Consider the following 57,671-nt stretch of genomic DNA (forward strand, 5'->3'; position numbering starts at 1 on the left):
ACAACCAAATAAGCCCACACTTAGTACAATAGGAAGTACACGATATAACTGTTTCATAATCTATCCTTGAAAAATTGAGAGGTTTTTACAGTTTAATAAATTGTACTTATCACGCTTTCGTATTCAACATTTACTTTTTATTTAATACAAAATGATTTTTCATAAACATCTTTTGTATTTTTGAATTAATAAACTGTCATAAGCTCGAATAGATATTGACTGTTACAGCTTCAAAAAATAAATATCAAATCCATATTTTTCACCTAATACGATATAGAATGAATAGGTAAATAACACGTTGAACTCGCAGTACATTTATTACACAAACTTACAATGAATAATACTCAAGTAACTTTGTAATAGCAATCAAGGTAAGCGAGTAGTAATTGATAATTATTATCATTAACTTGGATATTTGTGTGTAATAACGCTCGTGTATACATAAACAGTATTAGATAAGTTCAAATGTGATAAAAAAAGCATTCATACGATTAATACGTATGAATGCTTTTTAGCAGAGTGCTTTTAGTTAATTGAGTATTTTTAAGTTTATTGATATTAAGTATTTGGTTTACGTTGTTCCGATACAGCTTGCGTCAGATCTTCACCAAACCATTTTGTGGTTAAAGTGGCATAAGTACCATTTTGTTTTAGACTCTTTAAGCCAGCATTTACCTTTTCAAGTAACTCAGGCTGTCCCTTTTCAACGAGCAGTACTTTGTATGCACTTTCTGCATGGATATCTTCATAATCAAAATATTTTGGCTCCAAATCAGGTAAATCATTCATAAGATAACGAAGGGCACCCACATCTTCGGCAACTGCATCAACTTCACCTCGCGCCATAGCCTTTACTGCTAAAAAAGTTGACGGATATGGGCTAACAGATTCAACATTGATTTCACCACTACTAAAGTAGTCATACTGTACGGTATCGCTAAGCACCCCAATCTTTACATCGTCTAATTCGTCTACAGAGGTGAGATTTAAGGACTCATCTAAATACACTAAGCTTGATGGTAGCGGTGCATACGGGTCAGACAGTAAATACTTTTTGTCACGCTCCGTACTATATGGTACAGCCGCTGCAAGCATATCTCGAGTTTTGTTATCTAAGTTTTCAAATACCTCTTCCCATGGATCACTATAGATTTCAACTTTAAATCCTTGATCCTCACCAATCTCACGCATAAGATCAATATCAAATCCAGTAACACTTCCATACTCATCATTAAAACCATAAGGAGCAAACTGCGCGTCAGTGGAGAGCTTGACTGTCGGTGCAGTATCAGGCAATTTACTTACAAACGCATTGTTATCTTTAATAGCTGTAGTACTGTTGGTATTTACATTGTCCTGAGTGGTCGCGTTGTTGGCATTGCTACAACCAAACAAACCTACGCCTAACATCATTGGAAGTACTTTATATAATGTCTTCATAACTCATCCTTGAAAATTAAAAGATATTAGTAACTTTTTCCTTAACAAACTAACAAATTTGTATATAAATTTTTTGTAATAAAAAATACAAACCGTTACATTCGATATTAATTCAGTAATTTTAGGATAGCTAGAAACATAGAAAAAACTAGATAAATGGACGAATAGTATGATAAGAGGTAGATAACAGAGGTTATTTGAAAATTTTACCCATCTATTTGAATGAAATAAATTTTTGGGATATATATAAATTATTGTAATATATCTTTTATTAAAGGTATAAAAAAAGCATTCATTATCTATTAGATAACTGAACGCTTTTTAAATAAAAGCTAATAACAAAATTTTAATCGGTATCTTCAAGATTTAAGTTACGATCTATTTTCCAAATTAAAAAACAGCCCAGACTCATTAAGGCAAACATTGCAATACCAATCTTAAGTACAGGATTAACTGGAAATAAGTTCAACAATAGCCCACCAAAAATACCGACTGAAAACATCAAAGAGCCTTGTAAGGCACTTGCCATTCCAGCACGGTGTTTTTGAAATGCCAACGCAATGGCAGAAGCGTTTGGCTGAGTCAGACCAAGACCTGCAATACAAAAGAAAATACAGCTTAAAACTAGCGGCAGCCAAGCATCTGTACCAAGAAAAATTCCAACCGCAAATAATACGCCTGCAGAAATCACCTGCATCATCGCCCCAAAACGTAAGATACTCAAAATACGAAAGCGATTGGTGAGCCATTGATTAAGCTGAGTTAACGCCACAAACCCTGCAGCGTTCATACCAAAGAGCCAACCAAAATGCGTCGCTGACACACCATACGTGTCCATAATTAGCTCAGAAGCCGAGCTAATATAGACAAACATCGCCCCCATCAACAGCCCGCCACCAATCGCCGGATAATTAAAACTTGGATCTTTTAATAAGCTCCAATATTGGCTGAGCACTTCTTTAGCAGGGCGCACATTACGGTTTTCTGCTGTAAGGGTTTCAAAAAAGAAAAACTTAGTTAATAGTAAATTAAGCACCCCAAAAGCTGCTAAAAACCAAAAAATCGAATGCCAATCAAAGAACTGTAGGAATAGTGCACCAAGTGATGGCGCTAAAATAGGCGCCAATCCCATTACCAAAATCATAATAGAAAAAGCTTTAGCCGTTTGTTTGGCGGTGAGTCGATCACGTATCGCTGCGCGGGTGACGACCGCACCTACGCAGGCGCCAAGTGCCTGTAATGTCCGCCCAGCGAACAAAATATACTCGTTACTGGTCGTAGCACAGACAATCGATGCAATGACATACAAGGTCATACCTATATATAAAGGTTTGACCCGACCAACACGGTCACTAAAAGGACCATAAAATAGCTGCCCAAATACCAAACCAAAAAAGTAAGCTGGTACGGAGTTGGCCATAAATGCTGTAGATACCTCAAAATCATCTGCCATCGATGGTAATGCAGGCAGATACATATCGATAGATAAAGGTCCTATCGCCACAATCAGCCCAAGCATCATAATCCATGCAACAGGCAGATCAGCAGCGCGCACACGTTCAGCAGTCATAGGTTTATTGGGCAAAGAGGTTTTTGGAGCAGACATAGCGGGACCATTTTATACAGAGATTGCTGTTGATACTTCGATTGCTTCTATTCAATATAAACGTTATCAATAAAATATTCCTGTTTATTGACAAGCATTACTGATAAAAACAATGGTGCATATCTAATTTATTATCGTTACAAATATGCAAGCAGACAGTCCTATATCGTACTATCTGCTTGTATTTCAATAGAGATATAACCTTAATAGAACAAACCTCAATAATTAAACAGCACCTACAACACTGCTATAAGCTGAGGATTAAATTAACGAAACTGGCGTTTGCTAAACACTGTACTGACCTCTTTGGCTTTTTTGAGCGCAAGCTTACGATTTCGTCCTAACATAAGTTTTAACTGCCACATTTTTTCTTTATATAGCGTCGTATGCGACTGCTGATACATGGCATTGATGACACGCTTACTTGCGAGCACCGCATCAGGAGAACGCTCGGCAAACTCAGCGGCCAGCAACTGTGCTTGTTGTAATGGTGATTCACTACAATGACTAACCAACCCTAGTGTTCGCCCCTCCTCCGCATCAATGGTACGCGCACTCATTGCTAGCTCTTTTAGCACGTCTGCACGCACGACCCCTAGTGCCGATTGTGTCAATCCCATGTCTGGCACTAATCCCCACTTGGCTTCCATAATGGACAGTTTGCAATCAGGATGACTAATGCGCACATCGCACGCCAGAGCCAGCTGTAATCCTGCCCCAATGCAATACCCTTCTAATACAGCAATCACAGGAACTGGTACTTCGCGCCAGACCAAGCAGACCTGCTGAAATAGGCTTTGGTTAGGTTTAATTAATTCCCAAAAAGCGTACGCTTGATTTTTGGGATGATTCAAATCACCCAAATCTATACCAGCACAAAACGTCCCCTCAGCACCATTAAGAATGACGGCACGTAACGTTTTATCCTTACTAATATGTCTAGCAGCAGCGATCAGCTCATCAACCACTTGAAAACTCATGGCGTTCTTTTTTTGAGGACGATTTATAGTAACGGTGGCAATATTTTCGGTAACGCTAACTTGTAGGGTTTTATATTGATGAGCGGCGATAGCATGCATAACAATCCTTAATAAGCAATTTGGATGATAAGTTGATGTTCGTTTTAGCAGTTATACTTTATTAATCTTAACAGGCTTATATCTGCTGTAGCGCGCGAATAACTGACTGCAGAGGTATCGATATTTTATTGGCCATATCGTTTTATAATATCTGACGCATTACTTTAGTGACAGTTGACCAGATAGTTATTTTGACGACAACCACACTAGATCATTTTCCAAGTCATATCATTTTCGCTCAAGCGATGATAGTTCAGTTGCGGATATGGTGATAGATCAAGCGCCTGTAGATTGTTGAGCGCAAGCAATAAGTTCTCATAGTACGGCTTGAGCATGGCAAACTGCACCGGCGTAGTATGTTGAACATTTAATAGACACTTATCTTCCAAGTCTTGGCTGGCTTTACGCAGTTGCGGGACACCAGTATAGCGACTGGCACCCAAAATGCGGTGTGCAACTTGCGCCAGCATATTTCGATCACGCGCTTGCCACGCTTGAGATAAGGCCTCTTTTTCATCCGCTATTGTATCGATCATCATAATAATGAGCTTAGCAGCCAAATCCGGCTTGTTTGCCGAACGTGTCAGCGCATCTTGCCAGTCCAATATCTCCATCCCAACGATGCTGCTACTTTTTGAGCCATGATCCTGTTGTGTTTGTTCCGGTGAAGGGTGTTGTGATTGCTCATCTTGTTCAATGAGAGTATCTTGATATTGTAAGCTTTGATAACGAGGCTGAGTCGCCCGTTGGGGCTCTCGCCTATACTCATCACGAGGGTGAATATCTCGCATATAGTCATCACGGATTTTTTTTAGAGATAGTGGACGTCGCACAGTTTTATCTACAGACGGACTTTTGATTTTGGTATTGTCTACGACATTGGACGCCATGCTATGGGTAGCGTCAGTAGGCGCAACTGGTAGTAAATGCTGCGACGTTGATGTACGCCCTAACCATTTTTGTAGCACTTGTAACAATTGCGGTTGGCTAATTGGTTTGCCAACGTAGTCATCAATACCACTTGCGAGTAGCTTATCGCGCTCATCAGACAATCCGTGAGCCGTTAGTGCAATAATAGGAATATGGCTATCACCAACCTCTATTTTACGGATTTGCTGCGCCGCTTCACGACCCGACATACGTGGCATTTGAATATCCATAAAAATAAGATCGATGCTGTCTTTATCTTCTGGGTTGTTTTTTGAATGGGCCAACGAATTTTCTTCGGTATCTATGTCTATGGTTGAGGCAGCATTGGCCGACACCTTATGGGTTTGCGCACGGGCCTGAGCTTTTGATATCTGTGTTTTTTTGGATAAGCTTTGTTGCGACGATTTAGCATTTCTTATATTTTTGGCCTGCTGCTTGCTGATCAATTCGATGGCATCAAAGCCACTATTGGCAGTGATGACATGAATACCAAGCTCACTAAGAAGCGCATCTAATACTAAAAGGTTGGGCAGATGATCGTCTACTGCCAGCACAGTTATGCCATGCCAGCGCGGTGCTTGCGCTGCGACCGGTTCGCTTTTCTTTTGAGTGTCGAGCATGGCATATAACTGCCTCTTATCTAACGGCTCATATAAGACATTGGCATGATAGCGGTTTAATAACGCTTGGTCAGCAGCAACTTGATAGCCAAACACAGCAAGCTTGCCTTGATAGTGCAAACGAATTTGCTTAAGCAGTGCTGTCATGTCATCTTGTGTGTCGTTGTCGACGATTACCCAGTCCCAATAATTGCCATGCTCTTTTAGTGACTCAAGCACACCAGGTAACGAGTTGGCTTGAGTAAGTTTGATAGGCAGGACTTGCAGGCTAGCTTTTAAAACTTGTCTTGACGCAATGTGATTGATCCAGACCAATACATTGAACTCATCATTCGCACTAGCCAGTGGTGCAAGTACTGGCAAGGCAATGGTTTGACCAGTGGCAGCTTCCAATACATCGATATGAGTTGGCATACGAAACCAAAACGTCGCTCCTTGATTGGCTATATTTTCTTGTGCATTGTCATAAAACCCAATATCACCGCCCATAAGCCGTGTTAGTTGCTTAGATATGACAAGGCCCAATCCTGTGCCACCATACTGACGCGTGATAGAAGGATCACCTTGGCTAAAGCTTTGAAACAGCATCTTTTGGTCTGCAAGAGATATCCCTTTGCCACTATCTTGGACGCTAATCATCAGATGATTATCGCGATGATCATCTAAGCTTACGCGCACCACGACATCACCGCTATCGGTGAACTTAATGGCATTACCGACAAGATTGGTTAAAACTTGTTTGAGGCGTAGGGCATCACCCACGATTCGCATCGGCACATCGTTATAAAACAGTACGGCCATACGTAGACCTTTCTCTGCCGATACAGGAGAGAGCATATCGACCACGTCATAAATAGTGTCATAAAGATCAAACTCGTGACGATCAAGCACCAACTTGCCTGCTTCAATTTTGGAAAAATCCAACACATCATTTACCAATGCCAGCAGATGTGCAGACGACTTACGAATGGTATGTACGTATAAGTCTTGTTCAGGATTGAGCTCACCGTGACGCGCCAGCAAATTAATAAATCCATCAATACTGTTTAGAGGTGTGCGCAGCTCGTGACTGATATTGGCTAAGAATGCAGACTTAGCCTGACTGGTTGAGATGGCATCATCACGAGCATTTCTGATAGAAATGTTTTGCATCTCCATCTCATCAAAAGCCAGGCGTAGATCGTCCTCGGTTTGTTCCGCGTGGTCTTTCAAATCCTGAAAGCTGCTGTGCAAGCGCCGTAACGTCTTAACCAAGTCTTGTTGTAATAAGTTCAACTCTCCATCAGACTCAACGGGAATAGGCTTGTATAAATTGTCCACATGAGTACGCTGCAGCTGCAAACGCAGCTCATAAATAGGTGCAATCCAGCGTTTGGCATAGATATTGAGACTTAATAGCAAAATCAAGATAGTAAAGAGACCAGTAATGACCAGTGCCATCGCGATGCGGTAACGCGCAATATAAAGTGGCTCGTTATCCATGTCGACGAGCAACCACAATCTATGCCCTTCAAAATTACCCAATACAGTGCCATAAGCTGTACCGATAGGCGTCGATTGCTGGGACAAAAAACTTTGTGATGCATCGATTAGAGGCCAACTTTCACTAACACCATAGCCGACTGTTGCAAGTACCTGATTATTTTCATTGATAATGGCAATGCGTTGTACATGCTGCTCTGACTGCATGCGACTGAGCCTATCGCGAATCGATACCAATGTCGCCATCGCCCCTTGCGGAGCGTCAGCTGTCTCATTGAGACTTTCATCAATAACTGCAGCAGTCGATAAACGTGAGGTAGACACTCCTCCGAGCGCTTCTTCTGACAGCACTGTACTACTTAGTCTGCCTCCGCGGGCACTAATATAATGGTCCGAATGTACTTGTGATAATGGCAGATACTCAGGTCGGATATTGTTTTCAAGTGCTGCTTGACTGGCTGCCGCCATATTATCAATCATATCTTGCGAATTTTTTTCATTGGCTTTTGATCGCTGACGTTCTTGCACTAGCAATGCAGGGATCAGCTCAGTAACCATAGGCTTGTAACGAATCAACACAGCCTCGGCTAACGCTTCTTGTTCTGACTCACTAGCACGCATCGTCTCATGAAAAACAAGAATACCGCCGACTGCTGCTAACACACAAATCGGTAAAAACACCAATATGATCAACTGACCATAGGCGCTACTGGTATCAAAGCGTTTTTTGTATGCCATGTTAAAACTTATCCCTACAGGTTTCTGTGCTATCTATCAATAACCACTATAAATGATTTTATCCAGCCATCAATATGTTAAATACTTTCATTATTTTAGCAGCATTTAGAAGTGTCGGTATTATCTTGGTCATTCATATCAACTTATCATAAATATCAACAATTATTTTATACTGTTATGACTATCCGCTGTCCTCATACTTAGATACCCAACAGACTCTAGTTGACTGACTTTTTAATCTTATTCATTTACCAAAATATCTTGATGCTATCAGCGTAGCTAAAAACAAAATGATATAATGATGCCATTTTCAATTTGTCATAACTTTCGGTTATAGTCGATACCAAATAAAATGGTTACACGACATTATGAGATGTGACCAGTACAAAATTGACTAGAACAAAGATTAGAACTGTATTTACAATACTATTATTCCAAAATAGACAAAGGTGCCCTATGTCCTCCACCACTACGCCAAACGCCAATTTTATCAATCAAGTTACCGAACTTGCTGATTGTGTTGGCCAAACGCCACTCGTAAAATTACATCGTTTGCCTGTAGAAGAAAGTATTACCAATGGAGCGACTTTGCTGGCAAAGCTCGAAGGTAATAATCCTGCAGGCTCTGTAAAAGATCGCCCTGCTTTTAATATGATTTATCAAGCAGAACAGCGCGGAGATATTCAGCCTGGTGACACCTTGATTGAAGCAACTAGCGGCAATACGGGCATTGCCTTAGCCATGGTTGCCGCGATGCGTGGCTATCCGATGACTTTGTTAATGCCAACAAGCTCAACTCAAGAGCGTAAAGACGCCATGAAAGCTTATGGCGCAACCTTAATCGAAGTCGATGAAGGGATGGAGGCTGCACGTGATTTGGCATTACAGATGCAAGCTGATGGTCAGGGGGTTGTGCTTGATCAATTTAATAATATTGATAATAAGCAAGCACATTATTTGACGACAGGCCCTGAACTGTGGGCGCAGACCGAAGGCAAAATTACCCACTTTATCAGCTCAATGGGCACTACAGGTACCATTACAGGCGTATCGCAATACCTTAAAGAACAAAACCCAGCGATTAAAGTTATCGGCCTGCAACCTGATGAAGAGGCGTCTATCGCCGGTATTCGCCGCTGGCCTGCAGCTTATATGCCAGGTATCTTTGAGGCAGATTTAGTCGATGAAATCATGGATATTGACCAACATATCGCTGAAATCTATATGCGCAAACTGGCGAAGACTGAAGGTATCTTTGCTGGTGTCTCATCAGGCGCAGCAGCGTGGGCGGCTATACAAGTCGCCAAAGAGAACCCTGATGCTGTTATTGCCTTTATCGTCTGTGATCGCGGTGATCGCTATCTATCAACTGGTCTATACAATGTCGATGACACTCCTGTCGATGATAATACTCAGTCGTAATGCCTGACCAATGCTTGCACAATAAGTAACTAGGACTATTTATGTCACATGCCCTACCTGCCAATCCTGTACTGGTCTTTGATATTGAGACTGTGGCGGATACAGATGCTGCACGTCGTATTTATCCAAAACTGGCTGACTTAAGCGACGCTGATGCGCTCAGTGCCTTGACTGCCATTCGAATACAAGAAGCTGGCCATGACTTTATGCGCTTACCATTACAGCGCATAGTGTGCATCTCAGCGCTATACATCAAAGATGGGCAGTTTTCTTTATTTTCTTTGACGGCAGATAAGTTTAGCGAAAAAGATATTCTTGCCAAGTTTTTCCGCGCCTTCAGCGATATCGAAACCTTGCCACAGCTGATTAGCTGGAATGGTTCAGGCTTTGATATACCCGTACTCATTTACCGCGCTATGCAGTATGATCTGTCTGCCCCATGGCTGTTTGAAGAGGGCGAGCGTATTAAAAACATGCGTTTTGATAATTATGTCAATCGCTTTCAAACCAAGCATCTAGATTTAATGGACAGATTTAGCCAATATGGTGCGAGTCGCCGTGAAGCGATGGATGTGGTTGCAAGCCTGTATGGGCTACCTGGTAAGACCGATGTGGATGGCAGCATGGTAGGCGCTCTGGTTAATGATAATGATTGGCAAACACTATCGATCTATTGCGAATCTGATGTCATGAATACGTGGCTGATATATCTACGCTGGCTGCGTCTAACCGGTAAGCTGTCGTCTCCGTCTTATAATCATTGGCAACAACAAAGCCGTGACTATTTAGCAAACTTTACTCAAGCAGATGGTCAAGCGCGCCATCATGAGTTTCTTGCCGATTGGACATCCGTACCTGAACCATAAAAGACCAAACACAGTATTATCGACAATAGCACCTACTCTCATTTTTAGTTATTTATTATTAAGGCAGGTTTATGCAACCCACCGATTCAAAAACGTCTACAGCACCTGATACTATGTCACAAGCCAACGATACCCAAACGATCACTATCCCGCCTAATAAGAAAAAATCTAAACCTTCATCCAAGACACGTCGGCGTCTAAAAGAGGCAGAGCCACTTCCCTTCAATATTGATGGATTGTCGCACGATGGGCGCGGGGTTGCCGTATATGGTAATGGCTTTGATGAAAAAGAGGGACATGTAGCAGACAAGCATGGCAAAAAAGTTTTCGTCAGCTTTGCTTTACCGGGTGAAAGTGCTTTGGTCAAACTAACCAATAGTCGTGCCAGCTTTGAAGAGGGAGACGCGATTGATATCACATCCAACCCAAATCCTGAACGTGCTGTACCGCCCTGCCCGCATTTTGGCGTTTGCGGTGGTTGCAGCTTACAACACTGGCAGCCAGATGGTCAAATCAACTTTAAGCAATCGGTACTTGCTGAGATGCTTATACATCAAGCCAATGCTGAGCCGGACAACTGGCTTGCACCGATAGTTGGTGATCGTCTCGGCTATCGTACCAAAGCACGACTTGGCGTACGCTATGTCGCCAAAAAAGAAAATGCATTGGTCGGCTTTCGTGAGCGCTCAAGTAACTTTTTAGCCGAATTAAACGAATGTCATATTTTAGATCCACGTATTGGCTTTGAGATTGAAAACCTCAAAGCACTTATGAGTACACTTGAGAGCCGCGATAAGATTGCTCAGCTAGAGCTAGCAATGGGTGAATACCTACCAGAGCTACCTGATGGCGATCAGCCTGTTGCTCTTATCGTACGTCATCTAGCTCCATTATCAGACTCTGATATCGAAAAGCTTAAAGCGTTTTTTGCAGCGCGTCATTGGCAGCTATATTTACAGTCTAAAGGCGCTGATAGTATCCAACGCGTTGCCTTGACTGACAAAGATGATCTGAGCCAACAATTTGGACGTTTATATTACCAACTGCCAGAATATGACCTTACTTTCGAATTTATCCCAACTGACTTTACGCAAGTAAACCTTTCTGTCAATCGTCAGATGACCAAGCTTGCTTGCGATTTGTTAGATCTAAAAGCGGGCGAGCGGGTACTCGACTTGTTTAGTGGTTTAGGAAACTTTAGTTTGCCTCTAGCTCGTCTTGTTGGTGAAACTGGCGCAGTTGTAGGTGTGGAAGGCAGCGACGCAATGACAGCACGCTCAGCAGACAATGCACGTCGTAACGGTATTCATAATACCAAATTTTATAACCAAGATTTGACTCACGACTGTACTGATAAACCTTGGGCTAACGAAGGTTTTGATGCGTTACTCATTGATCCGCCACGTTCTGGTGCTTGGGAAATCATGCAATACTTGCCTAAATTTAATGCTGAGCGGATTGTCTACGTCTCTTGTAATCCTGCTACCCTTGCACGTGATACAAAAGCTTTGTTAGAGCAAGGCTACCGTCTCACCCATGCTGGAGTAATGGACATGTTCTGTCATACTGGTCATGTCGAATCCATTGCTCGCTTTGAGAAAATAACAACTTAATTTTTATTGATTGTATCATTGGGCTTATTACTGATTTAAATTGAACTGTTTTGCACAAATGGAATTTCGTCAGAATACCGTTACGCTTGTATGCATTATCACTACAGAGCCTTGCTTGAATTAGCTTTCTAAAGTGACATAATAATATCCATACAAGCTGTATGTGTTTATCTACACATTGTGCATATTTGCGCTTATCGTCTTAAAATACTGGGCATAAACTCTTTATAACAGCTGCTAAAAAATGGATTTTTGTAGCTGTGTTGATCATATCTGATAATCATGAATTATGGGGTAGATCAAGCGTTTTTGCATAGCAGGTAAGACGATAAGAAATTTTGAAAATAGCTAAGAGGAGTCGGCTATGGTAAAAATTCGAGAAGGTTTACCGCTTATTGATGGGCAAACAACACAAGCTGATAGTGCAGCTTTAGCAGCACAGTTGGTGGCAAGCCAGCGCTCTCATCAATCTGCTAATAGCTACGCCCAAGTACCATCTGATATTAAACAACAACTAGCAACGCATAAGCTACATACCACTTTTGATCGCTCTGCCTACTACTCTTATCATAGTCATGATCCCAAATTAAAAAACGAATATTCGGATCACATTCTTCTAGACGATATGCAGATGCTTGCAGAAGCATCTATCGCTGATGATTCAGGTCAAGCCAATATTGATGTACCCGTATGGCTAGATAATGTTGCAAAACGTATCGACCAAGAAACTGTCCCTAATTTAGCCGCTGCTTGCGAGTTTATTCGTAGTCGTATGAATACTAGCGAGTCTGAACGTTCTGGTGCTTATGTGACGGGTATTGGTATGGCAGATATCCTGACTTATTTATATCAAGACGAAGACGCTTTGGTGGCTGCTATGTTATACCGTAGCGCACGCAAATCGTTGGTGAGTTTGACTGATATTGAGCAAAGCTTTGGGGTAGAGATTGCAAGTTTAGTTAAAGACGCCTTAGCTATGGGAAAGCTGTCTGCCATTATAGAAAGCAATAAGCGCCTAGAAGACCATTTCGTCAACAATCAACGTGATCAGCTATCTAACATCTACAGCATGCTTATTTCTGTCACTAACGACGTGCGCGTGGTACTTATTAAGCTTGCCGAGCGTACCTTTGCCATGCGTGAGTTATCATTCTCCAAACCTGAACGTCAACAGCGTGTGGCCCGCGAAGTGATGACCATTTATGCACCGCTTGCTCATCGATTAGGTATTGCTCAGTTAAAGTGGGAGCTTGAAGACCTGGCTTTTCGTTATCTTGCCCCTGAGCGTTACAAAGAGATTGCCAAGTTATTATCCGAAAAACGCAGCGAGCGTGAAGACTATATTCAGCGAGTGCAAAACAAGCTAAATGATGCGTTAGCAGAAGCTGATATTACTGCCGATGTCTCAGGACGAGTCAAGCATATTTATTCTATCTATCGCAAAATGAAGCTAAAACGCTTATCGTTTGATCAACTCTATGACATTCGAGCACTACGAGTATTGGTGGAAAACCCAGCGGATTGTTATCATGTGTTAGGTTTGGTACATGGCTTATGGCGGTACATTCCTGAACAGTTTGATGATTACATTACCAACCCAAAGCCTAATGGCTATCGCTCGTTGCATACTGCGGTTATCGCTGAGAACAAGTCACTTGAAGTACAGATACGCACCCAAGGCATGCATTTTGAGGCCGAGCTTGGTATGTGTGCTCACGTAAATTATAAGGAAGGTCTCAAAAAGAAAAAAGACAGCTACCTCACTCAAAAGATCAGCTCATTACGTCATCTGCTTTCTATTAATAACGAAACTCGGAGTCAAAATCGTTTAGGGCTCATAGCAGAGGGTGAGTTTACTGACCGTGAGTTAGGTGAACTAGAAGATGACGAGCCAATCGTTGATTTTGATGAGCTTGAGAGGATTTACATTTTTAGTCGAGATGGTGACATCACTGAACTACCAAAAGGGGCTACCGTACTTGACTTTGCTTATTATGTACACACGCAAGTAGGCAACCGCGCTCAAGCAGCGCGAGTCAATCAGCGTTACGTGCCATTGACTTACCAGCTAAAAACAGGCGAACAGGTTGAGATTATTACTAAAGCGTCACGTGAGCCTAATCGTGATTGGTTAGTTGCGTCACTTGGTTATATTCATACCAATCGTGCCCGCTCTAAATTGCGTCAATGGTTTAACAAACAAGACCGTGATAAAAATATCGAAATCGGTAAGCAGATGCTAAGTAAAGAGCTTGAGCGACTTTCAGTACATCCCAATAGCATCGACTTGAATGACTATACGCAGCATTTTCATGTTAATAATACGGACGATATTATCGTTGGGCTTGTTACAGGCGACATTGGACTCCATCAATTAACTGGTCACATCTCTCGTCAGCTGCATTTAGAGCCTGAAAAAGAAAAGGAAGATTACACCCCTAGTGTTGATCCAAAAACAACAGGCAAACTTGATGCCTACAAAATCTGTATTGATGGTTTGGATAATATTGAAATAAATTTGGCAGGTTGTTGCCATCCTGTGCATGGTGAGCCAATTTCTGGATACATTACTTTATCTCGCGGCGTTAGTGTTCATAACCGTGGCTGTCCTGAATACATGCGTCTGATTGAACGTGACCCTGAGAGAAAGATCAGTGCAGCTTGGAAGTCTAAATCCGGTCGTTATCAGCCTGTTGATATCCATATTGAAGCTTATGATAGACGTGGATTATTGCGTGATTTAACCCAAGTCATTGACAAAGAAAGTGTCAATATACGCAAGGTTGAGACCTTGAGCACTGATGACAATATAGCCTCGCTAAAATTTCATATCGAAGTCTCGGGATTGGCCCATCTATCCAAACTGCTTGCCAAGCTTGAACTGCAGCCAGGGATTTTGCATGCACGTCGTACTATTGTCTAACCGTTAATCGATAACTTAACTTTATATTTTATAAATTTTGTAGAAAGCCCTTATGCCTGAATTACCCGAAGTTGAAACCACAAAAACCAGTCTTGCCCCTTTATTAAAACAAAGAGTTACCGCCATACAAGTATTTCAACCAAAACTACGTTGGCCGATGCCAGATGACTTAGGTATATTAGTTGACTATACGTTGCAAGACGTAGAGCGCCGAGCAAAGTATTTAATACTGACTTTTATACCTAGAGTAAAATTGATAGAAAATGGCCAAAACACCATTGAACATCGACGTCAACTGATCATACATTTAGGCATGTCAGGTAGTCTACAACAGCATCCTTTAGGTACTGATAAACGTAAGCACGACCATTTGATAATAACTTTTGACAATGACGGTATTCAGTCGCAACTGCATTATCATGATCCCAGACGTTTTGGCGCATTATTATGGTATAAGGATTATAGTACCAAGCTTTTAGATCATCTAGGACCTGAACCACTATCAGAAGATTTCGATACTGACTATCTGTATCGCCTGATTCAGCGTAGCAATGTCAATAGTATGTCGGATAAGACAACCAAGCGACGCCCTATTACTCGTGCTATCAAGTCAGTCATTATGGAGCAGCAGGTCGTGGTTGGTGTAGGCAATATATATGCAACAGAGAGTCTATACTTGTCTGCTATTCATCCTGCTACCCCAGCACATCAATTGTCTTACGAACAAATAAGTATATTGGTCAAACATATTAAAGTCATACTACAACGAGCAATCGAGCTTGGGGGTTCGACACTACGTGATTTTACAGTCGCCAGCGGACAAACGGGATACTTTCAACAAACCTTAAATGTCTATGGTAGACAAGGTGAGTCTTGTCCGCATTGCGATACTGTACTCGACAATATCAAACTCAATGGTCGTGCTAGCGTGTTTTGCCCACTCTGTCAGCCAATTTTATAAACAAATATTTACTAATATATATGAGATAAAGTCGATATAATATGTTTTTATATTGCTTATCGGCACACATCTTGCTTTAATAAAGAGTCAACGCTGCTTTGTAAGTACCTTTGTTTATAAGTACCTTTGTTTGTAAATATCTTCAATAGCAGTGTTTATTACTTATACCGCTTACATGTTTTAGGAAATAATGATGACTGCTAATGCCGATAACCCACGCTTCAATAAAAGTAAGATTCTTACGATGGCCTTAAGCATAGGCTTTATGATAGCTTTTACGCAGCCAGCCTCGGCTGCAATAGAGATAGATGAGCGTGATTTTGGTCCATCATATGACACGATGATTGTTGATACAGTCGTTGGAAAGCCCTTACAATTAGTCACCGCTGTCACTGGTACTGCCGCTTATCTCGTCAGTCTGCCTTTTTCTCTTATCGGTGGTAACGCTGATCAAGCACAACAAAAACTGTTCGTTGAGCCTTGGAGTGCGATGGGGCGCTGCTTGGGTTGTACAGTCGCTGAAGACAATTTTTATAAGTCACAAGACGCTAACGACAATATCGTACGTATTGTCGTTGACCAACCTTCAGAAATCCTTATTGATACTAACGATCATGTCGTAGTAACAAAATAACCAACTATAAAAAATTGATGAGCAAACATAAAAAAAGGCTAACGTTGCGTTAGCCTTTTTTCAATCATTCTATACTACAATATTAAGCACCTTTCTTACTACGACCATGACGTTTGCGCTCACTTTCAGTCAAGTAGCGTTTACGAATACGGACAGCTTTTGGCGTCACCTCTACCAGCTCATCATCTTGAATAAATTCAAGCGCTTGCTCAAGGGTAAACTTAACCGCTGGCGTCAACGTCAACGCTTCATCAGTACCACTGGCACGTACGTTAGTAAGCTGTTTAGCGGTCGTTGGATTAACAGCCATATCGTCGTTACGTGAGTTCAAACCAACGATCATACCTTCATATACTTCAAGCTGTGGCTCAGCGAATAGTTTGCCACGCTTTTGTAGATTAAAGAGTGCAAAACCTAAGCAAGTACCGTTTGCCATAGATACCAATACACCATTAGAACGGCCACCGACATCACCAAGTTTCTGTGGTCCATAATGAGAAAAGCTTGACGTCATGATACCAGTACCTGAGGTCAACGTTAAGAACTCAGAACGGAAACCAATCAAACCGCGAGCTGGTATGGTTGCTTCAATACGCATGCGACCTTTACCATCAAGCTCCATATTGGTCATCTCGCCTTTGCGCAGACCTACTTGCTCCATGATAGAGCCTTGATGCTCTTCTTCAATATCGAACACAACGTTTTCATACGGTTCTTGTAGTTTACCGTCAACTTCTTTAACGATAACTTCTGGGCCTGAAACACCCATCTCAAAACCTTCACGGCGCATATTTTCGATAAGTACAGATAAGTGAAGCTCACCACGACCCGATACTTTAAATTTATCAGGAGACTCTGTATCTTCTACACGTAATGCCACGTTATGAATCAATTCACGCTCAAGACGCTCACGAATGTTACGTGAAGTCACAAATTTACCATCACGACCAGCAAACGGTGAATTATTTACTTGAAAGTTCATTGATACAGTTGGCTCGTCTACTGTCAATGCTGGCAACGCTTCTACGTGGTTAGGATCGCAAATAGTATCTGAGATGTTTAGCGCATCAATACCGGTAATACAAACAATATCACCAGCCTGTGCTTCTTCAACATCAATGCGATCAAGACCATGATAGCCCATAATTTTCAAAATACGGCCATTACGTGTTTTGCCGTGCTTATCAATTATTGTTACTTGCGTATTTATACTAACTTTGCCACGCTGGATACGACCAATACCAATAACACCAACGAAACTGTTATAGTCAAGGCTTGATATTTGCATACGGAACGGTGCATCTGCATCTACTTGCGGAGGCTGTACCACATCGACAATAGTTTTAAATAACGGCGTCATGTCATCAGCCAAATCTTCAGCGTCTAGACCTGCAATACCATTCAATGCCGATGCATAAACCACTGGAAAATCTAACTGTTCATCAGTTGCACCAAGGTTATCAAATAGATCAAAGATCTGATCCATTACCCAATCAGGACGGGCACCTGGACGGTCAATCTTATTAATAACAACAATTGGTTTTAGACCTTGCTCAAATGCCTTTTGGGTCACAAAACGGGTTTGAGGCATTGGTCCATCAACAGCATCAACAACTAGAAGTACGCAGTCAACCATTGACATCACACGCTCAACTTCACCACCGAAATCAGCGTGGCCTGGAGTATCCACAATATTAATACGGTATTCTGTATCGTCAGAGCTGTCTGTCCAACGAATGGCCGTGTTTTTGGCCAAAATAGTAATACCACGTTCTTGCTCAATATCACCTGAATCCATTGCACGTTCAGCAATGTTTGCACGATCGCCAAAAGTACCAGATTGATGTAATAGTTTATCAACTAGAGTTGTTTTACCATGATCAACGTGGGCAATAATTGCAATATTACGCAGGTGTTTGATATCGTTCGCCATATAAAATGCTCGTTTCGTCTTAATAAAATGCAGTAGCAGTAAGCGCCGCTGGAGAATCTTTTATCATAAAGCAGATAGTTGTTTTTACTTTACTATAGAGTGACTACGCAAGAGGGGTAGTGAAATAAAAAATACTGGCAAAGTAAGATTTTCTACTGATAAATCCATCATACAGATAGCTATGCTAATGTACACTTTGTCAATTTACAAAGTGTTTGGGCGGCTAGTATAACATTATTAGATTATAAATTTATGCAATAAGTTATTTATCTCACAGTATAAACAAAAAAAAGCCACCTAATAGGCAGCTTTTTTTGTAACTATACAATCTAGAACATAACTAATTGGCTATATATTATTGAATAACCATGTCTTTAGTTTGTTCAACAGTCATTGTTTTGTCACCAGTGATGATGGCATAAACACGACGGTTCATTGCACGACCTTCTTCAGTATCGTTTGGTGCGATTGGGCGGTCATAACCGTAACCAACTGTTGATAGACGGTTTGGAGCGATACCAAATTCGTTAGTCAACATAGATTTCACAGCAACAGCACGAGCTTCAGATAGACGTTGGTTGTAACGTGCTGAAGGACCAGTTTTAGAAGCATGACCTTCTACGCGAGCGCTAGAGTTAGGATACTCACGCATCTTCTCTGCTACTTTAGCGATTTCAGTTTTGTACTGGTCTTTGATAGCTGATTTGTCGTTATCAAAGAATACACGTAGCTCCATTTTTAGCTCATCAGTAATATCTACTGCTACTGGGCAACCGCGCTCATCAACTACGACGTTCATAGGAGTGCCTGGGCATTCGTCGATGCTATCAGGTACACCGTCGCCGTCTGAATCAACGTCTTGCTCAACCACTACTACTGGTGGAACAGACACTTCTGGCTCAACTTGTGGTGGTACAGCTACTGTTGGTGATAAATGGCCACCAAGTACAACTTCTAGACCGGCCAATGCCATGCCTTCCCACCAGTTGTTATCAAAGTTATGAATCGCACGAGCTTCACCACGTAGGCTTAACGCGTCGTTGATGCGATACATAGCACCTAGACCTAGGTTACCGATGGTATCTTTTGATGATGATACTTCAGTACCGGCCGATATATCTTCACCATCAACAGTTACTTGTTGACCATTAGGTGCAACACCAGCAATTGTTTCCTGGTTTTCTACTTCGATCTTAGACTGACCAGCACCAACTAATACATATGGTTTGAACGCGCTATCAGTATAACCAGTAAATTCTTCAGTACCGATCAAGAAGTTACCAGAGATCATTGTTTGTTCAACATCGAAACGGTTAACACCAGCATCTGCAGAATCTTCAGACGCTTCACCGTTAGCACTTGATACGCCGTACTCTACTTGGAACTGAGTAGAAGGAGTCAGTTCAATACCTAGAGCAGCACCAGTATATAGGCTACTTTCTTTAGCCACACCACCATTAGGTACGTTCCCACCACGACCATCGATAGAGTTACCGTTGGCATCGATATATAGATCTTTACCAGTTTTTAGAATATCACGCTGCTCATCATGAGCTTCGTCAGTATAATGATAACCTAGTAATAGCGGGCTAATCGTAACGCCAGCGTTAGCTGCTAAAGGTGCAGCTGCTACGGCAACCAGAGCTAGAGCAATTTTATTCAATTTCATGGACTTCCTCCAAAGGATGATTTGAGTGATGCATTAAGCAAAACCGCTTCCTAAGATGTAATAAAAGTAGACATCTTTTACGAATGCATAATTATACAACAAAACTAATTAGGAAGTAGCTTATCGACTATCTATTAATTTTACAACTTTTTTCGTTAGGCAGCTACACATTATTACACGATAGTGTTGCAACACAAACACAATAGCCTGCTTGTTTTACTAAGAACTAACATACGTTGCAATTTTAGTCTTTTGAATGTTAATTCGCAATAGAAGTAAATTAGATTTTACCTATTGTCTGCAACTAGTTTAATACAATCGAATTTTTTTCTCTATTAATAAAGATTAGTCTTCACTAATTGAAACAAATTTTGACAGTTGCACTATAATTCATATATATTAAATAGTAAACATTATTCTAGTATATACTTTTAAAGTAATGAGCTGATATGTGATTGTTGCGTTAAAAACGTTGTTGTTAAGGTTTGTGAATTTAAAAGTCCAAGGTATTTTTAAAAGTTAAAGTCTTGTATTAGAAAAGGTATCAATGTAGGGCTTCACTCAAATGTATAAAGCTGATGAATTTGGCCTATATAATTAAATCTATAGCGTAAGAGATGACTATATATGATTAGAATATGTCACACCATATCGAACCTTACTCTATCTTATCTGAATCTAACTGTATGCTTAAGAGTCCCATACTTGTCGAAATCTTATCAACAAAAAGGGTTTACTCTTGTAGAGCTTATGGTAACAGTGGCAATTTTAGCTATTATCGCAACGATCGCAGCGCCAGCGATCGTAGATCAATTGGCAAGTATGGAAGCCAAACGTATCAAAAATCAACTAGAAAGCACTCTCAAAATAGCGAAAGCTGAAAGTTTTATTCGACGGCAGAATCTATTAGTATGTTTATCTGATGCAGGTGGACGGTGTAATAAGAATAGTGATAAAAACCTTTTGTTATTTGTTGATAAAAATAATAATAAAGTTTTTGATATTAGTACGGATTATTTACTTAGTAAGCAAGGCTTAAATCCTAAATATGGCACACTACATTTACGGGCTGGAAAACGGCATTATGTTAAATTTTATGGTGATACAGGCAAACCCCGAGGACACTTTGGCCACATAAAATACTGTCCAAGCTTAACCTATAGTCAGACTATGTATCAAATTTCTTTTAATCAAAATGGTAATATCAAATACAAACCTAATGATAGACACCCTACTGGTTGTACATAAATGCATTATTTGTTGTAGCAATATTATTAGAGGCGCTATTAGCTTATACCTGATCTACAAAGTTACTTATGCATCGCAGCTTTCATCATAACCACTGCTTGCTCTAAGCCTACGAATACAGCATCAGCGATCAAGGCATGTCCAATATTAAGCTCATAAATATCACCTATCTGAGCAATAGCATTTACATTGTCACGAGTCAAACCATGACCTGCGTTAACAAGTAACTCGCTGTCTAAATTTTTTGCAATGCTCACTGCCTGTTTGATACGCTCTAATTCGTCCTTTTGAGCATTCGTATTTCCAGCCAGACCTAACTCAGCATAAGTACCAGTATGTAGCTCGATAGCATTAGCATGACAGTCAACTGCTGCTGCAATCTGGTCCTCGTCCGGATCTATAAATAAAGAAACGTTAATTCCTTCTGCTTGTAAGTCTTTAATATAAGGTTTTAGATGACTGATCTGCCCTGCTACATCCAAACCACCTTCGGTCGTTAGCTCCGCACGTTTTTCAGGCACCAAGCAAACCCAATATGGCTTAACTTTATGAGCGATAGATAACATCTCAGACGTTGCTGCCATCTCTAAATTTAATCTGGTTGTTAACTGTTTTGCTATCTCATAGACGTCTGAATCTTGAATATGACGACGATCTTCACGCAAGTGTATGGTGATACCATCTGCTCCCGCTTTTTCACATAATAGCACTGCTTCTAAAGGACTGGGATAGCCAACCCCGCGTGCTTGACGCAAGGTTGCTACGTGATCAACGTTGACACCCAATAAAGGGGTTTTTATTGTATTCTTCGATGAGTGCTGTAAAGATGTGGTCATAAGAAATCCTTTTGATAACGAGTTCCAAGTAACATACAGATGATAGGGCTACAGTAGTACTACCTCAAATACTTTTTGAACGACCATACTTTGTCTAAATATTGATGCCATCATTGGTAACGTTGTTGCTGCTGCCACAGTAATCGACTTTGCAACGGCTGATAATCAAGCAAGTGATCAATCAGATGTTTATGAAGACGTGACCAATTATTTAGTGTGGCCTCAACTATTCCTAGATGTGCCATATCAATAATATCTGCACCGATAAAAAGTGTTTGTAGCGTATTGATCGTCGTTTTATCAGGTTGGTTAGTAGCCACAAAACCTACATCAGATAAAAATCGATAATCCGTATCAGGTTCGATAGGCGTTAATAAATTGTCATGGTCTAGCGTCAAAGAAAAGCCTAACTCTTGAAACAAATCAGCCTCAAACTGACGTAAGCATAACCTAAGAGCAGTCGCTGTTAATGGCTGCTTTAATTGCGTTAAGCTGTCTTGATAATGCTGCCACAATACTGGCATTGGGTCTTCGCTAGGCAATAACTTCCACAGTATCTCATTCAAATACAAAGCTGCATACTGCTGCTGACCGCTTATTTGCTGATAACGTGTCGGCCTAGGCGTTGTAGCATCTTTTGTAAAACTATCTTCTACGGGTAATAAACCAATCTGACTAAAGGTTTTTAGATCGCGCTTACCTGTTGCAAACAGTTGTAGCGGCTCAAACAAAGGCGCACCTTTTTTACCAATACCGTGTACTACGCCATGTTGCCAAGAAAATAAATAGTAAAGCGCCCGTTTTTCTTGGTAAGGACGCTGATGTAATAAATATCCTGTTAATGCTTCATTACGCATTGGCTATTACCTCAGCATCATGTGTAGATCAAATATTTATTTTAAATCAATAACCTAGGCTGGTGAGTGCGCGTTCGTCGTCAGACCAGCCACGCTTAACTTTTACCCACAAAGTTAGCATGACCTTTTTGCCAAATAACTGTTCCATATCTTTGCGTGCATCCATCCCAACTTGCTTGATACGTTGACCTTTTTCGCCAATCACAATAGCTTTTTGTCCATTACGCTCTACATATATCGTGGCATCAATAAAAGTACAGGCTTTACGTGGACGACCAGTTTTTGGGTCTGTATGAGCTGCTTCATCTTTAAACTCATCGATTTGGACGGTGAGATCATAGGGTACTTCGTCGCCTGCACTACGCATGATTTTTTCGCGAATAATTTCACTGGCTAAAAAACGCTCTGAGCGGTCAGTAATTTGCTCAGTATCGTAGATAGGCGTGGCATTCGGTAGATGTGACGCAATTACTTCTTCAAGACGGTCTAAGTTTTGGTTTTTTAAAGCCGAAACAGGTACGATGTCAGCAAAGTCGAAGCTCTCATCAAATGTTTCAATCAATGGAAGCAGCGTACCTTTATCTTTTAACGTATCTGCTTTATTGATGACCAATACGACCGTCAAATCAGTTTCACCAAGCTTTTGTAACGTCAGTAAATCATCTTCACGCCACTGGTCTGAGTCGACTACAAATAATACTAAGTCCACGTCTACCAAAGCTGATACGGCAGCTTTATTCATACGCTCATTGATAGCACGTACTTCATTGTGATGAATACCTGGCGTATCTACGAACACCGCCTGCATCTCATTGGTACTCAAAATACCATGAATGCGATGGCGCGTCGTTTGCGGCTTGCGGGAAGTGATTGATAGCTTTTGACCCAATAGATGATTCATCAGAGTCGACTTACCAACGTTTGGACGACCAATGATCGCCACATAACCTGCTTTAAAGTCGTTAGCAACCCCAGCCTTATTACTTGGCGCAAAAAACCCATCAATCGCAGCATTATTTTCAAGAGTAATACTCTTATCATGTTCATCAGCATCACTAGTGTCGTGCGGCTGAACGGCGGTTAATGAATCGCCTATTTGTCTATTTTCTTGCATATTTTCAACGTTTTCTACAGCTTCATTTTGATTGGTGTCAGCATTTTCTGTCATATTATGGGCATTATTTTTGGGAGTGAATGGCAAGTCATTATGATTGCTCATAGGGTAATCCTGTGGGGTTTTGATAATAATCTTAGTAGCACGTTCTATATTTTAAGAACATCTACAAAGCTAATGTTAATGTAAAGATATTTGAAGTCTGATGGCATCTACTGAGACACTATAAATTGGTAATGTAATCAATGCTTTAGGGCTTATAAAACCGAACATCATATAAAGAAAAAGCTATCAACGTTTTTTACAAGCACCTGGCAACTTATGTAATTGATTAATCATTAATTCAGCTGCTTTTTGCTCGGCTATACGACGACTCTCACCAGATTCAGTAATATCAGGACAATTATTAATATTGACCTGACAGCGTACTACAAATATTTGATAAGGAGCATTGCCCCGTGTTTCGACCAACTCGTAATGAGGCAAATCAAACTGTTTGGATTGTAGCCATTCTTGCAAACGACTTTTGGCATCTTTCAAAGCTTTTTGGTCATTGACGTTATCAATAAGGTCACCATACCATGCTAATACGCAATGACGAGTAACCTCCATATCTTGACTGTCTAAATAAATAGCCCCAATCAATGACTCCACAGCATCAGCCAATATCGAGGCGCGGTTACGACCGCCACCTTTACGCTCACCAACACCTAGAATCAAATGGTTAGACAATTCTAAATTTTGCGCAATAGTCACCAATGATTCTTGACGTACTAACGTAGCACGCATACGCGTCAGACGCCCTTCGTTTTGATTTGGATAACGATGATATAAAGCTTCACCGATGATCATACCAAGAAGCGCATCCCCCAAAAACTCCAAACGTTCGTAGTTCTTCTTGCTATCAAATGAACGATGCGTCAAGGCCAAGTTTGGTAAACTCAAATCATTAAACTCGTAGCCTAATTTTCGGGTCAATACTGCCAGACGCTGAACAAAATCTGAGCCTTTTGGTAAAGTCTCCATAGATGCGCTATTTTTTTTGGCGGTAGGCAGCGCTTTGTATGGTTGTGAAGTTGATTTCATGCGTGGCTTTTGGCTATCCTTTAATGTTAGTGATCTGTACAGTTAAATAGTCGATTAATCTACTGGAGCGGCATTTATCTCACCTTCAAAACGATTAACGATATCAACGTTACCGAAAAAATTACTGGTTTTGTCATAATCTTTATAAAGAGCAAGCTCACCTGGTTTTTTATTGGTAAAAGTAAACACCTCTTCAGCGGTCGTATCGTAATCAGCGTTGATAGACAGTTGACGATTAACACGCTCAACGAATTGTTTTGCAGTCTCGCCATTATTGTTCGCCTCTTTTAGCTGAGTACCTAATGTTTTACTCAGTTGATAATCACCAACTTGAGCCGGCATAATGGCAATCACCAATTTGCCAGCAATAACAATAATAATAAGCAATAAAACTATGCTAGTCACACTCGCCCCACGTTGCGACGACAACCCTGTTAACTGCTGCAGCATAAATTCTCCTAATATTTAATATAATTGTATTTCATACTCTATGATTTATATCTTAATATTTTCTAACCTTTCTGTGCTCTTACACAGCTAGGTTGATGAATTACATACAGTATATATATTAATTTAATTAGGGTTAATATTGATATTAGCACAATAATCAATCAATAGAGTAGCGACTAATCAATTGAACCATTACGTGCAAAAGTTGGAAGATTCAGACCAGGTGGTTTGTGCATCCAAATATACACAGCTTTACCGGCTAAATTCTCATCAGGTACAAACCCCCAAAATCTGCCATCAGCACTACGATCACGGTTATCACCCATCACAAAGTATTCATCATCGGGCACTGTGACACGCCATTCTGTCCCTGCGGAACTGACCACTTCAGGAGATTGCTGTTGCAAAAATGGCGCATATTGTGAGCTGTTCATATCTGATAGATAACGTACTAAATGCTTATTCTCACCTTGTGTTTCTTGAAAATACTGAGCTTGTTCTTCTTCTTGCTGGCCCATTTGCGTAGCCTCAGACTCTGTCAATACTTGACCAGGTGTCACTTGACCAGCAGGATAAAGCTGTGCAGTTAGATCATTATTGGCATTAAAGTCTACAGGCTTAGTATCGACTGGTACGTCATTGATCGCAAGCTGTCCTTGACTATAGCTGACAGTATCACCAGGTAAACCAATGACACGCTTAATATAATAAATGCTAGGGTTTTCAGGATAGCGAAACACCATCACATCGCCATGCTCAGGATTACCCGTTTCTAATACTTTATTATAAGTCAGAGGCAATCGCACTCCATAAGCGTATTTGTTGACTGCAATAAAGTCGCCAGTATATAAAGTTGGCACCATAGACGATGATGGAATATTGAAAGGTTCAATTAAGAACGAGCGTACGACCAAAACCACTGCTAAGACGGGGAAAAAGTCATAAGCCCAGCGTACCAATAAGCTCTCTTTACCATGGCCACGTGTTTTACGCTGTTTTAGTGCCAACTTATCTAGTAGCCATATTAGCCCTAAACCTATCGTTAATGGCACTAAAATCAAGTTAAAATCAAAATCCATACTAATTTGCCTATTAAAAAGCTGTTTATCTCACGGCTTTAACGGTAAGAACAACGACATTTGACGTATTGTGTGTAAAACCAAAGTAAGACAGTGTAAACCATCAACTATCTACTTGCAGTACCGCCAAGAATGCCTCTTGAGGAATCTCAACATTCCCGACTTGCTTCATACGCTTCTTACCTGCTTTTTGCTTAGATAACAGCTTTTTCTTACGTGACACGTCCCCGCCGTAGCATTTGGCAAGGACGTCTTTACGCATGGCTTTGACCGTACTACGACCGATAATCTGACTGCCAATCGCTGCTTGAATGGCCACATCGAACATCTGGCGCGGGATAAGCTCTTTCATCTTGGTCACCAATTGATTCCCGCGGAAACGTGCTTGGTCTTGATGTACGATCATCGCCAAGGCATCTACCTTATCACCATTGATCAATACATCAACTTTGACCAGCTTGTCTACTTGATAACGCTCAAAATTATAATCAAGCGATGCAAATCCACGAGAGACTGATTTTAGACGGTCAAAGAAATCCATGACCACCTCACCCATTGGGATATCAAAAATCAGCTGAACTTGCTTACCCATAAAGCGCATATCAACTTGCACGCCGCGACGCTCAATGCACAAGGTCATAACGTTACCCAAATAATCTTGCGGTACTAAGATTTGACAACGGGCAATCGGTTCGCGGAACTCTTCAATATTGTTAGGCTCAGGCAAATGCGAAGGATTGTCGACATAAATGACTTCACCATCTTTCTTTTCGATCTCATAGATAACAGATGGCGCAGTGGTGATCAAGTCCAAGTCGTATTCACGCTCTAGACGCTCTTGGATAATCTCCATATGCAGCATACCTAAAAAGCCGCAACGAAAGCCAAAGCCTAGCGCATCAGAAGTATCAGGTTCAAAAAACAGTGAGGCATCATTAATTTGCAACTTTTGTAGTGCTTCACGAAACTTTTCGAAATCATTGGCATCAACAGGAAACATGCCTGCATAAACTTGCGGGGTCACTTGCTTAAAGCCTGGAATGCGATCAACGTCTGGTGTTTTAGCATGGGTGATCGTATCACCGACGGGAGCCCCTGCAATGTCTTTGATACCGGCAATAATAAAACCCACTTCCCCAGCTTCTAAAATACCTGTATCGACAGGCTTTGGCGTAAACACACCAATAGAGCTGACCGGATGCGCCTCTTTGGTCGATTTAATGTAAATCTTATCGCCTTTTTTTACGGTTCCTTCACGCACACGCACCAATGAAACCACGCCTAAATAACTGTCAAACCATGAGTCTATAATCAAAGCTTGTAGCGGTGCTTCGCGGTCACCCGTCGGTGCAGGAATAACTTCAACTAAGGTTTCTAATAGTTTGTCAACACCAAGCCCTGATTTGGCAGACACACGCGGTGCATCAATGGCTTCAATACCAATGATATCTTCAATCTCTTGAATCACACGCTCAGGCTCAACTTGAGGCAGATCAATTTTATTTAAAACCGCCATTACCTCCAAGCCTTGATCAACTGCAGTATAGCAATTGGCAACGGACTGCGCTTCTACGCCCTGCGCGGCATCTACCACCAGTAGTGCACCTTCACAAGCGGCTAATGACCGAGAAACTTCGTATGAAAAATCGACGTGTCCCGGCGTATCAATAAAGTTGAGCTGATAGCGCTCGCCATTTGGATGATCATAGAACAGGGTTACTGATTGTGCTTTGATGGTAATACCGCGCTCGCGCTCGATATCCATGGAATCAAGTACTTGTGCTTGCATTTCACGATCTTGCAAGGCACCACACATTTGAATAAATCGATCGGCAAGCGTTGATTTGCCATGATCAATATGGGCGATAATAGAAAAGTTACGAATATTGGCTAATGCAGTCACAAAGCGCCTACTAAATAAAAGGTGATTGGATAACCGCTATTGAACAACGATTCCTGAACAATAGTAAAAAGCGAACGGTTATTAGATATTAATTATGATAAAAATGTTGTAAAACAGAATTAACAATAAAGATAAGTGTTGTCGATGGTTGTCGCCAAAGTGCGTCTGATTGAACTGAATTAATAATATTAACTATTAAAATCACGACGGACGACACTTGCTAACCTACATAGACATATGAGCGTATTCTAGCAGTTTTCCACTATAAAGTAAGAAGATTTTATTAGGAGCAATCTGGTTGAAATTTAACACTATAACTGATCAGCATTGCCAGTTGCATAAGCCTTAATTGTATAAGGCATAATAGTTTAGAGTTACGGTAGCAAATCAGTGACTATAAGTGGTTGCATTAAATGAGTTACTCGATATGTATAAGACATTATTTGACTGTATCAGATACTGCGTCTGTGCTAACTGGTCGTTGCAAGTATTTATACATCCACGGCGACTTACCATAGAATGCCCCATTGATCTGTGTTTGTTCGATCAAATACTCACGGAACCTCAAATAGAACTCATTGTCTGGATGTTTGGGTTGCTGCCAAAATTGTGCAAGCGCCTTAGGATCTGTTAGCTTAGGCGTGTCATAGATAGCGCGTCCCATAACCTTAGTGGGTTTTTTGTGATATACCGACTGTAGACCCGTTGTACTATTGATGGTGACCATGCCAATGCTGTGCTTCATGAGCGTTGGCAGATGCATGTCACAACCATAAAATACTCTTGATTTGATTTGATAAAGGGCTGCTAAGCTTGCTACCAATTCGCGATAATCCCGATGGCCACGGTCTAAGGGATGATGCTTAAATACGAGCATCTGCTTTGTATCAGCATGGTCTGCAAAGCTTGCAATAACTTCGTCTATGAACTGCACGACATCACGATAACCACTATGATGGGTAATCTGCGAATCATTATGTACTTGCAAGCTGACCAAAAAATAATTGTTATCTGCGTGAGTGACGAGATGGTTTTGTAGCTTCTTATCTGGTAAATACCCACGCAATTTACGCCAAGGCGCTTTTAACCAAGCGATTGCTTCTTGCCATGCGGTCATTCCGCGATAATGTGAATAGTGCGGATAACGCGACTTGTATAGGCGGGTAACGATATAATAAACGATAGCAGCAACACTTAATCGATAAAATCGATTGTGCGTGTATAACGGTTTATCATTGGCTTTTTTGAGTGCTTTAATATCGGCAATGTTTAAGCGTGAGTAGCCATTGATACCATGCTCTTGTAGGGTAATATAATCAGGTCGTAAATAGCCTTCTTCAAACACAAAAAAGGATATGCCTAACTTTTCACTCAAGCAGGCAGCTTGCGTATGATGCGGGCGACAATCACCAAAGCAGACAATCGCATCAATGCTGTGCTCTTCAATAAAAGCTTGTAACCAAGAGGAAAACTGCCCTAAAGTCCCTACATAATCATGAGCATTAGGATGACGATAAAAAAACGCATCACCAGCATTGAAGTTAATTTTACTTACTTGAATATCTTGAGTTTGCAAAAATGTTGTAAAACGATTGAAAAAACCACCCATCTTTCCTTGTAGCAGCAAGACGTGTCGATGAGTAAGCAATTGATGCATCGAAGCTGCCATAAGATTAGGTACCGTCGGTTAGAAAGTTAAAAATTAACGTTGAACAAATAAAGCAATGTTGTAACAACTGCTAAATTGTACACAAATTATACCAAAAAAAACATAATTGTCGTAATGGATTTGTTTTAAACCTACTGGTTTTTTTTGTGCAAATGCTGTTGCCATGTATGACGCTGCTGCATAAAGCGCGTAGTAGTATGACGTTTCAACTGATTAGTAAGCTTTGATAGCGTAGACAACTTTACTGGTAAAATAGTGTTTGTTTGAGCCACACTATCATATGATTTATTTTGAGACACTTGTTGATTTTGGTGCTTAGCAGGATATAAGTAATCAACCACTTGCTCTACTTGCGCAAGTCCATAACCCTCAGGTAAGCGATATATTGGATAGCGTATGAGTGCACAGTACAGTAGCTGCTTAAGCGATAATGCTGTGTCCCGCTCTCGCCTCTGTAGATAATCCACCTTTGGTGATAATTGTGCATCTATATCGGTCGTCAAGCCCCACCCTGCATAAAACGGCAAACCGTAACAAGTCACTTTTAGGCCACGTAATAATGCTTCAAAGCCAGTCAATGAGCTAATCGTATGTACCTCATCGACGCACTCTAAACAATCAGGCATCGCTGTATCATAGGCAACTGCTTGTACTTTTGTTAAGCACTCTTTGTCAACCTTTCCTGCTCTTAGGCCAGCTTCAACATCTGGATGCGGTTTATAAATCAGATAGGCCTTAGGATTATCTCGCCTGACACGTTCAATCAGACCTCGGTTGGTCTTAATATTTGAGCCGCAATACTGCACCGACAGATCGTCTTCCACTTGCCCAATGATAAGTATACGTGGACTGCCAGAGACCTTTGCATCCTGCATCCATTGCGTTTTTTGATTAACATTGTCTGTTTTATCAGTAGTGCCAACCAAAGCATTGACTTCCGTACCGACATTGTATTTACTCACTCGCTGAGTAAGCAGTTTCGCTTGAAGCGTCTGTACTCGTGCATTTTGCTGTGGCGTCAACGCTTCACAGTTGCGTAATAAGGTTTCTAAATCTGAGGGCTGAGTGGCATCATAATAAATACCTTGTTTGTCTATTACTACCGACAATGGTGCGAGCAATGTTGCACCCAGACCATTTGAGCGGATAAAACCATCTTCCATACAATAAATAGCTGGCATATCCGACATTGGCGGCTTTGCAAGTTTACTCTGTAGTCGTTTTTGGACTTGTTGACGTTTAGCTAAACCCCACACTAATAGAGGTTGCTGATAATTGACCTTGAAATGATCCGGATGTAGCAAGTTTTTTAGACGCGGTTTTGGTTTGATAAATAATGTTGTACGCGGCAGATTGGTAAAGGCTTTAACGAAAGGCAGTTTCCAACGGCTAAACTCATATACCGTCAACTTACCTTCAAGATGCGATTGCCAATGGCGATTGGTTACCAACCATTCAATTGCAGTATCAATATCACATGCCTGCCTCGTGGCTGGATCGACATAGCGACTATAATCAATATAGGCACTATAAAATAACGTCTCTAACGTTGCTGTTGAGGTTTGGCGGCGCTTTTTAACTGCTTTTAGCAATCGTTTTGGTGCGCCGCTGTCATCAGTGAGCCCCCAACCGCTATACCAATTCACCCCAAAGCAATGTACAGCCTTGCCTAGCATTAACCCCTCAAACCCCATATGCGAGCTGACTGTATAGACATGATCTACCTGTACCAGTAGCGCAATTGGATTGAGTGCTTGCGTTAATAGACGAACATTTTTAGGTAGCTTGAGACGGGTCAGGTAACCTGACTTGGCCGCAGGATGGGCTTTAATCCATATATAGGCATCAGGATGATTGCGACAGGCAGTCTTTAGCATACGTTTAAACTGACCCTTACTTGCACCAGCGCCTTTGATAGAAGCATCGCCAGCGACTTGATCAATTAAGAGTACATGCGACTTTACCGAGTCTTCTTTTAGATTGGTGTTTTCTTCAGTAACCAATTTGTCTAATGAGGAACAAGTAATCACAGCATTATATTTACTCAACTGTTTATCGCAAATATATGTCATTAACTGGCGAGCATGGACTTTATTTAAAATATTACTATCAGAGTTAGCGTATTCTTTAGCGCATGCAACGATTAATTGCTCAAGGCGTGAGCTTTGCGTTAAATCGAAGTAGATACCAATGTCATCAACAACCACGCTCAGTCCATGACGACTACTAATACCAGAATCTAGAGAGCGTAAAAAGCCATCCTCAATACTTAAAGTTGTTAGTTGTTGACGATTAGCAATCTTTTTGGCTCGTCGATAGCTTTTTTTGTGCCCCCAACCGATAAAGGCGCCGGGCGTTTGAATGGTCGAATTAAAACGCTGCTGCACGCTTGACCATGGATACCAGCGCTGAACATCAGCTTGTAATATTTGAGATAACAGTACATTGTTACGACGCATGCCTTTGCCAATGACTGCCAAATTATTGGGCAATCGACGTTGAGTTGATAACAAACGTAGCGCATTATTAGAGGGAGAAGTTAAGGTCATCTTGCCTTCATGTGCCACGCTTTTTGCCATCTCTAATATCCTTGTCAACTATTTATGTCTTAACTTATATATCAAGCATTACATAGTTATAAGTCTAAAATAACTTTAGCCGCGACTGCCAATTGATAAACAATTTGTGATATTCCGCGGGTAATTTCGACGCGCTTGGTTTTGACCTTTGGTAAGACCATAATCTCATCACCCTGCTGGATACGATAAGCGGTATTGACCACTTCGTTCGCGCCATTTTGATGAATCACTAAGATTTCTTTAGTATCCGCATTGTCTCCAAAACCACCTGAATTGGCAATATAATCACCAGCGGTAAAGTCCGGATTAAAGGTGAGCGCGCCTTGTGAACGTACTTGACCATTAACAGTAATCACTGATGTTTGCGCAGGTATTTCGATGACATCGCCTTGCTGAAGGATAATATCCTGCCAAGAGTTTGGTACAACTACTATCTGACCGTCAGGTCTCACAGTACGTGCCTTGGCCACAAACTGCTTGACCAAATTGGCATCGTCTTGGCGTAGCGCTGCCTCCTCACGCGTCGTTGATTGAGTAGCAAGCGTTAATTCTTCTAAGCGATCAAGTGACTCATTAATCATGCGTTTTTGCTGTTCGGCCACCGACTCACGGTAAATAGTCAAGTGCGTAAGCTTCGCTAATGGACTTGGTTGTAACTGCGGAATGATATCTTTTAGACGAGCGCCATAAGGTACGACCATAGCGCCATTACCAGTATGAGCACCTTTTACTTGTACCGCGATAGTGCCTGCATAGCGGTCTGAGGTAACGACCATTTGATCACCATTATAGACAGGTACATTTTGTGCGTCGGCAAGCGAGTAATATTCTGCCGTTTGTGCGCGTCCTGCACTGCGAGTGATGCTGACGTTGGTTGCATTGGCAGCTGGGTTCGCAACTTGTAATACGTCACCAATGGTCAAGTCATTGACATCAAATTCAAAAGTATATTCGTTCTGAACCTGTCCGCTCACAGCGAAAGTTTTTTTCTGCGGTGCAGCCGTGATCACATCGCCATCGCGAAAAGAGAATGGCTGCAGCTTACCTGCTAATAAAAAATCATATAAATTGACTTGCTGTAATAGCTGACCATTACGCTTGATTTGAATATCAATATAACTGCCACGTGTTGGGTCAACGCCGCCTGCCCGATCTAAATATGAGAGCACTGAGTCTGCTGCGAGCCCGCCATAATACCCTGGTTGTTTAACAAAACCTGTAACAAACACTTTAACAGGCTGGGCTTGCTCTAATGAAGCATAAACACCGACGTTTGAGCGATAAATACGGTTAACAGCACTTTTGACGACATTCTGTAGGTTGCCATTTTGTACACCAGATACCCGTACTGGACCCACGTTGGGTAAGAATATATTGCCTTGCGGATCAACAGTCATAGTCGATGCAAACTGATAAGCACCCCACATACGTACTTGTACATTATCACCAGGATTGATGACGTAGCTGTCATTAAAAGTAGAACCTGATGTGGTAGAAAACGCACCGCGAAACAATTGCTCACCGAACATCAGGTCTTGCGTATTGATGTCTTGATAAGGACGCGTGGTATTAATGACTGATTGACTTGGTAAACTGGCCGCATTGACTGCCTCTTGTGTCGTAGCCTGACCAGGAACACCGCCTGCGAATGCTTGAGTCGAGACATTGATATTATTACGGTTTTGATCCTGACTGGTATTGTTGGCACTGGTTCCAAAGCTAGACCCTACCATCTGTTCTGCATAGCTGGTTGCAGCTATTGCTGGAAGACTAGTAGCGGCCATCGTCAAACTGATCACTTTAATCATCATCACGATTGGGCGTGGTTTCATGTTCATGAGCGGTATTCCTTTGCTGATCTGTCGATCATTGCTGATATCTAATTATATAAGTCAAATTGATCAAATCGTTTATAGTTGTTAGATACATTAAGTTGCTAACGACTTGTAGTACTAACAACCAGTGTTTTTTCTAACCACCAATGCCAAACTAGCTACGATGATCACGTATGACTGCCATGACTAATCGTACAAAGCCATAAAGCATTATTAATAACGCCAGCGATGTCCAGATAATGTAGGCACGGCGCGGATACAACGCATCTTCAGCCTCATAAGGGGTTGAGATGACGATCAGGTTCTTCATTTTCTTAAAGGCTTCTAGACGTGCTTTTTCAAGTGAAGATAGCGACAGTTTATAGAGCTCAGTCGCAAAATCGACATCCGCTTTAATCGTTTCAAACTGTACTGCTTGACGATTCAATTTGGTCGTACTTGGGGAGGTCAGCTTGGTTTGTTCTTGAGTGATTTGTTCTTCTACCGCTCTAATCTGACTTCTTATCGACACCACTTGCGGCGCATCAGGGTTCAAGTAACTAAGCAGTTGCCGCTCTTCAGTGCGTAGTGAGCTTAACTGCGCTTGTAAACTACCAATCAGTTGATTTACTATCTGCGCATTGGCTTGCGGATCATAGATCTCATTAGTATTTTGATAAGTAAGTAGCTGCTCTTTAGCTTCATTTAGACGATCTTGCGACTCATCTAGCTGAGTTTCGGCAAATACGAGCTGGTCACGAGCGACTTCTTGCGAGATACGGTTGACGAACTGCTCAGACTCACCCAAGATGGCTTTATTGAGCTCATGAGCGTAATCTGAATCAAAGGCTTCTGTTGAGACGCTAAGGATGTAACTTTGCTCATCTAAGTCGATATGAACGCGCTTTTTGAAGTACTCAAGTAGCTCCTCTTGTGACGCTTCAGGGTTTATCTCATAGATAGGGTCTGAGCCATCGACATAATAAGATTCTCGAAACTGAAACTTATTATCGAGACGTTTGATCATGTCATTGGACAGGATATATTCGGTCAGATAAGTGGCATCTTCCTTACTGGTGCTATTAACGCCCAGTAGCGCTGATAAACCGCCGCCAGAGGGTACGCTTGCATCACTCACTTGTTTGACCACTACGTCAGAAGTCGAAATAAAGCGCGGATGTGCAAGCGTCATGACATAAAAAATCACCAAGACCCATGGAAGGATTACCAAGCCGATAAACAGCGAGAAGTCAATAATCTTATTTTTTCGCTTTGTGGACATGCTCTTCATATACCTCAATCGCTTCTTTTGTATCGTTAAACACGAGTGCTGTTTGATCCATTAACACAATACCAATATCGCAATTACGCTTAATATCACCAATATTATGCGATACTATTAAAAATCCTGCTTGCGCACGGCGAGCCGCCAAAATATCCTCACTACGCTTACGAAAAGCAGCGTCACCAACGGCACCTGCTTCATCGAGCATATAATAATCAAAATCAAACGCTAGACTTAAACCAAAAGTCAGACGTGACTTCATTCCCGATGAGTAGCTTTTGACCGGCATATCAAAATAATTACCGATATCAGCAAACTCTTCAACAAAACGAATTTTTTCATCAATATAAGGACCGCTTGAATATAATCGACAAACAAAACGTACGTTTTGACGTCCAGTCAAGCTACCCTGAAAGCCACCTGCAACGCCGACTGGCCATGAAATCGTTGAGTCAGTAATAATCTCACCGTGGTCCGGCTCATCAAGTCCGCATATAATGCGTAGCAAGGTAGACTTACCAGCACCGTTACGGCCTAGCAAACCCACACTTTGTTTATCACCAATGGTCAGGTTTAAGTCTTTAAATAGATAATGCCGACCTTGCTTGGTCATAAACGACTTGGAAACGTTTTTTATCTCAATCATTTACTTCTCTTTTAGTACAACTTATATAAATTGGTATCTATCAATTCAACGAGAACGAATCATGTCACGTTCAGCAAATTTATAAAGCAGCAAGCCTAAAAAGTTGACACTAAACATCCATTTTAGAAAGTAACCTATATCAATGTGATAGGCTGGGTAGTTGGGGGCAAATGCATGCCTGATAAGTTCAATGTTATGAATAAAAGGGTTATATAGTAAATAACTAAAATAGGGTTCTGGAATAATATGAATAGGATAAATAATTCCAGACGTGAAATATAAAATGGTAAACAATATAGTAATTACCTTACTAATTTCACCACCATAATATCCAACAACCATCATAATTAAAGCAATACCAAAACTAAATATAAAAAGTGTCGCCCAACAAAATAGTACGATATGTAAGTTTTCTAAACTGGCATAGATATCAAAAAAAGCTAAGCCCAGCAATAATAGTATCGAGGTAAAAAAATAAATAACGAGCTCTAAAAATGAGCGAGCAATGATGACATCAATGTGTTTGATTGAACGATACATCAACAGGCCTTTATTGGCTTCAACAGCCCCTAACGCTCTTGTAGCTATCTTCTGAAACATTCGAAAGGGAACCATTCCGGCTACCAAAAACAGAGAGAAATCCATTCCAGGAACCAAACGCTCACGAATCGCACCAAAGATTACTAAAAATATCAATACCTGAAAAAGCACTTCTAACGGCGCCCACAGGTAACCCAAACGATAACCACCAAAACGCGTTTGTAGCTCACGCATTAGTAATGCATGAAAGGCGGCGCCCATGACTTTAAGGCCACTGCGATGTTTAATAGGACGATAAGGAGGCAATTGTACAGACATAGCGTTACAGGACTTCACCAAAAACAGCCCCTATGATAAGTAAGAGGGACATAAGTTACAAGAAATAATCTGTGAGTAGGTAGATAAAGCTATGATTTAGCAAGAAATTGGCAAGTAAATAGCAGTAGTAATGATTGTTTATTGAGCTTGTATCATTCAGACAGACATTGTCTATTAATTTATTTCAGACAAAAAAAAACCAACCACAAAGGATTGGATTTATTCGTACTACACGTTACTGCTATATAGATGGTGGCGATGGAGAGACTTGAACTCTCGACCTCACGATTATGAGTCGTGCGCTCTAACCAGCTGAGCTACATCGCCATTTAAGGCTCGGTATTATGCCGATACAGGTGACTGACGTCAACCCCCCAAACAGCATTTTTTGCAAAAAATATGAATTTCGTTCAAATTAGCTGCAATTATTAGCACTATTAGTGATAAAACACTAACAATAAAAAAGGTTTGGTAAACCGATAAGCCGGGTTCTGTCGTGGACGATCATTCCTCTAGGCGTATCATCGCTGATACGCTCAAGCAACCTACCCGCATCGAACGCGGGCCGCGCCATGCCGATGCCTATTTGGTCTTGCTACGCGTGGAGTTTACCATGCCGTGAGATGTTACCATCCACGCGGTGCGCTCTTACCGCACCCTTTCACCCTTACCTCACGTGCTGACGCGAGGCGGTCTACTCTCTGCTGCACTGGTCGTCGGGTTACCCCGCCCAGCCGTTAGCTGGCACGCTGCCCTATGTAGCCCGGACTTTCCTCCCCTGCAAGTCTGTTAAACAGTATGCAGCGGCGATCGCCTAGTCTACCAAGGGCGCTAGTATAACAAATCTAATCGCAACCTAGTAATAAGTTTTACGCTTATTTGCACTTTTAAGACCAGATTAAGACTTTTTAAATAAAATTCGATGGTAAAACCCACGCTTTATCTACTGACGCTGTTTGGTTGTCAGGCAGTGTTGTATCGTTTAGATAAGGCAACTGTAACCAATATGTGGTTGGATAATACTGTTGTATGTGATTTTTTAAAAACTCAATTGTACTAGTAGCTATCTCGTTATCGGTATTAAGACTCGTATCATGTATGGGATTATAAACAATACTATGCACAGACAATCCACGCGCTTTTATCGCCTCTAGACTAAGCAGCGTATGATTGATACTGCCGAGGCGACCAGAAGTGACTAATACTATAGGATAGCCTTGAGTAGCAATAAAATCTAAGGTTAATAGTTGCTCTGTAATAGGTACGAGCAAACCACCTGCGCCTTCTAATAGCACCACATCATAATCGGCTTGCAAACAGCGCGTAGCATTGTCAACGACTTTGGGGTCTAAGACTGCGTTGGCAAGTTTTACAGCCAAATGCGGTGAAGCAGGCTTTTGATAACGATAAGGACAAGTTGTAAAATCCAAATCATAAGACTGTAGAGGAATACCCATTAACCTACGATGAGTGATGATGTCATCAGCGATACTCATTGTGCCGTTATTATCGATCGTCACGCCGGTCTGTACCAGCTTTTGGGTAATGACACTGATGCCTTGTGTCATTAACGCTTTAGCAATCATTCCAGTCGCGTAAGTTTTACCGATGTCGGTATCAATACCAGATACAAATAGGACGCTCATTATCTACCTTAATAAGAAACTTATTTTTGCGTATTTTCAATTTTTATTGCGCCAGTTGTAAGGTTTGCAGATAGCTTGTCACTACCTTTAACAACGCTTGGCACAATGTGTTAAGTTCACTATCTGTAATCACATAAGGCGGCATAATATAGACCAATTTTCCAAAAGGTCTGACCCAAATACCATTGTCAATCAATAACGCTTGAAAAGTGGGCATATCAACGGCCATCTCTAGCTCGATTACGGCAACTGCCCCCAAACACCTGACCTCTTTCACACCATCTAACGCCGTAGCAGGCGCAAGCTGCTGCTGCATCACAGCTTGCATATTTGCCGTACGCGCCTCGATATCATAAGACATGATTAAATCAATCGATGCACAAGCGGCCGCGCATGCCAGCGGGTTACCCATAAAGGTCGGCCCATGCATCAGCGCTGGATAATCACTGTGATGAATAGTATCCGCGATTTGTCTTGTACATAAGGTGGCAGCAAATGTCATATAACCACCTGTTAGCGCCTTACCAATGGTCATAATATCAGGACAGATATTTGCATGTTCACACGCAAACAGCTTACCGCTGCGTCCAAAGCCTGTGGCAATCTCGTCAGCGATTAACAACACGTCATACTCATCACATAGCTTACGTAACAGTTGCAGGTATTCAGGACTATAAAAGCGCATACCACCTGCGCCTTGAATAATAGGCTCAATAATAAATCCGGCTAATTTATCACTATTGTTGGCAAAAAACTGGGTTAATTCATCGCGCACGTCTTGCGTTAACTTATGCTCAAACCCCATAGGCGGCGCAGAAACAAAATGCTGCGTCGGCAATTGCGTGCCATACAAACTGTGCATGCCATTGACCGGATCGCAAATACTCATGGCATGCCAGGTATCGCCATAGTAGCCTGAATGGGTCGAGGCAAATTGGTTTTTATCAGTACGTCCAACCGCGATTTGGTATTGCAGCGCCATTTTTAGCGCTACTTCCACAGCGATGCTGCCACTATCAGCATAGAATATCGCATCAAGTCCTTTTGGCACTATCTTTAGCAGTTTTTCGCCCAGTTCTATCGCCGGCTTATGCGTCAACCCTCCAAACATGACATGCGCCATTTTGCCCAGCTGCTTTGTGATAGCAATATTTAGTTTGGGATGATTATATCCATGTACGCTCGCCCACCACGACGACATGCCATCGATAAGGCGCGTACCATCTTCAGTGACGATGTAGATACCCTCTGCATGATCAATAACGATATTAGAATAAGTGGGCGGTAGACTGGCATAAGGATGCCAAAGATGATGGTGGTCAAAATCGCTGGTAGAAGTATTTGTCATAGCACACTCTTAAACATCAAACGTGTGGCAAATTGAGTGTCCATTTTCATCATATTATTCCTAGTTTTTAGCACTTTCATACAGTTAGTACTTTCGTATAGATAGTGAACTCAATTTAAAATAGATAAAGTGCGACTGGGATGATTTTTTCGTAGCCGCTGTGATAGCAGCAAGTAAGGAAAATTTATACCAGTCGCGTACAACTATTAACGTATCGATTTTATTTTGAGCTGAGCATTTATCAATAGCATAATCTACAACGCATCACTGACCGGTGATACGTTTATATTTAGCCAGTAAATCGCCTTCAGTCTCAACGTGATTTGGATCCTTGGGTATACAGTCCACAGGACAGATGACCACACATTGCGGCTCATCAAAATGACCGACACATTCCGTACATAGATCGGGGTCGATAACATAAATATCGTCCCCTTCTGAGATCGCTTCATTTGGACAAGCTGGCTCGCATACGTCACAGTTGATACATTCGTCAGTGATTAATAACGCCATAAACTGCTCCTATTAAATAAGTAGGGTTATGAGCCAAGTTTGTTAATAAAAGCTTGTGAGACGCACTTGGGCACAAACTTACTCACATCACCATCAAGCTTGGCAATCTCACGAATCATCGTCGATGAGATAAATGAATAATGCTGAGATGGGGTCAAAAATACCGCTTCAAAGCGCTCATCAAGCTCACGGTTCATATTGGCGAGCTGAAACTCATACTCAAAATCTGACATGGCGCGCAAACCACGTAATACCGCGGTGGCATTTTTTTCACGCATAAAATCGACCAGCAACCCTTCAAAGCCCACGACTGATACTTGCGGTAAATCAGCAAATACCGTCTCTACCAGAGCAACGCGCTCCTCAAAACTAAACAACGGCTTTTTATGATGACCTGAGGCAACAGCGATCACCACTTCATCAAACAACTTAGTCGCACGGGTGACCAAATCGACATGTCCATTTGTGATGGGATCAAAAGTACCTGGATATAAAATTTTGGTATGTAGCTTTGAAGATTTTGAAGATTCTAGAGATTTGGTAGCGTTTGAAAGCTTTGACGCATTAGAATTTGGAAGGTTAGAATCTAAATCGTTAGAAGAAGTTGCTGGATTCATGGCAAGGCTAATTTATTGGTTAATAATAGCGCTTATGCTAACAAATTTTGGTTAAACATAATACTTATCTATGGTCAGTACTTAGTATAACTTTTAATCCAAATCTACTGAATATCGATAACGCACGACTACATTTGCCCTAACATTTTTAGTAGTAGCTTTGCTACAATAGTTGGTTCGACTCATCCATCTTAGCATGACAAAAATATAATCCGTATTAGGGTTAGGGTGAGGAACAGTTAGACAAGGACACGGTATGTTGTAGTCCTTATGGAGAGATTATGTCAAAAAAATCAAGAAAACCGGACAATCAAATTTGCTCAAATAAAAAAGCGCGGCATGAATATTTCATTGAGGAGACGTTTGAGGCAGGATTGTCGCTACAAGGTTGGGAAGTTAAGGCTATTCGTGCCGGTAAAATGACCATTACCGAAGCTTATATTATCTTTCGTAATAATGAGGCTTTTCTTTTTGGCGCGCATATTCAGCCGCTGCTCAGTAGCTCAACGCACGTGAGCCCTGATAGCATTCGTACCCGTAAGCTGCTGCTTAATCGTCGCGAAATCGAAAAGTTGATGGGCGCGGTTAACCAAAAAGGTTATGCTTGCGTGCCATTATCATGCTACTGGAAGCGCTCTATGGTCAAGTGTCAAATTGCACTGGCGGTGGGTAAAAAACAACATGACAAACGCAAAACTCTTAAAGATCGTGACTGGGAGCGTGATAAGCAGCGCGGCTTTAAGCAGCATTTAGATTAAAAAATTTGTCACCATGCAATAAAAAACGGCTATCGTTATGATAGCCGTTTTTACGTTAATGTGCTTAGAGCTATGTAAACCCGCTACGCTGACGCCGCGACTTGCTTGCGTTTGGTCGCTCGCAACTGCTTGACCCCGTGCGCAATTAAAAATGCAATCCCTGTCCAAATCAAACCATAGCTAAAGAGCATGCCTGACTCAAACGGATTGCCCAAAATGGTGATGGCAAGGATAAAGAGCAATGCCGGCTCCAAATAACTCATCATGCCATAGACATTGACGGGCAGCATTTGACTGGCATCAACATTGGTTTTCATCGCCAGCACGCTTAAAACACCCAAGCCAATCAGCATCATAATAAAAAAGCCCGAGCCGCCAACCAAACTTAAGCTATCCGGCGCCATAAAAAATAAATACCCCAAAGCAAATGGCGCAAATATCGTCAAATCTACCAAAAGACCAGTAACCGCACCAACCCCCTGCAAGCGGCGCAAAATATAATATAACGGATACGTGCCGCACACCCAAAGGGTTGCCCATGAGATGCTTTGGGTGCGAATGATTTCACTGCCAACGCCTAACGCGGCAAAGCCCACCGCTAGCCACTGCAAGCGGCTTAATTTTTCACCAAATAAGACACAGCCAAACACCACCATCATCAGCGGAAATAAAAAATATCCCATCGCGGTTTGTACGCCTTGGCCATTGACCGGTGCCCACATAAATAGCCAAAACTGACTTAAAAATATTGGCGTTGGCAATAATAGCCACGCCCATTGCTTGAGGCTGCCAAGCGATTTTAATTTATCAATGTGCCCTGTCAGCTGACTGCTAAAAGTTAAAAAACCAACCAGTGCCGCCCACATCGCCAGCATGCGCCAGATAAATACCTGCGTACCTGATAATGGTGCCAAAAAGCTACTGTAAGCATATAGCACCCCAAATAAAACATTGGATAAAATAGCTAATGCTGCGCCCATCATCAGCGTTCGCTCCTGTGCGCTACCCGACGCCCATACCGCAGGCATCGGCAGCCGTGACAAGGTCGCGTGAAGCGCACCGGATAAAGTAGACGTTGACATAAAAGCACCTTGATTTAGCGAGTGAGTAGAAGAAGATCGGTTATAGGGTTTATCGGTTAACCACTCTGAAATGGTTAACGACTATCATACAGACGTCCTCCAATAAAAAATCTCTATAAAACCTCGTTTATAACTTTATTTATCATAATTTTCGATATTTTCTATACTTATTATCATATCCTCTATAATAGTGATAATAACTACATTTTTTATATTTATGATTTAAGCATGCGCTAATAACCATTACGATTTAACAGAGTATGATCCTATGAGCCAGTCTTTAGACGCCACCGACAAAGCCATTTTAAACCTCCTTCAAGACGATGCCACGCTGCCGCTAAAGACGATCGCCGAACACGTCCATGTGTCCATCGCTACCGCCCAGCGCCGCATTCAAACACTGACAGACACAGGCGTGATCACCAAGCAAGTCGCCATCGTAGATCCTAATAAGGTCGGCTATAGTTTGACGGCGATTGTGATGGTTGAGATGGCGCGCTCAAATAACTCGATGCAGCACCGATTTGAGCGCTTAATGAACGCGCAGGCGCAAGTGATGAGCTGCTATGAGATGTCGGGCGATGCCGACTTTATGCTGATGGTGAGTGCCAAAAACATGAGCGATTATCATCAATTTACGCGCAATCTACTGACGTATGAGAACAACGTGCGCAACTTTAAAAGTCAGTTTGTGATGAACTTTACCAAAAGTGGCACGAAGATTTATTTAGATTGATCCATATGCTAAGGCTGCTTGTTTGGCGTTATCAGATAAAGCAGAAAAGGGATGGCAAAAATAATCGCTATAAAGGCGTAAACAAATAAGACAGACAACCATGTACCGACATGAATGCCGCCATGCGTCATATTTATCCAATATTCAAAAGTGATCAGCGCCATGCCCGCTATGGGCACCAGCATCGCTATCATTAAATATTTATAAGTAAAGGATTTGCGGCAAAAACGACCTTTTTGATAATAATAAACCGTCGTTATTAGATAAATAAGCACGACAACTGGCATAAAGTACACAAGTAAAATCATCGAGAGCATTTTCGATTCCATTAAGTAAACCGCACTATCAATAAAATAGGCCTTTATGGTTCACTATACCCCATTTAATCCATCATTTTACCTTATGCTATCAATCACTTATCGAAGACTTACTATAAATCAGCATTCACACCATGAGTGCAATTCATGGTAAGATGAGCGCCTTTTTATGCATCAGCGACTGCGGCAATACATTGTCCATCTGTCGCGATTGCCAACACGCTATTAATAGGGTCACCTCATGTCTGCCGATACCATCGCTCGCACCGCCTTCAAACAAGGCGTCAAGCCACTATATGACTACGATAAGCATTGGGCAAGCTGCTATGAGCCTGCGCCTTATTTGCCGATGACGCGTGCTGAGATGGACACGCTGGGCTGGGATGCGTGCGATGTGATTATCATCTCAGGTGATGCCTATGTCGATCATCCAAGCTTTGGTATGGCAATTATCGGGCGATTATTAGAATCGCAAGGCTTTCGCGTCGGCATCATCGCGCAGCCAGATTGGAAGAGCAAAGACGCCTTTATGGAGCTTGGCAAACCGGTCTACGCCTATGGCGTGACTGCAGGTAACATGGACAGCATGATCAATCGCTATACCGCCGATCGCAAGATTCGTAGCGATGACGCCTACTCGCCTGGCAATGTCGCGGACAAGCGCCCTGATCGCGCCGCCATCGTCTATAGCCAGCGCTGCCGTGAAGCTTATCCAGATGTGCCGATTATCTTAGGCGGTATCGAGGGCAGCCTGCGCCGTATCGCCCACTATGACTACTGGTCAGATAAAGTACGCCGCAGTATTTTATTAGACAGCCGTGCCGATGTCTTATTATATGGTAACGCTGAACGTGCCATCGTCGATGTGGTGCATGGGCTATCCAAAGGCTATACGTTTGAGCAAATGAGCAGCTTACGCGGTACGGCTTATTTATTAACCCCAAGCCGCCGCCATTGGCAAGCGCATATGACGGAAGTCGCGAGCAACGATGTCGATACGGTCGGCCGCGTTGACCCTATCATCAATCCGTATGTGATGACCGAAGACGTTGATAGCTGCAAGATTGAACAAGAAAAGCCTAGCGACTCGCCAGTTGGGCAAGCCATGACTGGCATGTCAGCCCAGTACAAGGGCTTTGTCGCAGAACCCGTCACCAATAAAGTACTGAACGCCGATCAAGTCGATGATGACACGCAAGTGGTACAGATGCGCGGCTTTGATAATAAAAGACTCACTGCGCGTAAGCACAAATTTAAAATGCCGCCACGTGATAAGACCGTCATTCGCCTACCTGATTATGACCATGTCAAATCAGACCCTGTACTTTACGCGCATGCCAGTCGAATTCTGCATTTAGAGACTAATCCTGGTAACGCGCGCGCCTTGGTGCAGCGCCACAGTAGCGGCGCGGGCAACTCGTTTACCTCCATCGATGTCTGGCTCAATCCGCCGCCGATTCCACTGTCTACCGAAGAGATGGACTACGTCTTTGACTTGCCCTATGCGCGCCTGCCGCACCCAAGCTATGGCGATGCGCGTATTCCGGCTTTTGATATGATTAAATTCTCCGTCAATATCATGCGCGGCTGCTTTGGTGGTTGTACGTTTTGCTCGATCACGGAGCATGAAGGGCGCATCATCCAAAACCGCTCTGAGGACTCTATCCTGCGTGAAGTCGAGGCCATCCGCGATACTGCGCCTGCGTTCACTGGCGTCATCTCCGACTTGGGCGGGCCGACGGCCAATATGTACCGTCTCAACTGTAAGGACGAGACTATTGAGAAAAACTGCCGTAAGCCGTCCTGCGTCTATCCCGATGTCTGTGAAAACCTCATCACCGATCACAGCAATTTAACCCAGCTATACCGTAAGGCGCGTGATATCAAAGGTGTGAAAAAAATCCTTATCGCCTCCGGTCTGCGTTATGATTTGGCGGTCAAAGACCCCGAATATGTCAAAGAATTGGTCAGCCATCATGTCGGTGGCTATCTAAAGATTGCCCCAGAGCATTCTGAAGAAAATGTCTTATCTAAAATGATGAAGCCTGGCATGGGCAGCTACGATAAATTCAAAGCCATGTTTGAGCAGTACAGCCAAGAGGCTGGCAAAGAGCAGTATCTTATACCCTACTTTATCGCCGCGCATCCGGGTACCAAAGATGAGGACATGATGAATCTGGCGCTGTGGCTAAAATCTCACGACTACCGCGCCGACCAAGTGCAAGCCTTTTACCCTAGCCCCATGGCGACGGCAACGACCATGTATCATACCCATAAAGACCCGCTACACAAGGTCAACCGCGAGGGCGGTGATATTGATATCGTCAAATCCGGCAAGCAGCGCAAACTGCACAAGGCGTTTTTGCGCTATCATGACCCGAAAAACTGGGCCTTACTGCGCCGCGCTTTGCAAGACATGGGACGTAGCGACCTAATTGGCAAAAACCGTGGTTGTCTAATACCGCCATTTAATGCGCATTTAGAGGGCCGTGATGCCAGTCAGGACAGCTATCAATCGGCACGTAAAAAGAATAGCCGTATGGGTAATGACTCCGTCAAACGCAGTGGCAAATCAGCGAGCCAAAACCGCAAAAACCAGCCTAATAGCGCGCGCAAAAAAGTCAGCCGTGGTAACTTCCAAACCCAGCATACCGGGTTGCCACCGCGTAAAACCAAATAGTATTGAATGTATAAAACGATGAGCGGAATATTATTGGCTCATCGGATTAATACCATTAGCAGCACTTATTGGCTTCCCAGTCGATAAGTGTTTTTTTGATCAAAGTAGTTCATGCAGTACATACGTCTGTTGTACAGAATTGGCCAATTAAAATACTCTGAGAGTAAAATTACATTAACCAGCGATTACGTAACGTGAATAACAGCTAGCAAACAATTTCTAACAATCTACAAGCTCTACTTTCGCTAATATGTGCGCTATATGCTTAATGCATTGTTAAATACAAATAAACGATATGATTTGATTCTTTGGAGAAAATTATGAACACCTTAACTAAGATTGCGACTGCTCTACCTGCCCTTGCTTTACTTAGCGCTTGTGCTACTACCGCGCCTACGCCTACCGCACCAAACACTCCTACCACGCCAAGTACGACAACGCCTACTTCAGAAAGCGTAACTGATGCAGCCTATGATCGTATGGCACCGGCACCTTATACTTGTACTGATGATAGTCAAATCCTTGCAAAACAATCTATCAATAAAAAACAAGTGATGTTGACTGCCACCCTACCTAAAGTGAACTGGTCAGAGCAGCCAATTATTTTAAATGGCGGCGTAGAGGGCGATACGGCAAGTTATGTCAATGAGTCAAACCCAGAAGTTGTCTATGCATGGCATATGAAAGGCGATAAAGGTATCCTAGCCATGAAATGGGCTGATGGTAAAGAATATCAAGTAAACTGCCAGATCGGTAGATAATGGTTAAGGTTGAATCGTTAACCTTGCGCATTTAAACGATATAAAAACAAAATAAGAAACAGCGAACCGAGAGCAGTCATCGAAAGATGGCTGTTTTTTTATGCGTCTAGGTCTAGATGGTTTGATAGATGGCACTATGCTGTGTTCCATATTTTTAAGATAAGAAAAGATATTTTGCTTTATTCCGCTAGAGAAGCCAAAAGAAAGCTGTCAAAATAGCGCTTATATAAAAATTTATGATTAATAAAGAGGATACGTCGATGACGAAGCGCCTAATAAGTATGATGATAATCGCTACTACAAGTATATGGGCGCTAACAGGCTGCGATAACGCCACCGACTCTGTTGATACTACCGACCAAACCACGCAAACAGCCACGGCAAACTCATCAGCATCAGAAGTCGATACGATAGACTGGTCATTAATAGATAGCGGTGAAAAGCCTGCTGATCGCGCCAATTATAAGTATCCGTTTGCAATCGATAGTCAAAACGTCCTTGATTATGCGGACTACTTTAAAGTGGACGCTGCGACCGCTCAGCATAACCTAACCGTGAGCATGGCAAGTAACGAAGCACTGTCAAAGGTGCTTGATCAAGTCAGCGATAGTTATACTTCTCATGAGCTGACTGATGGTAAAGATATGAAGCTTATCATTCATACTACGCCCGATGTCGCTGCCAGTAGCTATGATTATGTGCTATCCGATGACTTTGCTAAAGGGCTGGTGTTACCCATCGTGATTCAGCCGGATGGTGAGAAAGGTGATGTTGAGGTGCATGGAGAGATGCCACAATAAGAGGTTTAGAATGGTCACTAGTAAGCTCTATCCGCCATAAGTTTTACTGAAGCAAGTTTTTCATTTTTATGTCGAGCAAAGTACTTATTTATCTGCAGGCTGATATAAAAGTTTAAGGATTTTCTAATATTGGAGGGTACGCAAAGCGCACCCTCCTAAAAACTACTTACTAAAGCAAAGCACGAATAAGCATATAGCTACCCATACCTACCATCATCACGTTTTCAGTTAATGAGATAGCCCCTAATGGCACATTACTATCTCCGCCTACGCAGGCACATTTTAGCTCTCGCTTATCAATATAAACCGCTTTGATCACTGAGGCGCCGCCGATCAAACCAATCGTTAACGCTATAATACCCGCTATCGGATTGAGCCAAGGCTGATCAGCAAGCATGGCAATACCAGCAATGGCTTCTAAAAACGGATAGACATAAGCATAACGCACGACTCTTCTGGCCAATAAATCGTAACCCAAAAACCCAGTCGTAAAGCTTTCTAAATCTTCAAGTTTTTTGATGGCCAGCACACACATAGATAAGGCAACAAACCACATCAAAGCTTGCATGGACAATACACTAATTGATAGTGCCCAACATAAAGCCAAGCTCATTAAAGCGGTAACAGAAAATATGGCGATAATGGGCGCATAGGTAGTGTCATCATTGCTTTTGGCTTCGCTATTGCCTAAGAATACTTGTAGTTCCTCATTGCCGCCAATACGCTTGCCCTCAATAAAGGTTTGCGGTGTGGTTTCAACTCCCAATGTATCTTTGACTAAACTGTTTTGGTCTTGTGTGGTGATATGGCGATCGACAATGTCGTAGCCAGCATGCTTGAGCGCGTCCAGCGACTTTAATCCGAACGGACATAGATGATCTTCCATTACCATCCGGAAGATGATGGCGCGTTTGCCGTCACCGTTGACATGCTCACCGGGCAATTTATTGATGAGAAAATCAAGCTTGTCTTGGCTGATAGAGTTGGTGTTGGTTTTTTCAGCGTCGTTATTATTATCGTTGTCTGCGGGCATGATTTACTCCTTTTTACAATTGTACAATCCATTATAAAAAAGAGCGCAAGGCTTGCGGGTAAGCGTATGTTATTGATTTTTAGAGGGTAATAACATTGGGGTTAGTGGTGAGAGATTGGTTGGCTTTTAGAGTTTTATAGGGTGAGTTAGCTAAAGCCTAAATCACCCTACGTTTCTAATTTATAATTGGTGTGCGAGGGACGAGCATGTTATTAAAGTATGACCTAACCAGCAAATCCCCTCTAAGGGATTTGCACTTGCGAACCTGAGGAGGAATAAGCAAAACACTGTTTTGCCCGACGCAAGACAAGAGCCATGCTCGCAGTTAGCAGTGCAATTTTTTAACGGTTCTCATCCCCAACCATCTTTAAAAACTCATCCTCATCCACCACCTTAACCTCTAATTTTTCCGCCTTAGTTAATTTCGAGCCGGCCTTCTCCCCTGCCAGTAGCGCCGTGGTTTTAGCAGAAACGCTACCAACAACCTTTGCTCCGAGTGCTTGTAGTTTTGCTTTAGCTTCATCACGCGCCATGCTATCGAGCGCGCCGGTGATGACCCACGTTTGCCCATCGAGTGGTAGCCCTTCTGATGCGACTTGCTCAACTTTATCCCAATGGACGCCAGCCTCACGTAGTGCAGTGATGACTTCGATATTGTGCGGGGCACGGAAGAACTCATGGGCAAGCTCAGCGGTAATCGCGCCAACGTCAGGAGTTTCAATAAGCGCGTCCATATCGGCTGTCATCAGGCTATCAAGATCACCAAATTGTTGGGCGAGGTTTTGTGCTGTACCTTCACCCACACCGCGAATACCCAGCGCATAAATAAATCTGGCTAAGGTGGTCTTTTTACTGGCCTCGATAGCGCTGATGATGTTTTGTACGGATTTTTCACCCAACTTTTCAAGGGTAATCAACTCTTCTTGATGGTTATGCAATTGATAGATATCAGCGACGGTTTTGATAAGTCCATGCTCAAAAAAGCTAATAAGCCAACGCTCGCCTAAACCATCAATATCCATCGCCCGACGCGAGACAAAATGAATCAATGCCTCGGTCTGCTGCGCGGGACAAAACAGTCCGCCAGTACAACGCGCCAACGCTTCATCTTCTGGCAGGATGACAGGTGAGTCGCAGACAGGACAAGTAGAGGGTAGCTTAACTGGCTCAGAGTCTTCTGGACGCTGATCATGCCAGACGCGCGTGACTTTTGGAATGACGTCGCCTGCCCGGTGTACGCTGACCATATCGCCTGCACGCACATCTAAGCGCTGAATTTCACCAAAATTATGCAAAGTCACATTACTAACGGTGACGCCGCCAACCTTGATGGGTTCTAATTTACCAACTGGGGTAATCTGTCCCGTACGCCCGACCTGCCATTCGATAGTATGCAGACGGGTCATGACGGTTTCGGCGGGGAATTTATAGGCAGTTGCCCAGCGCGGCTCACGTGACAAAAATCCAAGCTGCTGTTGTAAGGCTAAGCTATTGACTTTAATTACCACACCATCGATTTCAAACGGTAGCTTGGCACGCTTTTCAATCACAGACTCATAGTACTCTTGAGTTTCGCGTGGGTTTTTTACCACTCGTACGGCACTGACACTAAAGCCAATGTCACCAAGCCAAGCTAACGCGGCCGATTGCGTCTCAATAGTTTCAGGTAGACCTTGATTTACCGAGTAGCAATAAAAAGCTAGCGGACGACTGGCGGCTATGCTTGGATCAAGTTGCCTCAAGCTACCAGCCGCGGCATTGCGCGGATTGGCAAAAGTTTTGTCGCCCTTCTCTTCGGCAAGGCGATTAAGACGCTCAAAGCCTGCCTTAGGCATCAGCACCTCACCACGTACTTCTAATAGTGGGATATCAGCGGCATCAGCGAGCCAAAGTGGCAAGTTACGAATCGTTTTAGTATTTTGAGTGATGTCTTCACCCGTTTGCCCATCACCGCGCGTGACTGCTTGCACAAACTTACCGTGCTCATATTTTAGTGAGACTGCAAGCCCATCAAGCTTAAGCTCCATCTCGTATTCAGGATTTTGCTGTGCATCGCTCAGACGGTCGTTGATCCTGCGCATGAAAGCATGCAGCTCGTCATAATCAAATACGTTGCCAAGCGACAGCATTGGAATGTCATGGGTCACTTGAGTAAATGCCGACAGCGGCGTATCACCGACTTGATTGATAGGACTGTCCGGCTGCACCAAATCTGGATATTCTTCTTCAAGCTCAAGCAAAGAGCGACGTAACTGATCGTATTCACTATCGTCTAAAACAGGGTTATCAAGCACGTAATAGGCATAATTGTGCGTCTTGATGGCATCAATAAGCGTGCGCATTTGAGTGATGATGTCGTGATGAGCATCAGAATTAATCGAAGGTTGTGAAGCTACTTTTTGATTGGTTTGGGTTTGAGAGGTGGTCGGTGCGATAGGGTCAGTCATAGTCGGCGTCTTTACAATTCAAGATGCCGATATGATAACAATTTTGCAGGTTACTCGGATAGAGTTTTACAGAAAATGAGGACGATTGAAAAAGGCAAATAACGTAACATCAATATACTATCTGCGTTACCTTATTTGCCTGTTGAGATACTACTGGTACGGTTTGATTTTCAATATTTATTAGATTTCATAGTCGCGAACTTGATTACGCAATTGTTGTTTATATTCAGGAGTGATCGATTCATTGTTTTCATCAAGTATCAGCGCATTTAAATCATCCGCCATCATATAAGCAATGCTCATCATACTATCAAAGCTACGCAGCGCTTGTGGATGCGGCAGTGATAAAAATACTACCACCCCATTATAAGTGTTAGTCGCCACACTATGCGGATCAAACGGCGCGATACCACTATCGGTGATACCCATCATACTAAACCACAGCATGCCGGTGCCGTCTTTTTGCTCATAGCGGTGGAACATATTCATGGCCCCAAAGCGTAGGCCATATTTATCAATCAAAGCCAATAAATCGCGGCCACGAATGATTTCTACAGGGCGATCACGGTACTGACGCGGCAAGATAGTAATGTTGATATTGTCTTTGGCATTGATAAGTGGGCCATTTTGCGCTTCATCGACAGGCTCTAACAGATGCTGATCTAGTATCGGGCTGTTGTCATCAAAGCTTGGCTCTTCAGCCGTATCAATCACTGGCATCAAGCTATCCGTCGCTGACATAAGGCTAGAAAACGCATCAAGCTCTTGCTCATTACCAGCTTGCATGTGGCGAGCTGCTTCTGAAAACTCAGCATTATCTGCACGTTGCTGCTCAGCTTGCCAGCGCGTATAGTCTTCATCATTGTTGTCATCAGTATCCACGCCAATCTCACCGCGACCTTGAGTCAATTGTGCATCGACAGTGGTATGGGTCTCGGTCAACGGCTCATCTTCGATAACCGCATCGAGATAGTCACGATTGGGCGCAATGGTGGTCTCACCTGGAACTGTATCATCAAAATCTGGTTGATCGACAATATTACGCTCGTGACGCGGTATGATAGGTATACCATTTTTATCATAATTGACTACCGCAACCTCCGTACCATTCCGACGCTTAAAGCTACGAATGACCATAAACAGGCCTGCAAGCACAACAAATGCAGCAACGGCAATCAAAACAAACTGAATAGCGGTCATGAGAAATACATCCTAATAACTATGATAAAAGGGAATACACAAAATGGAATAAATGGCAATAGTCTAGCATGGCTGACTAACCTCGTCACCATATAGTAATTGTTTATGGTCAGCGCGACATAGTTGCGTTACGTTACACTCTCAGCACTCACTATAATACTAAAGTCTGTATAAAATCCGATACCAGTTATCAATGATTAATATCGATTATTTATACTAATTGTCGATATAGCTGGCCGCTTCATTGAGTGAAACACTCACTAAAGTAGAGATACCAGCATTTGGCATGGTAATACCCTTCAGCTCATCGGCAATTTGCATCGCAAGCTTATTATGGCTGATAAAGATAAACTGCAAATCGTCTGCCAGCTCATGAATGAGGCTAGTAAAACGAGCGACGTTGGCATCATCAAGTGGCGCATCAACTTCATCAAGCACACAAAACGGTGCTGGATGCTGCTTGAATATCGCAAAGATTAAACTCAGCGCGGTTAGGGTTTTTTCACCGCCCGAAAGTACGGCAAGGCGACTATTACGCTTGCCCTTTGGTTGCGCCATTAAGGTTAACCCAGCTCGCCACTGCTCTGATTTTGGTGCATTGGCAGGCATATCATCAGTATTTAACGTTAGGCTGGCTTGCCCACCGCCAAAGACTTTGGCAAATAAATTGGCAAGCTCGTTATTGACCGCGTCAAGCGTTTGTATAAACAAGGTCTTAGTGGTCTCGTCGATGGAGGCAATCGCCTTGCTCAATGTCTCCATACTGGCTGTGATATCTACTATCTGCTGCGCGAGTGGCTCTAAGCGCTCATTGACTTCCGCCAGCTCTGCCACTGCCGCGAGATTGACCGCGCCAATTTTACTCAGTTGCTGCTCAAGTTTCGTCTTTTCGCGCTCAAGCTCAGCGATTTTGTCAGGGCGCACGCGGCGATCATGCGCGATAAAATCCGCTAATAAATTTGAGACACTCGTCATTAACTGGGGCTGCTGTGATAAGTCCTCATCGGCCTTATATTTGTGAGTCACGCTATAATAAGCTTCTAAAGCCTCTTGCGTATGAGTACTGGCATCGTCTAACCGCGCTGCACTTAATGCCAGCTCAGTGGCGTGATGTGCAAGCTCACTTTGCTGAGTCTGCAATGTCTGCTGTAGCGTCTCTAGCTCTGCCTGCTGCTGACTATACTCCTCTTTAAGCGCCGTTAATGCCAACTCACGCTCTGCTAATATTGCCTGCTGCTCATCGCGTGCTGTCTGCGCAGTTTGTAATGCTGATTGCAGTGCTGGCAGTTTATTTTGCTGCTGCTCGTAACTTACCTTTAGACGTTGTTCACTTTGTAGCGACTTGTTATGTTGCGCACTTACACGGTTAAGGCTACTAACGCTATGCTCTAAGCGCATCTCGTTTTGTTGAATACGCAGCTGCAAGGCTTGCCAAGCGTCCTCGTCTGCTTGACGCGTCCGATTTAGCTCACTGCTCTCGGACTGCAATTGCTGACTCAATGCCCGAGCATCCGCTATTTGTGGCGTCAGCGCCGCTATCTCACTTTGGATATGCTGCTGTTCATGATTGAGGGTTTGCTGCTCTTGCGCCAGCTCTTGTTGTTCCTGCTCAAGGGAAACCTTATCCGCATTTAGCCTCAGGCTATCCGCTTGCAAGCGCTCAGCGGTAGCACGCTGGGTGGTGAGCTGCTGCTGATAGTTGTATTTATCACGCGTTAATTGCTCCGCTTGCGCGCGGGTTTCTTCTAAGCTGACCGTTAACGCATCATAGTTGCGCTGGTTATTAGCGATGGTCTTTTGCTGCGCTTGTATTTTGCTTTCAAACTCATCAAGCAAATCTTCTAACGCTTGTAGACGGCTGCGCTGCTGTAAACGCTGGCTTAAGAATTGACTATTGCTATCATTTTGACCATCTTGCGCACCAATAAATTTACTAAGATTCATCGTACCTTGGCGACTGATAAGCCAGCCGTCCGAGGTTAGTAAAATAGCGGATGATGGCAACACTTTTAAAATCTCAGTCAAGTCTTCTAACGTTTGCTGAGTATTAATTTCAGGTTGAGCGCTATATAAATAGCAGTGCTGCCAAAGTGCTAATTTGGGGGCGCTAATCAGCTGTGATAAAGGCAATACTTTATTAATCAAAGTGCTTGGCACTTCGTTGATAATTGGCTTTGCGTTTACATCATTTTGTTTAGTAGATAGCCACAAGCTATGGCCATTTTCTATTGAAGAATTGTCCTGTTTATTAATCTGTTCGTTTTGCACATTCTGATAAGTAAACAAATCCGTTAAGTCATGCTCAAGCGCTTGCCATAAGTTATTCGCTTCTTGAACGTCGCCGTTAACTTTTTTAGTACTTGACTGTTTAGAGACCAGCACATGACTATCCAGCCATAATGCCAATACGCTATCGAGTAGCTCTGCGTACTGCTGACCTTTGGTGCTGAGCTCAATGTGCTCACGCAAGGTGGTGATAGCTAAGTTATTATAGTCGTTGGCTATTTCACTTTCTAAATCAGTTTTTAAATTGTCAGTTCCTGAAATAGATGCTTGCTGTTGCGATTTTGGCGTAGGCTTAGGATGTAATATCTGGTGTAGAGTATCGTACTCACTTGCTAAAACTGCGTGACGTTTTTCATGCTCGCTCAACTCGCGCTGCTGCTTGTTTAAAAGTTGCTGTAAATCATGCGCTTGTGGTTGTAGCTCAGACAGCCGCTCATCGACGCTATCGTATTGGCGCTCAATTTGCTGCAACTGTTTGTTTAGCTTAGCAACTTGCGTGTCTAACGTGCGCTGCAAATTATTCGCATCAGTCTGCTCTTGCCCATTACCATTAGCTCTGTCAGTATTGGCAACTGGTGATAATGACTGCTGTAGCTGCTGCCATAGATTCTGCCAGTTTTGCTGGCGGCGCTGCCACTTATCATGGTTTTGCTGATGCCGTTTTTGCGCTTGAGCATTAATAGCTTGCTGCTGCTCAAGCGCACGATGACTATCTTGCAGTCGTGATAGCTTATTTTGCGCATCATGGTAGGCGCGCTGCAAGGGTTGCTCATTGCGTTTATGTGCTTCACGCTTACTGCTCAGCTCATCGAGCTGCGGACGCAGTTCTTCTAGCACATTCTGCTGCGTGGCTTGCTCAGCTTTTAAACGCTCAATCTCATCGACTGCTTGCTCACGCTGCTGCTCTGAGCCGACTCGTTGCTGTTCAATAACGGTTAGCTGTGACTTGGCATCACTTAGCTGGTGCTCGGCTTGCTGGTAGCTTAGCTGCTGCTGATAATGGCTGCTTTGCGCATCGTCTTTTAGCCACTGTTCTTGATTGATATGCGCAGCAAGCTTATCTTGCTTGACTTTTAGCGCGTCATAACTTGCTTGTAGTGTGGTGACCTCATTAGCGCTACGCTCATGGGCGATTTTTTGCTGCTGCTGAGTATGCTTAGCTTGATACAGTTGCTGAATCGCTAGTTGTTGCTTGATATCAGCAAGCGTTAAGGCTAACTCTTCATAACGCTCAGCGCTAGCAGCTTGCTTAGATAAGCGCCTTTGTTGGCTGACCAGCTCGCTTTGCATATCGTGCAGGCGTGCAAGATTGTCTTTGGTTTTCTCGAGCTTTTTTTGCGTCTCTATTCGGCGCGCTTGATAGCGCGACACCCCTGCCGCCTCTTCTATAAACTCACGCAGCTGCATCGGATTAGAATCTACAATTCGCCCAATCATACCTTGCTCAATGACTGCATAACTGCGCGCGCCAAGCCCCGTGCCCAAGAACACATCGACCACATCACGGCGGCGACAGCGCGTGCCATTGATGAAATAGTCTGAACGTCCCTCTTTATTTACTTGCCGGCGTACAGACAGTTCTTGATAGAGGTTAAACTCATGGCGAATGCCCGTCTGCTCATCTTGGGTGTGCTCAAAAGTCAGCTCGACACTGGCGACACTTTTGGCAGATTTATCCTGCGTACCAGCAAAGATGACATCACTCATTGCCCCGCCGCGTAACTGCTTGGCAGAGGTCTCACCCAGCACCCAGCGAATGGCATCGATGACGTTGGATTTGCCACAGCCGTTCGGCCCGACGATGGCGGTGATACCATGACGGAAGGTAAAAGTCGTTGGATTGGCAAAGGATTTAAAGCCTGCCAGCTTAAGAGATTTTAAACGCATGAATGGTCAGTGAACTTAGCGAAAACAGGCGGCTATTCTACCTGAAATTGTGACGAGTTTTTAGGGTTTGTGAGGAATGCTATAATATGGCTTAAAATCTATATAATTCATATAAACACTAAAAATTAAGGAAATTCAGATGACTGATTATAACCCGCAAGAACTACAACAAAAATATGAAGAATGGTGTGAGCTACATCGTCAACAGCTTGAGGCGCAA

43 protein-coding genes, 1 tRNA gene and 1 other RNA gene (2 of these 45 cut by a window edge) are annotated in these 57,671 nt (G+C 42.7%); 13 read left to right on the top strand and 32 right to left on the bottom strand.

The features are described from left to right. The 5 genes from ACTXGH_RS03265 to ACTXGH_RS03285 form a co-directional block, all read right to left on the bottom strand. Positions 1-57, bottom strand: the 5' end (the start) of a protein-coding gene (locus ACTXGH_RS03265) for a substrate-binding periplasmic protein (RefSeq protein ID WP_299218112.1). 825 nt of this gene lie to the left of the window's left edge; only the first 57 of its 882 coding nucleotides appear in the window; the start codon lies at positions 55-57; its stop codon lies beyond the left edge, outside the window. A gap of 501 nt (positions 58-558) precedes the next feature. After that, entirely contained in the window at positions 559-1,440 is an 882-nt protein-coding gene (locus ACTXGH_RS03270) for a substrate-binding periplasmic protein (RefSeq protein ID WP_439295622.1), read from the bottom strand. A gap of 346 nt (positions 1,441-1,786) precedes the next feature. Further along, positions 1,787-3,010, bottom strand: coding sequence for a multidrug effflux MFS transporter (locus tag ACTXGH_RS03275; RefSeq protein ID WP_439295660.1), 1,224 nt, complete (start codon positions 3,008-3,010; stop codon positions 1,787-1,789). A gap of 302 nt (positions 3,011-3,312) precedes the next feature. Continuing rightward, entirely contained in the window at positions 3,313-4,125 is an 813-nt protein-coding gene (locus ACTXGH_RS03280; protein WP_439262713.1) for a crotonase/enoyl-CoA hydratase family protein, read from the bottom strand. Between the two features lie 206 nt (positions 4,126-4,331). Continuing rightward, complete coding sequence (locus ACTXGH_RS03285; RefSeq protein WP_439295621.1) at positions 4,332-7,895, bottom strand: hybrid sensor histidine kinase/response regulator; 3,564 nt, start codon at positions 7,893-7,895, stop codon at positions 4,332-4,334. 456 nt (positions 7,896-8,351) lie between these two features. Here ACTXGH_RS03285 and cysM point away from each other — a divergent pair, with 456 nt between their 5' ends. The 6 genes from cysM (at position 8,352) to ACTXGH_RS03315 (ending at position 16,314) form a co-directional block, all read left to right on the top strand. Beyond that, positions 8,352-9,317: a cysteine synthase CysM gene (gene cysM, locus ACTXGH_RS03290; RefSeq protein ID WP_439295620.1), complete on the top strand. Its 966-nt coding sequence runs from the start codon at positions 8,352-8,354 to the stop codon at positions 9,315-9,317. Between the two features lie 41 nt (positions 9,318-9,358). Next, positions 9,359-10,183: a 3'-5' exonuclease gene (locus ACTXGH_RS03295; RefSeq protein ID WP_439295619.1), complete on the top strand. Its 825-nt coding sequence runs from the start codon at positions 9,359-9,361 to the stop codon at positions 10,181-10,183. Positions 10,184-10,254: 71 nt separating this feature from the next. Then, a complete protein-coding gene (gene rlmD, locus ACTXGH_RS03300; protein WP_439295618.1) occupies positions 10,255-11,796 on the top strand; it encodes a 23S rRNA (uracil(1939)-C(5))-methyltransferase RlmD in 1,542 nt (513 codons plus the stop codon). Positions 11,797-12,160: 364 nt separating this feature from the next. After that, positions 12,161-14,719, top strand: a complete 2,559-nt coding sequence (locus ACTXGH_RS03305) for a RelA/SpoT family protein (RefSeq protein WP_439295617.1) — start codon at positions 12,161-12,163, stop codon at positions 14,717-14,719. A 52-nt stretch (positions 14,720-14,771) separates the two neighbouring features. Then, a complete protein-coding gene (gene mutM / locus ACTXGH_RS03310; RefSeq protein WP_439295616.1) occupies positions 14,772-15,680 on the top strand; it encodes a bifunctional DNA-formamidopyrimidine glycosylase/DNA-(apurinic or apyrimidinic site) lyase in 909 nt (302 codons plus the stop codon). 190 nt (positions 15,681-15,870) lie between these two features. Beyond that, entirely contained in the window at positions 15,871-16,314 is a 444-nt protein-coding gene (locus ACTXGH_RS03315; protein WP_439262727.1) for a hypothetical protein, read from the top strand. Between the two features lie 82 nt (positions 16,315-16,396). Here ACTXGH_RS03315 and typA read toward each other — a convergent pair whose 3' ends face one another. Then, entirely contained in the window at positions 16,397-18,247 is a 1,851-nt protein-coding gene (gene typA, locus ACTXGH_RS03320) for a translational GTPase TypA (RefSeq protein WP_439295615.1), read from the bottom strand. Between the two features lie 355 nt (positions 18,248-18,602). Continuing rightward, positions 18,603-19,916: an OmpA family protein gene (locus ACTXGH_RS03325; protein WP_439295614.1), complete on the bottom strand. Its 1,314-nt coding sequence runs from the start codon at positions 19,914-19,916 to the stop codon at positions 18,603-18,605. A 705-nt stretch (positions 19,917-20,621) separates the two neighbouring features. Between ACTXGH_RS03325 and ACTXGH_RS03330 the strand changes: the two genes are divergently transcribed. Then, positions 20,622-21,164 (top strand): GspH/FimT family pseudopilin, encoded by a 543-nt coding sequence (locus ACTXGH_RS03330; protein ID WP_439295613.1) that lies wholly within the window; start codon positions 20,622-20,624, stop codon positions 21,162-21,164. A gap of 62 nt (positions 21,165-21,226) precedes the next feature. Here ACTXGH_RS03330 and ACTXGH_RS03335 read toward each other — a convergent pair whose 3' ends face one another. From ACTXGH_RS03335 to coaD, 19 genes are all read right to left on the bottom strand, one after another. After that, positions 21,227-22,000, bottom strand: a complete 774-nt coding sequence (locus ACTXGH_RS03335; protein ID WP_439295612.1) for a pyridoxine 5'-phosphate synthase — start codon at positions 21,998-22,000, stop codon at positions 21,227-21,229. 110 nt (positions 22,001-22,110) lie between these two features. Further along, positions 22,111-22,857, bottom strand: coding sequence for a DNA repair protein RecO (recO, locus tag ACTXGH_RS03340; RefSeq protein WP_439262735.1), 747 nt, complete (start codon positions 22,855-22,857; stop codon positions 22,111-22,113). A gap of 46 nt (positions 22,858-22,903) precedes the next feature. Beyond that, a complete protein-coding gene (gene era / locus ACTXGH_RS03345) occupies positions 22,904-23,971 on the bottom strand; it encodes a GTPase Era (protein WP_439262911.1) in 1,068 nt (355 codons plus the stop codon). 291 nt (positions 23,972-24,262) lie between these two features. Next, positions 24,263-25,057 (bottom strand): ribonuclease III, encoded by a 795-nt coding sequence (rnc, locus tag ACTXGH_RS03350; protein WP_439295611.1) that lies wholly within the window; start codon positions 25,055-25,057, stop codon positions 24,263-24,265. Between the two features lie 54 nt (positions 25,058-25,111). Next, complete coding sequence (locus ACTXGH_RS03355) at positions 25,112-25,507, bottom strand: DUF4845 domain-containing protein (RefSeq protein WP_439262739.1); 396 nt, start codon at positions 25,505-25,507, stop codon at positions 25,112-25,114. Between the two features lie 176 nt (positions 25,508-25,683). After that, a complete protein-coding gene (gene lepB, locus ACTXGH_RS03360) occupies positions 25,684-26,586 on the bottom strand; it encodes a signal peptidase I (protein ID WP_439262741.1) in 903 nt (300 codons plus the stop codon). Between the two features lie 103 nt (positions 26,587-26,689). Continuing rightward, positions 26,690-28,489, bottom strand: a complete 1,800-nt coding sequence (gene lepA, locus ACTXGH_RS03365) for a translation elongation factor 4 (RefSeq protein ID WP_439262743.1) — start codon at positions 28,487-28,489, stop codon at positions 26,690-26,692. Positions 28,490-28,928: 439 nt separating this feature from the next. After that, a complete protein-coding gene (locus tag ACTXGH_RS03370; RefSeq protein ID WP_439262745.1) occupies positions 28,929-30,158 on the bottom strand; it encodes a capsule biosynthesis protein in 1,230 nt (409 codons plus the stop codon). A gap of 131 nt (positions 30,159-30,289) precedes the next feature. Continuing rightward, positions 30,290-32,737 (bottom strand): capsular polysaccharide biosynthesis protein, encoded by a 2,448-nt coding sequence (locus ACTXGH_RS03375; protein ID WP_439295610.1) that lies wholly within the window; start codon positions 32,735-32,737, stop codon positions 30,290-30,292. A gap of 56 nt (positions 32,738-32,793) precedes the next feature. Then, positions 32,794-34,575: a polysaccharide biosynthesis/export family protein gene (locus ACTXGH_RS03380; protein ID WP_439295609.1), complete on the bottom strand. Its 1,782-nt coding sequence runs from the start codon at positions 34,573-34,575 to the stop codon at positions 32,794-32,796. A 151-nt stretch (positions 34,576-34,726) separates the two neighbouring features. Beyond that, on the bottom strand, positions 34,727-35,833 hold the full coding sequence (locus ACTXGH_RS03385; protein WP_439295608.1) for a capsule biosynthesis protein: 1,107 nt from the start codon (positions 35,831-35,833) through the stop codon (positions 34,727-34,729). Beyond that, the gene (locus ACTXGH_RS03390) at positions 35,811-36,482 is read right to left on the bottom strand and encodes an ABC transporter ATP-binding protein (protein WP_075103441.1); all 672 of its coding nucleotides are present in this window, start codon (positions 36,480-36,482) and stop codon (positions 35,811-35,813) included. The genes ACTXGH_RS03385 and ACTXGH_RS03390 overlap by 23 nt, the downstream gene beginning before the upstream one ends. 45 nt (positions 36,483-36,527) lie before the next feature. Further along, positions 36,528-37,340 (bottom strand): ABC transporter permease, encoded by an 813-nt coding sequence (locus tag ACTXGH_RS03395; RefSeq protein WP_299218154.1) that lies wholly within the window; start codon positions 37,338-37,340, stop codon positions 36,528-36,530. Between the two features lie 250 nt (positions 37,341-37,590). Beyond that, a tRNA-Met gene (locus ACTXGH_RS03400) sits at positions 37,591-37,667 on the bottom strand. A 137-nt stretch (positions 37,668-37,804) separates the two neighbouring features. Further along, positions 37,805-38,166: RNase P RNA component class A (gene rnpB / locus ACTXGH_RS03405), an RNA gene on the bottom strand. Positions 38,167-38,248: 82 nt separating this feature from the next. Continuing rightward, complete coding sequence (gene bioD, locus ACTXGH_RS03410; RefSeq protein WP_439262754.1) at positions 38,249-38,986, bottom strand: dethiobiotin synthase; 738 nt, start codon at positions 38,984-38,986, stop codon at positions 38,249-38,251. Between the two features lie 43 nt (positions 38,987-39,029). Then, entirely contained in the window at positions 39,030-40,334 is a 1,305-nt protein-coding gene (gene bioA, locus ACTXGH_RS03415; protein WP_439295607.1) for an adenosylmethionine--8-amino-7-oxononanoate transaminase, read from the bottom strand. Between the two features lie 264 nt (positions 40,335-40,598). Further along, positions 40,599-40,847 carry a YfhL family 4Fe-4S dicluster ferredoxin gene (locus ACTXGH_RS03420; RefSeq protein WP_439262758.1) on the bottom strand — a complete coding sequence of 83 codons (249 nt, stop codon included), beginning with the start codon at positions 40,845-40,847 and terminating at the stop codon, positions 40,599-40,601. A gap of 26 nt (positions 40,848-40,873) precedes the next feature. After that, positions 40,874-41,464 carry a pantetheine-phosphate adenylyltransferase gene (coaD, locus tag ACTXGH_RS03425; protein WP_439295606.1) on the bottom strand — a complete coding sequence of 197 codons (591 nt, stop codon included), beginning with the start codon at positions 41,462-41,464 and terminating at the stop codon, positions 40,874-40,876. 281 nt (positions 41,465-41,745) lie between these two features. Between coaD and smpB the strand changes: the two genes are divergently transcribed. Continuing rightward, positions 41,746-42,222: an SsrA-binding protein SmpB gene (gene smpB / locus ACTXGH_RS03430; RefSeq protein ID WP_299218160.1), complete on the top strand. Its 477-nt coding sequence runs from the start codon at positions 41,746-41,748 to the stop codon at positions 42,220-42,222. 83 nt (positions 42,223-42,305) lie between these two features. Here smpB and rarD read toward each other — a convergent pair whose 3' ends face one another. Continuing rightward, on the bottom strand, positions 42,306-43,304 hold the full coding sequence (rarD, locus tag ACTXGH_RS03435; protein WP_439295605.1) for an EamA family transporter RarD: 999 nt from the start codon (positions 43,302-43,304) through the stop codon (positions 42,306-42,308). Between the two features lie 268 nt (positions 43,305-43,572). Here rarD and ACTXGH_RS03440 point away from each other — a divergent pair, with 268 nt between their 5' ends. Further along, a complete protein-coding gene (locus ACTXGH_RS03440; protein ID WP_439295604.1) occupies positions 43,573-44,040 on the top strand; it encodes an Lrp/AsnC family transcriptional regulator in 468 nt (155 codons plus the stop codon). Positions 44,041-44,048: 8 nt separating this feature from the next. Here ACTXGH_RS03440 and ACTXGH_RS03445 read toward each other — a convergent pair whose 3' ends face one another. Beyond that, positions 44,049-44,357, bottom strand: a complete 309-nt coding sequence (locus ACTXGH_RS03445) for a hypothetical protein (protein ID WP_439295603.1) — start codon at positions 44,355-44,357, stop codon at positions 44,049-44,051. A gap of 241 nt (positions 44,358-44,598) precedes the next feature. Between ACTXGH_RS03445 and ACTXGH_RS03450 the strand changes: the two genes are divergently transcribed. From ACTXGH_RS03450 to ACTXGH_RS03460, 3 genes are all read left to right on the top strand, one after another. Beyond that, on the top strand, positions 44,599-47,037 hold the full coding sequence (locus ACTXGH_RS03450; RefSeq protein WP_439262769.1) for a YgiQ family radical SAM protein: 2,439 nt from the start codon (positions 44,599-44,601) through the stop codon (positions 47,035-47,037). 320 nt (positions 47,038-47,357) lie between these two features. Beyond that, positions 47,358-47,798 carry a hypothetical protein gene (locus ACTXGH_RS03455; RefSeq protein WP_439262771.1) on the top strand — a complete coding sequence of 147 codons (441 nt, stop codon included), beginning with the start codon at positions 47,358-47,360 and terminating at the stop codon, positions 47,796-47,798. Between the two features lie 260 nt (positions 47,799-48,058). After that, positions 48,059-48,598: a hypothetical protein gene (locus tag ACTXGH_RS03460; RefSeq protein WP_439262773.1), complete on the top strand. Its 540-nt coding sequence runs from the start codon at positions 48,059-48,061 to the stop codon at positions 48,596-48,598. A 169-nt stretch (positions 48,599-48,767) separates the two neighbouring features. On the opposite strand, the gene ACTXGH_RS03465 is transcribed toward ACTXGH_RS03460, so the two are convergent. The 4 genes from ACTXGH_RS03465 to ACTXGH_RS03480 form a co-directional block, all read right to left on the bottom strand. Beyond that, the gene (locus ACTXGH_RS03465; RefSeq protein ID WP_439262775.1) at positions 48,768-49,631 is read right to left on the bottom strand and encodes a MauE/DoxX family redox-associated membrane protein; all 864 of its coding nucleotides are present in this window, start codon (positions 49,629-49,631) and stop codon (positions 48,768-48,770) included. Positions 49,632-49,972: 341 nt separating this feature from the next. Beyond that, positions 49,973-52,078, bottom strand: coding sequence for an NAD-dependent DNA ligase LigA (ligA, locus tag ACTXGH_RS03470; protein WP_439262777.1), 2,106 nt, complete (start codon positions 52,076-52,078; stop codon positions 49,973-49,975). Between the two features lie 180 nt (positions 52,079-52,258). Then, positions 52,259-53,278 carry a cell division protein ZipA gene (locus ACTXGH_RS03475; protein WP_439295602.1) on the bottom strand — a complete coding sequence of 340 codons (1,020 nt, stop codon included), beginning with the start codon at positions 53,276-53,278 and terminating at the stop codon, positions 52,259-52,261. Between the two features lie 216 nt (positions 53,279-53,494). Continuing rightward, on the bottom strand, positions 53,495-57,451 hold the full coding sequence (locus tag ACTXGH_RS03480) for an AAA family ATPase (protein ID WP_439295601.1): 3,957 nt from the start codon (positions 57,449-57,451) through the stop codon (positions 53,495-53,497). A gap of 139 nt (positions 57,452-57,590) precedes the next feature. On the opposite strand from ACTXGH_RS03480, the gene ACTXGH_RS03485 reads away from it, so the two are divergent. After that, positions 57,591-57,671, top strand: the beginning of a protein-coding gene (locus ACTXGH_RS03485) for a DUF4298 domain-containing protein (RefSeq protein WP_439262782.1). The gene runs 219 nt beyond the window's last position; only the first 81 of its 300 coding nucleotides appear in the window; its start codon is at positions 57,591-57,593; the stop codon falls past the right edge of the window.

Origin of the sequence: Psychrobacter sp. 1Y10 (genome assembly GCF_052259005.1) — a bacterium.
GTDB classification, from domain to species: Bacteria; Pseudomonadota; Gammaproteobacteria; order Pseudomonadales; family Moraxellaceae; genus Psychrobacter; species Psychrobacter saeujeotis.

What these genes read in the sequence shown, in the direction of transcription:
- ACTXGH_RS03270 (WP_439295622.1), bottom strand. Translation starts at nt 1,440, where the DNA reads ATGAAGACATTATATAAAGTACTTCCAATGATGTTAGGCGTAGGTTTG.
- ACTXGH_RS03275 (WP_439295660.1), bottom strand. Translation starts at nt 3,010, where the DNA reads ATGACTGCTGAACGTGTGCGCGCTGCTGATCTGCCTGTTGCATGGATT.
- ACTXGH_RS03280 (WP_439262713.1), bottom strand. Translation starts at nt 4,125, where the DNA reads ATGCATGCTATCGCCGCTCATCAATATAAAACCCTACAAGTTAGCGTT.
- ACTXGH_RS03285 (WP_439295621.1), bottom strand. Translation starts at nt 7,895, where the DNA reads ATGGCATACAAAAAACGCTTTGATACCAGTAGCGCCTATGGTCAGTTG.
- cysM (WP_439295620.1), top strand. Translation starts at nt 8,352, where the DNA reads ATGTCCTCCACCACTACGCCAAACGCCAATTTTATCAATCAAGTTACC.
- ACTXGH_RS03295 (WP_439295619.1), top strand. Translation starts at nt 9,359, where the DNA reads ATGTCACATGCCCTACCTGCCAATCCTGTACTGGTCTTTGATATTGAG.
- rlmD (WP_439295618.1), top strand. Translation starts at nt 10,255, where the DNA reads ATGCAACCCACCGATTCAAAAACGTCTACAGCACCTGATACTATGTCA.
- ACTXGH_RS03305 (WP_439295617.1), top strand. Translation starts at nt 12,161, where the DNA reads ATGGTAAAAATTCGAGAAGGTTTACCGCTTATTGATGGGCAAACAACA.
- mutM (WP_439295616.1), top strand. Translation starts at nt 14,772, where the DNA reads ATGCCTGAATTACCCGAAGTTGAAACCACAAAAACCAGTCTTGCCCCT.
- ACTXGH_RS03315 (WP_439262727.1), top strand. Translation starts at nt 15,871, where the DNA reads ATGATGACTGCTAATGCCGATAACCCACGCTTCAATAAAAGTAAGATT.
- typA (WP_439295615.1), bottom strand. Translation starts at nt 18,247, where the DNA reads ATGGCGAACGATATCAAACACCTGCGTAATATTGCAATTATTGCCCAC.
- ACTXGH_RS03325 (WP_439295614.1), bottom strand. Translation starts at nt 19,916, where the DNA reads ATGAAATTGAATAAAATTGCTCTAGCTCTGGTTGCCGTAGCAGCTGCA.
- ACTXGH_RS03335 (WP_439295612.1), bottom strand. Translation starts at nt 22,000, where the DNA reads ATGACCACATCTTTACAGCACTCATCGAAGAATACAATAAAAACCCCT.
- recO (WP_439262735.1), bottom strand. Translation starts at nt 22,857, where the DNA reads ATGCGTAATGAAGCATTAACAGGATATTTATTACATCAGCGTCCTTAC.
- era (WP_439262911.1), bottom strand. Translation starts at nt 23,971, where the DNA reads ATGCAAGAAAATAGACAAATAGGCGATTCATTAACCGCCGTTCAGCCG.
- rnc (WP_439295611.1), bottom strand. Translation starts at nt 25,057, where the DNA reads ATGAAATCAACTTCACAACCATACAAAGCGCTGCCTACCGCCAAAAAA.
- ACTXGH_RS03355 (WP_439262739.1), bottom strand. Translation starts at nt 25,507, where the DNA reads ATGCTGCAGCAGTTAACAGGGTTGTCGTCGCAACGTGGGGCGAGTGTG.
- lepB (WP_439262741.1), bottom strand. Translation starts at nt 26,586, where the DNA reads ATGGATTTTGATTTTAACTTGATTTTAGTGCCATTAACGATAGGTTTA.
- ACTXGH_RS03370 (WP_439262745.1), bottom strand. Translation starts at nt 30,158, where the DNA reads ATGGCAGCTTCGATGCATCAATTGCTTACTCATCGACACGTCTTGCTG.
- ACTXGH_RS03375 (WP_439295610.1), bottom strand. Translation starts at nt 32,737, where the DNA reads ATGGCAAAAAGCGTGGCACATGAAGGCAAGATGACCTTAACTTCTCCC.
- ACTXGH_RS03380 (WP_439295609.1), bottom strand. Translation starts at nt 34,575, where the DNA reads ATGAACATGAAACCACGCCCAATCGTGATGATGATTAAAGTGATCAGT.
- ACTXGH_RS03385 (WP_439295608.1), bottom strand. Translation starts at nt 35,833, where the DNA reads ATGTCCACAAAGCGAAAAAATAAGATTATTGACTTCTCGCTGTTTATC.
- ACTXGH_RS03390 (WP_075103441.1), bottom strand. Translation starts at nt 36,482, where the DNA reads ATGATTGAGATAAAAAACGTTTCCAAGTCGTTTATGACCAAGCAAGGT.
- ACTXGH_RS03395 (WP_299218154.1), bottom strand. Translation starts at nt 37,340, where the DNA reads ATGTCTGTACAATTGCCTCCTTATCGTCCTATTAAACATCGCAGTGGC.
- bioD (WP_439262754.1), bottom strand. Translation starts at nt 38,986, where the DNA reads ATGAGCGTCCTATTTGTATCTGGTATTGATACCGACATCGGTAAAACT.
- bioA (WP_439295607.1), bottom strand. Translation starts at nt 40,334, where the DNA reads ATGACAAATACTTCTACCAGCGATTTTGACCACCATCATCTTTGGCAT.
- ACTXGH_RS03420 (WP_439262758.1), bottom strand. Translation starts at nt 40,847, where the DNA reads ATGGCGTTATTAATCACTGACGAATGTATCAACTGTGACGTATGCGAG.
- coaD (WP_439295606.1), bottom strand. Translation starts at nt 41,464, where the DNA reads ATGAATCCAGCAACTTCTTCTAACGATTTAGATTCTAACCTTCCAAAT.
- smpB (WP_299218160.1), top strand. Translation starts at nt 41,746, where the DNA reads ATGTCAAAAAAATCAAGAAAACCGGACAATCAAATTTGCTCAAATAAA.
- rarD (WP_439295605.1), bottom strand. Translation starts at nt 43,304, where the DNA reads ATGTCAACGTCTACTTTATCCGGTGCGCTTCACGCGACCTTGTCACGG.
- ACTXGH_RS03440 (WP_439295604.1), top strand. Translation starts at nt 43,573, where the DNA reads ATGAGCCAGTCTTTAGACGCCACCGACAAAGCCATTTTAAACCTCCTT.
- ACTXGH_RS03445 (WP_439295603.1), bottom strand. Translation starts at nt 44,357, where the DNA reads ATGCTCTCGATGATTTTACTTGTGTACTTTATGCCAGTTGTCGTGCTT.
- ACTXGH_RS03450 (WP_439262769.1), top strand. Translation starts at nt 44,599, where the DNA reads ATGTCTGCCGATACCATCGCTCGCACCGCCTTCAAACAAGGCGTCAAG.
- ACTXGH_RS03455 (WP_439262771.1), top strand. Translation starts at nt 47,358, where the DNA reads ATGAACACCTTAACTAAGATTGCGACTGCTCTACCTGCCCTTGCTTTA.
- ACTXGH_RS03460 (WP_439262773.1), top strand. Translation starts at nt 48,059, where the DNA reads ATGACGAAGCGCCTAATAAGTATGATGATAATCGCTACTACAAGTATA.
- ACTXGH_RS03465 (WP_439262775.1), bottom strand. Translation starts at nt 49,631, where the DNA reads ATGCCCGCAGACAACGATAATAATAACGACGCTGAAAAAACCAACACC.
- ligA (WP_439262777.1), bottom strand. Translation starts at nt 52,078, where the DNA reads ATGACTGACCCTATCGCACCGACCACCTCTCAAACCCAAACCAATCAA.
- ACTXGH_RS03475 (WP_439295602.1), bottom strand. Translation starts at nt 53,278, where the DNA reads ATGACCGCTATTCAGTTTGTTTTGATTGCCGTTGCTGCATTTGTTGTG.
- ACTXGH_RS03480 (WP_439295601.1), bottom strand. Translation starts at nt 57,451, where the DNA reads ATGCGTTTAAAATCTCTTAAGCTGGCAGGCTTTAAATCCTTTGCCAAT.